Annotated in this window: 45 protein-coding genes (2 of these 45 only partly in view); 31 read left to right on the forward strand and 14 right to left on the reverse strand. The window is 46.9% G+C overall.

Going from position 1 to position 57,671, the window contains the following annotated elements; all coding sequences use genetic code 11:
- From L6H98_RS01190 to L6H98_RS01210, 5 genes are all read left to right on the forward strand, one after another.
- Positions 1 to 68: the 3' portion of an alpha-galactosidase gene (locus L6H98_RS01190; protein ID WP_236412292.1), read on the forward strand. It extends 2,107 nt beyond the left edge of the window; only the last 68 of its 2,175 coding nucleotides appear in the window; its start codon lies off the left edge, out of view; its stop codon occupies positions 66 to 68.
- 214 nt (positions 69 to 282) lie between these two features.
- Complete coding sequence (locus tag L6H98_RS01195; RefSeq protein WP_236412293.1) at positions 283 to 1,242, forward strand: sugar ABC transporter permease; 960 nt, start codon at positions 283 to 285, stop codon at positions 1,240 to 1,242.
- A 15-nt stretch (positions 1,243 to 1,257) separates the two neighbouring features.
- Entirely contained in the window at positions 1,258 to 2,196 is a 939-nt protein-coding gene (locus L6H98_RS01200; RefSeq protein ID WP_236412294.1) for a carbohydrate ABC transporter permease, read from the forward strand.
- A gap of 91 nt (positions 2,197 to 2,287) precedes the next feature.
- The gene (locus L6H98_RS01205; RefSeq protein ID WP_236412295.1) at positions 2,288 to 3,970 is read left to right on the forward strand and encodes an ABC transporter substrate-binding protein; all 1,683 of its coding nucleotides are present in this window, start codon (positions 2,288 to 2,290) and stop codon (positions 3,968 to 3,970) included.
- A gap of 36 nt (positions 3,971 to 4,006) precedes the next feature.
- Positions 4,007 to 4,969, forward strand: coding sequence for a glycosyl hydrolase (locus L6H98_RS01210; RefSeq protein ID WP_236412296.1), 963 nt, complete (start codon positions 4,007 to 4,009; stop codon positions 4,967 to 4,969).
- A 209-nt stretch (positions 4,970 to 5,178) separates the two neighbouring features.
- Here L6H98_RS01210 and L6H98_RS01215 read toward each other — a convergent pair whose 3' ends face one another.
- On the reverse strand, positions 5,179 to 5,697 hold the full coding sequence (locus L6H98_RS01215) for a DUF3231 family protein (protein ID WP_236412925.1): 519 nt from the start codon (positions 5,695 to 5,697) through the stop codon (positions 5,179 to 5,181).
- Between the two features lie 155 nt (positions 5,698 to 5,852).
- On the opposite strand from L6H98_RS01215, the gene L6H98_RS01220 reads away from it, so the two are divergent.
- Positions 5,853 to 6,707 (forward strand): manganese catalase family protein, encoded by an 855-nt coding sequence (locus L6H98_RS01220; protein ID WP_236412297.1) that lies wholly within the window; start codon positions 5,853 to 5,855, stop codon positions 6,705 to 6,707.
- A gap of 133 nt (positions 6,708 to 6,840) precedes the next feature.
- Positions 6,841 to 7,128: a WGxxGxxG family protein gene (locus L6H98_RS01225; protein WP_236412300.1), complete on the forward strand. Its 288-nt coding sequence runs from the start codon at positions 6,841 to 6,843 to the stop codon at positions 7,126 to 7,128.
- A 90-nt stretch (positions 7,129 to 7,218) separates the two neighbouring features.
- On the opposite strand, the gene L6H98_RS01230 is transcribed toward L6H98_RS01225, so the two are convergent.
- Positions 7,219 to 8,016 carry an AraC family transcriptional regulator gene (locus L6H98_RS01230; RefSeq protein ID WP_236412301.1) on the reverse strand — a complete coding sequence of 266 codons (798 nt, stop codon included), beginning with the start codon at positions 8,014 to 8,016 and terminating at the stop codon, positions 7,219 to 7,221.
- A gap of 282 nt (positions 8,017 to 8,298) precedes the next feature.
- Between L6H98_RS01230 and L6H98_RS01235 the strand changes: the two genes are divergently transcribed.
- From L6H98_RS01235 to L6H98_RS01245, 3 genes are all read left to right on the forward strand, one after another.
- The gene (locus L6H98_RS01235) at positions 8,299 to 9,837 is read left to right on the forward strand and encodes a glycoside hydrolase 43 family protein (protein WP_236412302.1); all 1,539 of its coding nucleotides are present in this window, start codon (positions 8,299 to 8,301) and stop codon (positions 9,835 to 9,837) included.
- A 29-nt stretch (positions 9,838 to 9,866) separates the two neighbouring features.
- Positions 9,867 to 11,147 carry an SGNH/GDSL hydrolase family protein gene (locus L6H98_RS01240; RefSeq protein WP_236412303.1) on the forward strand — a complete coding sequence of 427 codons (1,281 nt, stop codon included), beginning with the start codon at positions 9,867 to 9,869 and terminating at the stop codon, positions 11,145 to 11,147.
- 506 nt (positions 11,148 to 11,653) lie between these two features.
- Positions 11,654 to 13,699 carry a serine hydrolase gene (locus tag L6H98_RS01245; RefSeq protein WP_236412304.1) on the forward strand — a complete coding sequence of 682 codons (2,046 nt, stop codon included), beginning with the start codon at positions 11,654 to 11,656 and terminating at the stop codon, positions 13,697 to 13,699.
- Positions 13,700 to 13,817: 118 nt separating this feature from the next.
- Here the strand turns inward: L6H98_RS01245 and L6H98_RS01250 are convergent, their stop codons facing one another.
- Positions 13,818 to 17,009 carry an ATP-binding protein gene (locus L6H98_RS01250; RefSeq protein WP_236412305.1) on the reverse strand — a complete coding sequence of 1,064 codons (3,192 nt, stop codon included), beginning with the start codon at positions 17,007 to 17,009 and terminating at the stop codon, positions 13,818 to 13,820.
- Between the two features lie 373 nt (positions 17,010 to 17,382).
- On the opposite strand from L6H98_RS01250, the gene L6H98_RS01255 reads away from it, so the two are divergent.
- From L6H98_RS01255 to L6H98_RS01275, 5 genes are all read left to right on the forward strand, one after another.
- Positions 17,383 to 17,523 (forward strand): YjcZ family sporulation protein, encoded by a 141-nt coding sequence (locus tag L6H98_RS01255; protein ID WP_236412306.1) that lies wholly within the window; start codon positions 17,383 to 17,385, stop codon positions 17,521 to 17,523.
- A 214-nt stretch (positions 17,524 to 17,737) separates the two neighbouring features.
- Positions 17,738 to 18,622 carry a TetR/AcrR family transcriptional regulator gene (locus L6H98_RS01260; RefSeq protein WP_236412308.1) on the forward strand — a complete coding sequence of 295 codons (885 nt, stop codon included), beginning with the start codon at positions 17,738 to 17,740 and terminating at the stop codon, positions 18,620 to 18,622.
- Between the two features lie 224 nt (positions 18,623 to 18,846).
- Entirely contained in the window at positions 18,847 to 20,079 is a 1,233-nt protein-coding gene (locus tag L6H98_RS01265) for a cytochrome P450 (RefSeq protein WP_236412310.1), read from the forward strand.
- Positions 20,080 to 20,175: 96 nt separating this feature from the next.
- Positions 20,176 to 20,424, forward strand: a complete 249-nt coding sequence (locus L6H98_RS01270; protein ID WP_236412312.1) for a ferredoxin — start codon at positions 20,176 to 20,178, stop codon at positions 20,422 to 20,424.
- Positions 20,425 to 20,531: 107 nt separating this feature from the next.
- A complete protein-coding gene (locus tag L6H98_RS01275; RefSeq protein ID WP_236412313.1) occupies positions 20,532 to 21,107 on the forward strand; it encodes a YetF domain-containing protein in 576 nt (191 codons plus the stop codon).
- 53 nt (positions 21,108 to 21,160) lie between these two features.
- Here the strand turns inward: L6H98_RS01275 and L6H98_RS01280 are convergent, their stop codons facing one another.
- Complete coding sequence (locus L6H98_RS01280) at positions 21,161 to 22,228, reverse strand: LacI family DNA-binding transcriptional regulator (RefSeq protein ID WP_236412315.1); 1,068 nt, start codon at positions 22,226 to 22,228, stop codon at positions 21,161 to 21,163.
- Positions 22,229 to 22,690: 462 nt separating this feature from the next.
- Here L6H98_RS01280 and L6H98_RS01285 point away from each other — a divergent pair, with 462 nt between their 5' ends.
- From L6H98_RS01285 to hmpA, 7 genes are all read left to right on the forward strand, one after another.
- Entirely contained in the window at positions 22,691 to 23,626 is a 936-nt protein-coding gene (locus L6H98_RS01285; RefSeq protein ID WP_236412926.1) for an ABC transporter permease subunit, read from the forward strand.
- 15 nt (positions 23,627 to 23,641) lie between these two features.
- Complete coding sequence (locus L6H98_RS01290) at positions 23,642 to 24,523, forward strand: carbohydrate ABC transporter permease (protein WP_236412317.1); 882 nt, start codon at positions 23,642 to 23,644, stop codon at positions 24,521 to 24,523.
- A 56-nt stretch (positions 24,524 to 24,579) separates the two neighbouring features.
- A complete protein-coding gene (locus L6H98_RS01295) occupies positions 24,580 to 26,190 on the forward strand; it encodes an ABC transporter substrate-binding protein (protein ID WP_236412319.1) in 1,611 nt (536 codons plus the stop codon).
- 98 nt (positions 26,191 to 26,288) lie between these two features.
- Positions 26,289 to 27,770 (forward strand): glycoside hydrolase family 32 protein, encoded by a 1,482-nt coding sequence (locus L6H98_RS01300; protein WP_236412320.1) that lies wholly within the window; start codon positions 26,289 to 26,291, stop codon positions 27,768 to 27,770.
- 19 nt (positions 27,771 to 27,789) lie between these two features.
- Complete coding sequence (locus L6H98_RS01305; RefSeq protein ID WP_236412322.1) at positions 27,790 to 28,686, forward strand: ROK family protein; 897 nt, start codon at positions 27,790 to 27,792, stop codon at positions 28,684 to 28,686.
- A 275-nt stretch (positions 28,687 to 28,961) separates the two neighbouring features.
- Positions 28,962 to 32,630: a GH32 C-terminal domain-containing protein gene (locus L6H98_RS01310; RefSeq protein ID WP_236412324.1), complete on the forward strand. Its 3,669-nt coding sequence runs from the start codon at positions 28,962 to 28,964 to the stop codon at positions 32,628 to 32,630.
- 206 nt (positions 32,631 to 32,836) lie between these two features.
- Entirely contained in the window at positions 32,837 to 34,057 is a 1,221-nt protein-coding gene (hmpA, locus tag L6H98_RS01315) for an NO-inducible flavohemoprotein (RefSeq protein ID WP_236412327.1), read from the forward strand.
- Positions 34,058 to 34,215: 158 nt separating this feature from the next.
- Here the strand turns inward: hmpA and L6H98_RS01320 are convergent, their stop codons facing one another.
- Positions 34,216 to 35,034: an AraC family transcriptional regulator gene (locus tag L6H98_RS01320; RefSeq protein WP_236412328.1), complete on the reverse strand. Its 819-nt coding sequence runs from the start codon at positions 35,032 to 35,034 to the stop codon at positions 34,216 to 34,218.
- 316 nt (positions 35,035 to 35,350) lie between these two features.
- Here L6H98_RS01320 and L6H98_RS01325 point away from each other — a divergent pair, with 316 nt between their 5' ends.
- From L6H98_RS01325 to L6H98_RS01335, 3 genes are all read left to right on the forward strand, one after another.
- Positions 35,351 to 37,543, forward strand: coding sequence for an alpha-galactosidase (locus tag L6H98_RS01325; RefSeq protein ID WP_236412330.1), 2,193 nt, complete (start codon positions 35,351 to 35,353; stop codon positions 37,541 to 37,543).
- Between the two features lie 26 nt (positions 37,544 to 37,569).
- Positions 37,570 to 39,018 carry a PTS transporter subunit EIIC gene (locus tag L6H98_RS01330; protein ID WP_236412332.1) on the forward strand — a complete coding sequence of 483 codons (1,449 nt, stop codon included), beginning with the start codon at positions 37,570 to 37,572 and terminating at the stop codon, positions 39,016 to 39,018.
- A gap of 82 nt (positions 39,019 to 39,100) precedes the next feature.
- A complete protein-coding gene (locus L6H98_RS01335; RefSeq protein WP_236412334.1) occupies positions 39,101 to 39,604 on the forward strand; it encodes a PTS glucose transporter subunit IIA in 504 nt (167 codons plus the stop codon).
- A gap of 248 nt (positions 39,605 to 39,852) precedes the next feature.
- On the opposite strand, the gene L6H98_RS01340 is transcribed toward L6H98_RS01335, so the two are convergent.
- The 6 genes from L6H98_RS01340 to L6H98_RS01365 all read right to left on the reverse strand — a co-directional run bounded on the left by L6H98_RS01340 (position 39,853) and on the right by L6H98_RS01365 (position 46,249).
- On the reverse strand, positions 39,853 to 40,959 hold the full coding sequence (locus L6H98_RS01340; RefSeq protein ID WP_236412336.1) for an endospore germination permease: 1,107 nt from the start codon (positions 40,957 to 40,959) through the stop codon (positions 39,853 to 39,855).
- A 21-nt stretch (positions 40,960 to 40,980) separates the two neighbouring features.
- Positions 40,981 to 41,217, reverse strand: coding sequence for a hypothetical protein (locus L6H98_RS01345; RefSeq protein WP_236412338.1), 237 nt, complete (start codon positions 41,215 to 41,217; stop codon positions 40,981 to 40,983).
- 10 nt (positions 41,218 to 41,227) lie between these two features.
- Complete coding sequence (locus tag L6H98_RS01350; RefSeq protein ID WP_236412340.1) at positions 41,228 to 42,433, reverse strand: Ger(x)C family spore germination protein; 1,206 nt, start codon at positions 42,431 to 42,433, stop codon at positions 41,228 to 41,230.
- Positions 42,434 to 42,463: 30 nt separating this feature from the next.
- Positions 42,464 to 43,978 (reverse strand): spore germination protein, encoded by a 1,515-nt coding sequence (locus tag L6H98_RS01355; protein WP_236412927.1) that lies wholly within the window; start codon positions 43,976 to 43,978, stop codon positions 42,464 to 42,466.
- Between the two features lie 524 nt (positions 43,979 to 44,502).
- Entirely contained in the window at positions 44,503 to 45,339 is an 837-nt protein-coding gene (locus L6H98_RS01360) for a HAMP domain-containing sensor histidine kinase (RefSeq protein ID WP_236412342.1), read from the reverse strand.
- A gap of 232 nt (positions 45,340 to 45,571) precedes the next feature.
- On the reverse strand, positions 45,572 to 46,249 hold the full coding sequence (locus tag L6H98_RS01365) for a response regulator transcription factor (protein ID WP_236412343.1): 678 nt from the start codon (positions 46,247 to 46,249) through the stop codon (positions 45,572 to 45,574).
- 304 nt (positions 46,250 to 46,553) lie between these two features.
- On the opposite strand from L6H98_RS01365, the gene L6H98_RS01370 reads away from it, so the two are divergent.
- The 5 genes from L6H98_RS01370 (at position 46,554) to L6H98_RS01390 (ending at position 51,633) form a co-directional block, all read left to right on the forward strand.
- A complete protein-coding gene (locus L6H98_RS01370) occupies positions 46,554 to 47,519 on the forward strand; it encodes an alpha/beta hydrolase (RefSeq protein WP_236412344.1) in 966 nt (321 codons plus the stop codon).
- Between the two features lie 139 nt (positions 47,520 to 47,658).
- Entirely contained in the window at positions 47,659 to 48,615 is a 957-nt protein-coding gene (locus tag L6H98_RS01375; protein ID WP_236412929.1) for an alpha/beta hydrolase, read from the forward strand.
- 444 nt (positions 48,616 to 49,059) lie between these two features.
- Positions 49,060 to 49,986: a DUF2268 domain-containing protein gene (locus tag L6H98_RS01380; RefSeq protein ID WP_236412931.1), complete on the forward strand. Its 927-nt coding sequence runs from the start codon at positions 49,060 to 49,062 to the stop codon at positions 49,984 to 49,986.
- Positions 49,961 to 50,707: a MerR family transcriptional regulator gene (locus L6H98_RS01385; RefSeq protein ID WP_236412345.1), complete on the forward strand. Its 747-nt coding sequence runs from the start codon at positions 49,961 to 49,963 to the stop codon at positions 50,705 to 50,707. The genes L6H98_RS01380 and L6H98_RS01385 overlap by 26 nt, the downstream gene beginning before the upstream one ends.
- Before the next feature lie 245 nt (positions 50,708 to 50,952).
- On the forward strand, positions 50,953 to 51,633 hold the full coding sequence (locus L6H98_RS01390; RefSeq protein WP_236412346.1) for a DUF421 domain-containing protein: 681 nt from the start codon (positions 50,953 to 50,955) through the stop codon (positions 51,631 to 51,633).
- Positions 51,634 to 51,795: 162 nt separating this feature from the next.
- On the opposite strand, the gene L6H98_RS01395 is transcribed toward L6H98_RS01390, so the two are convergent.
- On the reverse strand, positions 51,796 to 54,432 hold the full coding sequence (locus L6H98_RS01395) for a PAS domain S-box protein (RefSeq protein ID WP_236412347.1): 2,637 nt from the start codon (positions 54,430 to 54,432) through the stop codon (positions 51,796 to 51,798).
- Positions 54,433 to 54,775: 343 nt separating this feature from the next.
- Between L6H98_RS01395 and L6H98_RS01400 the strand changes: the two genes are divergently transcribed.
- Positions 54,776 to 55,603, forward strand: a complete 828-nt coding sequence (locus L6H98_RS01400; RefSeq protein ID WP_236412348.1) for a manganese catalase family protein — start codon at positions 54,776 to 54,778, stop codon at positions 55,601 to 55,603.
- A gap of 173 nt (positions 55,604 to 55,776) precedes the next feature.
- On the opposite strand, the gene L6H98_RS01405 is transcribed toward L6H98_RS01400, so the two are convergent.
- Together L6H98_RS01405 and L6H98_RS01410 are read right to left on the reverse strand one after the other, a co-directional pair.
- Entirely contained in the window at positions 55,777 to 57,012 is a 1,236-nt protein-coding gene (locus tag L6H98_RS01405) for an MFS transporter (RefSeq protein WP_236412349.1), read from the reverse strand.
- Between the two features lie 219 nt (positions 57,013 to 57,231).
- Positions 57,232 to 57,671 carry the 3' portion of an XRE family transcriptional regulator gene (locus tag L6H98_RS01410; RefSeq protein WP_236412350.1) on the reverse strand. It continues 121 nt past the right edge of the window, so the window shows 440 of its 561 coding nt (coding positions 122-561); its start codon lies off the right edge, out of view; it ends in the stop codon at positions 57,232 to 57,234.

Genomic DNA, 57,671 nt, shown 5'->3' on the forward strand with positions numbered 1-57,671 from the left:
CGCCTCTTGCGGGTGATTTTAATAGCGTATGGTTCAAATTAAGCGCTACTCGGCAAGAAAGGGCATAGCTCAGCGTTAATCTGCAATGGTTGAATTTCAAATTTTAAGGATCGGGTCCCCTGCAATCTTCTTTAACCGCAGGGGATTTCATTTTACAACGATTGAAAACAAGATTGAATTTTCTGAAAGGATCGAAGATTTTTGAATGAATTCATAATAAATCTCCGATATGTCGCCATGAACATCATTGTTTTATGATGAGAGAGGAAAGGGGGGGATGAAATGAAAGCGATAACAGAAAAGAAAAGCATTCGCACACGGAAACACAAGCATTCGCAAAAGTGGAAAGTGTTTAAGAACCAGAAGTATCTCTATTTGATGTCATTTCCGTTTGTAATTTGGGTGTTCATATTTCAGTACTTGCCCCTGTGGGGCTGGACGATGGCATTTCAAAACTACAGACCCGGCAAAGGATTTTTCGATCAGAAATGGGTCGGATTTGAACATTTCCAAGCGCTGTTCCAAGACGAGCACTTCTACCTGGTGTTAAGGAATACGCTTGCCATGAGCTTGATGGGGCTTGTGGCCGGTTTCGTGTTTCCCGTATTGTTCGCAGTGCTTCTAAACGAGGTACGTGCTCAGGTGATGAAACGTTTTGTGCAGACCGTATCTTACCTGCCTCACTTCGTGTCTTGGGTCGTCGCCGCAGGCATCGTCATCAAAATGCTGTCGACCGACGGTGGCGCGGTCAACGATTTGCTCCTTGGACTGCATTTGATTGACCAGCCGATTCAGTTTATGGCGAAGGGAGAGCTGTTTTGGGGAATCGTGACCGGAGCCGACGTTTGGAAGGAGACAGGCTGGAATGCCATTATCTATTTGGCGGCCATTTCCGGAATCGGCCCTGAGCTGTATGAGGCGGCGAAAGTCGACGGTGCCAGCCGTCTGAGACAAATATGGCATATCACGCTCCCGGGCATCAGGCCAACGATCATCGTGCTTTTTATTATGTCGATCGGCCATCTTGTGAGTATCGGATTCGAAAAGCAGTTCCTGCTCGGCAACCATATGGTTGGCGACTATTCCGAAGTATTGGATTTGTATGCTTTGAATTACGGTTTATCCATGGGGAGATATTCTTTCGGTACCGCAATCAGTATTTTCAATTCGGTCATCAGCGTGATTTTGCTGTTCGTCGTGAATGGGATCTTCAAAAAATTCGCTAACGAAAGCATTATGTAAGGAGGAGGAACAGACATGGACGCATCCGGGCCGACAGCATCTTCCATCAAACCCAAACGACCGAAGATTGCCGCCAAATCCCCCCAAGACTGGATTTTTGATACCTTTGTCTACGTGTTTATTGGAATCGTTACAATCGCGACGCTATATCCGTTTCTCAACGTGCTCGCTATTTCCTTTAACGATTCCGTAGATACCGTTCGGGGTGGAATATCGATTTTCCCTAGACAATTCACTCTGGAAAATTATAAGCTCATCTTTAGTTACGACGGGTTGATCACCGGATTTAAAATCTCGGTGCTTCGAACGGTCATAGGTACGCTGGCAGGTCTTGTCAGCGGATCGATGGTTGCTTATACACTGGCGCGCAAGGAATTTCAGGGACGGCGTTTTGTATCCGTATTTCTGGCGATCACAATGTATGTATCCGGCGGCTTGATTCCGGGCTTTATTCTGATCAAAAACCTGGATCTGATCAATACGTTCGCTGTTTATATTTTGCCTGGACTCGTAAGCGCCTTCAACATCTTTATCATCCGTTCGTTCATCGATGGCATTCCTTATGCTCTGCAAGAATCAGCCAAGCTTGACGGGGCGAACGATTTCACCATTTACTGGCGTGTCATTCTCCCGCTTACCAAGCCTGCTCTCGCAACGGTGGCGTTGTTCCTCGCTGTGGGACAATGGAATTCATGGTTCGATACGTACCTTTATAATGGTTCCAATGACTCTCTGACGACGCTGCAGTATGAGCTGATGAAAGTGCTTCAGAGCACGACGACCAACGCTAACGACGTCCGCGGGGAGAACATGTCTCAACTGGTAACCCAAGTATCTCCGGACTCCGTCAAAATGGCGATTACCATCATAGCTACGGTTCCGATTCTCATCGTTTATCCTTTCTTGCAGAAGTACTTCGTGAAAGGCATGACGCTGGGTGCCGTCAAGAGCTGATCGGGCGAGCGGGAGCATGCCCTTGGATCATCGCGGTATCCTGTTGACCTGTATAACTTCGTTTAATTTAAAATGGGGAGTGTTTGTTTTTATGAAAAAGCGTACCCGAAAAACAGCGGTTTCACTGCTGGCGGCTGGTCTTTTGCTTAGTCAGCTCGCAGCCTGTTCAGGAAGTGGGGATGGGGAATCCGCCAAGGGCGGAAACGGCACGGGGCCAATTACCCTTACTTATTTTTCCGAGGACGGAAGTCCGAACTGGAATAATATGCAGGACCGTATAGGCAAGGTCATCACGGAGAAAACCGGCGTCGTGCTGGATGCCGAATTCGCGGTAGGTGACCCTGTGCAAAAGGTATCCATCATGGCTGCCACCGGTGAAGTTCCTGATCTCATTGCCGCCAAAGCGGACCTCGGCAAGCTGGTGGATGTCGGTGCAGTCCTTGACCTGACGGACCTCATTGAGGAGCATGCTCCTAATATTAAAAAAATGCTGGGCGACAAGCTTGTTCGCGCCAAATACAGTTTGGAAGATCAGGCCATTTATGCCATTCCGACCTGGTCTGCGGTCGATGAGCGAAAATTCAAAGCCGACGGCGGCTTCCAGCTTCAGCATCGCGTCGTCAAAGAAGCAGGCTATCCCGAAATTCGTACGGTGAAGGACTACGAAAAGGTGATTACGGACTATTTGGCCAAACATCCAACCGATGAAAACGGCAATAAAAATATCGGATTGACCATTAACGCGGACGATTGGCATATGTATCAAGTAACGAACATGGGATTCTTCACGACAGGCGCGCCAGATGACGGCGAGTACTATGTGGATCAGGAAACATTCGATGTCACCTACCATTTCCGGCGTCCGGAGGAACGGGAATATTTCCGTTGGCTGAACCACATGAACGATATAGGTTTGCTGGATAAAGAAAGCTTTGTTCAAAAGACGGACCAGTTCAAATCCAAAGTTTCGTCCGGGCGGGTGCTTGGACTGATCGACCCCGCATGGGACTATGGTGATGCGCAGCAGGCTCTGAAGGCTGCCGGTAAATTCGATCAAACCTACGGCCATTATCCGGTAACGTTGTCCAAGGAGTATAAGGATACCAACTTTTGGTCAGCCGGTTTTGACGGAGGATACGGCATAGCGATTTCCAGCGAATGCAAGGATCCCGTAGCCGCCATAAAATTTCTCGACTATCTTGCTTCGGAAGAGGGACAGATCCTTATGAACTGGGGGATCGAAGGACAAGATTACATCGTTCAGGATGGAAAAAGAGTCGTACCGCAGGACGTGCAAGAAAAGATGGATCAAGAAGGCAGTGCTTACATGAAGGAATCGGGCCTCGGCCTGTATTGGAACCTTTCGGTTCATTATGGCGACGGAATCAAGGATTCTACTGGAAATTACTTTACGAAAACCAACAGTGATCTCCTGACTGCTACGTACAGCGCACCCGAAAAAGAAGCCTTGGCTGCGTACAACGTCGAGCACTGGAGAGATCTTTTCCCGAAAGAAGAAGAGTTTCCTGAAAGAAAAGCCGGCGCAGTGTACAATATTGCTCTGCCAAGCGATAGCAAGGCGACCATTCTTATGGCCAAAATGAAGGATATCACATGGAAACGAATTCCGGAAGCCGTTATGGCCAAACCGGAAAACTTCGATAAAGTCTGGGACGAGTACATGGCGGAGCTGGACAAAGCAGGTGTAGAAGAAATGGAAGAGGCTTTTGGCCAATACGTCAAAGACCGCGTTAAGCTGTGGAGTGGTCAATAAGCACTCGATATATGATCGACAGAAAGGCAGGACAATATGAAATCGATACCTTGCAATCCTAAAGCTTCGGATGAAGTAAGGTCCGTACTGAACTATTTCAGCGAGATCCAGGGGAAAGGCATCATTACTGGACAGCACACACAAACGATGGCGCAAGAGGAATTGGACTATATCCATCAAGTAACGGGAAAGCTGCCAGCGCTATGCGGATTCGAACTTCTGGGTTATTCTCCGAACATCAATTATGAAGACAGTGGCGAAGACTGTTTGCTGGAAGTTTCCGAAAATCAGGATACGCTGCAAAAAGCTTGGGAATGGGTGCAGAATAACAAAGGCTTGCTTACGTTCACATGGCATTGGTTTTCTCCACTTCGCGGGCGGGATAAAAGCTTCTATACGGAACATACGGACTTTAACGTGAAGAAAGCGATCGTGGAAGGGACGCCGGAATACAAAGCCTTGCTGTCCGATATGGACCACATGGCCGAAATTCTGCGGGAATTTTGCGACAAACGCATTCCGATCTTGTGGAGACCCTTTCATGAATCGGAAGGAACCTGGTTCTGGTGGGGGAGCCAAGGTCCAACCATTGCGAAACAGTTATACCGGATCATGTATGAAAGGTATACGAATCATCATGCGCTGACGAATTTGATTTGGGTGTGGAACTCACCGTTGGCCGAAGGTTATGTTGGAGATGACGTGGTTGACATCATTTCGAGAGATATGTATCCCCCGGCTCACCAACATACCGATTTGCGCAAGGAATACGAGGAACTGGTTGGCATTACACCAACCCCAAAACTTGCCGCGATCGGAGAGATCGGTCCGATTCCGAGTATCAGAGACTTATCCGCCTCGCGTATTCCGTGGCTGTGGTTTATGACTTGGTCTCAGGATTTTGCCAGAACGGAAAAGTTCACGACCAATGAAGAGCTGCGCAGCGCGTATCACTGCGACTATGCGATCACGCTAGACAAGCTGCCGCAGCTTTATTGAAGAGTTGATTTCAATATGCAGGGAATCCGACCCGGATGTCGTGACCAAACTAAAAGGCTCTACTGGCTTCATGCCGGTAGAGCCTTCATCGCCCATGCTTGTGGGGGAGGGTCCATACAAGTATGGCCCCTATTCCTGACATTTAAACAATGCCTTTCGGAATATCATCGGTTCCACCGAAATCCTGCTGGAGAACCATGAATTGAAACCTATTTTTCATCAGAATCAGGTCGTTTAACTTGAAGAGGTGGTGGCACAAGCCACCCTTTTTCTTTATTCATTTGCAGAATCTTTACGCCCAATGCCGTTTTAGTGACATGATATTTGGCGAACAATGCCCCGATGTCCTCTCGGATGGATTGACCCATGCCTTGGCTGGCCGCAACCAACCCTAATGCGTTATCGGCTGCAATCTTTGCCGCTATTTCAGGATCCGTGAATCTCGCTCCAACCGGAATATCTTCCCATTTCACAGGGGGCCTTTCCGGCAAAACGGGAGCAGGAGCAATTCCGTTTTCGGTCAGCAAGGTGTCACATTCTTTGATCTCCAGTTTTGCTTGGTCCAATAAAGTATCCAAAATCTTTTTCAAATCCTGATCACCGGCATGATTCAGATAGGCCTGATAACAGGATACCGCTCCCTTGGCTGCCACGGAACATTGCCATATGCTGAAAATCTCCCCGTAATGCATCGGTTCATTTTTCGGATTGCCGCTCAAAATACCCATCTTATTATTCCTCCTCGGATTTTTTACGGATTTATGCTTTCCATCATCTTGAGATCTATGCACGTACAACCAAACATTGGTTAGGCTCCATTTCACATAAAATCACAAATGCAGCCGGAAGCTAAAGCGGTAATTCACTTGAATGGAGGAAAAGCATGTTTTTTTATCGTGAAGATCTCATTAACATGATTGTCCCGGACAAGCCTGATCCGGCAGCGGCGAAAGTGCTGCAAGAAACGCTTGGCGGGCAATTCGGGGAAATGCGTACCATGATGCAATTTTTCTTCCAAAGCAGCAATTTCCGGGGCAAAGCAACGCAGTTCCGGGATTTGATCCGCGGCATCTTTCTCGAGGAACTAAGCCATGTCGAACTGGTTCAACAAACGATCAATCAATTGTTGACCGGGGCAGGTGCCGAGGGTGCAGGCAATGCAGGCGTTGACGGCGCTCCGCTGGACGAAGCGATTAAACATGCCAATCCTCATCATTACATTATGGGGGCCCAAAGCTCGCTGCCTGTGGATGCTGCAGGCAATCCTTGGCTGGGGAACTATGTATATGATCACGGTAACCTCGTAAGCAACCTGCTGGATAACGTGGTGTTGGAATCCACGGGGGTTCTTCAGAAATCGCGAATTTATGAAATGAGCACCAATAAAGCGTTCCGGGAAACGTTGGCTTTTCTCATCGTTCGCGATAATGCGCACCAGAATGCATTCGCAAAAGCGCTGGAGACGTTAGGCGTTCAGTGGGGCAAGCTGTTCCCCGTACCCAATTACGATATTAACAAATATCCGGAATGCCGGAAGTATGTAGATCTCGGCTTTCACAATGCCCAGTTCAACTTCCGCTTGGATCAGACCCGCATTGCGGAAATATTCGATGGACAAACCCCAAGCCGAAATGGCGGACAGCTTCGTGTGACCGATCCTCCGCAGGGGTTTCCGCTTCCACAAATGCCGGAGCTTCCTAATGAGCACAGTCCCGGCTTGCATGATTTGAACGCGTAAACCGTTGAAAAATGTTGCTTTATCATGCACCTTATGCGTGCAACGTCGATGTATAAAACGATGGAAAAATGATGAAGAATATGAATCGGCATGTTGGAGATGCTAAAACCATAACCAATAAGGAGGGCTAACCTTGAAGAAAAAAGTAACGGCTGTTATTGCAACATTTCTTTTTGTTTTCGCTTTGGCACTTCCGGTATCTGCTCAAGAAGCAACACAAATTGCTACGGCTACAGTGAATGACCAAAATACCGTGTATACCCATGATGCAAGGTATAATACGAACAACGTCAGAGCGAACTCAGCTACAACCACCGACAACAACAGAGGTATCGATTGGGGCTGGCTCGGCTTGTTAGGATTGTTTGGATTAGCCGGCATGCGAAAAAGAGTATCGGATCCGGACCGTTCCAATCGATAAACCGCAAGTGGTATTTTAAATGCCAAAGATGATACACGATACTACCATATTCAAGTCATTTAAGTCGCTACTATAGCGACTTTTTTGCATTTATAATGATTTGCTTGTCGTCTCGGCCAAACCGGCATGAGCGGAACGGCGGTAGGCGCGAGGCGTGCAGCCCGCCAGTTTCCTGAATTGCCTGGAGAAATGCTCGACGTTCCGGTAACCGCAGAGCTCGCTGATGTCCGATATGCGGGAATGACCGTGAACGAGCCGTTCCTTCGCCAATCGAATTCGGGATTGAATGACGTCGTCCATGCAGGAAAGGCCGAATGTGGCCCTGTATAACGATTGCAGGTAGCCTGGGCTAAGATGGACTTGTCTGGCCATTTCGGCTACCGACCAATCTCGGCCGGGTTGGTTATGAATCGCCTTCCGCAAGTCCAGCAGGTTCTGGTAATGCGGCGTAGATTCGTTGGACTGCGAGGCTTCGAGCAGTTTGTTGAACAAGATCCGGAACAGGTAATCGATCGACAGCTCGTGATAATCGCTTTCGAGGAAATGCTCGGTCACCAGCAGCTGGAACAGCTGATGGCAGTATGCCGGATCTTTCAGCGGAATCGGCACGCCGAGCGGCAGCGTCGTTTCCAGTACATAAGGCTCGCGGGAATCAAAGCGAACCCAATCATTGACGTATCGTTCCGAACAGGCGCGGTACAAAATTTTCCGGTGGGGCGGATAGAGCACGGCGCAGTGGGCAGGATAGGCCTTGATTTCGCCGTTCACCCAAAACTCGGCCGGCGTGTGCGCATGGATCAGCAGCCAGAAATCATGCCCTTTCGGAATGTCGTAGACGAAATCGGACGGATGGGCGGCATCATAGCCGGCGTAGAAAATCGTTGTCATCGTTTCCTCCTATCGCAGGATAGATCAATTTTTTGTAAGCATAGATCATTCTTTGGAAGCGTATTCTGCTCTATACTATTTAATGGATATGCTTGGATTAAAGCAAGTGAGACAAAGGAGTCCTAAATTCGTTATTCATCCCGATCCTTGATTCGGTATGTGAATTGATCAATAAACTGGACATGCATCCATCATAACAGAAAACTATGCCGGAAGTGAAAGCGCCGTCATCTTTCGGCTGAAATCACATTGAAGCATCGAAGGAAGGGAGCAAAGTGTAATATGCATGTAAATCCGATTCTATGGGCCGACTATCCGGACTTGGACGTGATCCGGGTGGAGGACACCTATTATATGGTCAGCACGACGATGCACATGATGCCGGGCTGCGTCATTCTTCGTTCGTACGACTTGATCAACTGGGAAGTGGCCACCCATGTGTACGACAGGCTTGACGATACGCCTGCCCAGCGGCTGGAGGACGGCAGGCACATTTACGGGAAAGGGATGTGGGCTGCCTCGCTCCGTTACCACAAAGGCACGTTTTACGTCGTTTTCGTGGCGAACGACACGGGCAAAACGTATTTATACACGGCGGCGTCGGTGACGGGACCCTGGAGCAAACGCCATATCGACGGTTTTTATCATGACTGTTCATTGTTCTTTGATGAAGACGACAAGGCTTATCTGGTGTACGGCAATGCCAAGATCCGCCTGACCGAGCTGAACGCGGACTTGTCCGGACCGAAGCCTGGCGGATTGGACCGCATCATCGTCGAAGACCGTCAGCCTTATCATCTGGGCTATGAAGGAGCGCATTTTTACAAAATCGGCGGCCGGTATTACGTGTTTCTCATTCATTTGACCAAGGCGACAGGACGCAGGACGCAGGCGTGTTACATAGCCGATGACCTGAACGGGGAGTTTGCCGGCGGGGACGTATTCAACGACGACATGGGGTATTTCAATTCAGGCATCGCGCAGGGAGGCATCGTGGATACCCCGGACGGCGATTGGTATGCGATGCTGTTTCAGGACCATGGCGCGGTCGGCCGCATTCCCGTTCTGGTGCCGCTGCACTTTGAAGACGGCACCCCGGTCTTTGCCTCGGAAGCGCCGAAGGAAATCGACATACCGAGCACCCGTCCGGGGTATGTGTACAAACCCTTGGTGGATAGCGACGATTTTCGCTACGAAAAACAGGACGATGGCCGGGTGCGGCTGAAGGACGTGTGGCAATGGAACCATACTCCCGATGACGCACTTTGGTCCGTAACCGAGAAACCGGGCGCGTACCGGATTCGGACCGGGCAGATCCGCCCCAATCTGACGTTCGCGGTGAATACGCTGACGCAGCGTGCAATGGGGCCTGCCTGCGAAGCAACGGTTACGCTGGACGGAAGCGGCCTGAGCGACGGGGATTATGCGGGGTTATGCTTTCTGATCGGCACTTACGGATTCATCGGGCTCACGAAAGAGCAAGGCCGGTTTTATTTGGTCATGGCGGCACGGGAGGCGGAGGATGCCTCGATTTTCGGCAGCCTGATCGACGCTCAGCCGGCCGCGGAGCATGCGAGAGTTCCCGTGGCGAGCCCCCTGGTTACGCTCAGGGCCTATGGCCAGTTTGAAAACAATGTGGACGAATGCACCTTCTACTACGAAAACGAAAACGAAAACGAATGGGTGCAGCTGGGCACGCCACACAAGATGATCTATAAGCTCGACCATTTCATGGGCTGTCGGATCGGCTTGTTCATGTTCTCGACCCAGGCGGCCGGAGGCTGGGCCGATTTCTCGAATTTCGAATACAAAGTGAAATGACCCCGTGACGAGGAAAGGAAGGATGATCCATGTTTGACCCCCCATCAGGATCGGTACAACCATCGGAAGGTCCCAAAGCGCCGCGAGATCCGATCGGTATTCCGGATGCAACAGACCATGCGGCATTGAACCGCGATTCCCTCGCCTACCGGGAAATGATCGCTTCCTCGCTGCTGAACAAGGGCAACAATGCCCGATTAAAACGGGCGATCGCCAACGCTCGAGACGGCAAACCCGTAACGATCGCTTATATCGGCGGGTCCATTACGCATGGTGCGGGGGCGGCGCCTCTGCACCTGAACTGTTACGCATATCGGTCTTGCGAGCTCTTCCGAACCATGTTCGCACCTGCGGACGAAGGGAAGGTTCGCCTGATCAAGGCAGGCGTCGGCGGCACTCCGTCCGAGCTGGGCATCGTCCGCTACGAGCGGGACGTGCTCCGGGAAGGCACGGTCCAGCCGGATGTCGTCGTCGTGGAGTTTGCGGTCAACGATGCCGACGACGAGACCGGGGGCGTATGTTACGAGAGTCTGGTGCTGCAGGCGCTGCAGGCGGACAACAAACCGGCGGTCATCCTGCTGTTCAGCGTGTTCGAGAATGACTGGAATCTTCAGGACCGCCTCGCCCCCTTAGGATGGCATTATGATCTGCCGATGGTGAGCATTAAAGATGCCGTCGTGGGGCAGTTCGGACGGAGCGAGGAGGAAGGCCGGGTCATCGGCAAAGCGCAGTTTTTCCATGATATCTATCATCCGACCAATGCCGGGCACCAAATCATGGCCGACTGTCTGGGCTGGCTGTTCGAGACGACGCATCATTCCTTCCTTGATGCAGAGAACGATCTGCAAGCCCTGCCGCCGCTCATCGGCGACCGGTTCGTCGGCATGAAGCTGATCGACCGAAAACATGCCGGCACAGTCGCCCGGGTCGATGCGGGTGGTTTCTGTGAGACGGATAAGGACCTGCAGCGGACCGAATTGGACGATCATTCGCACGGCACGCCACTATTTCCCGATAACTGGATGCATACGGCTTCCGCAGGCAAAGCGCCGTTTCGAATGACTTTGCGAGCCAAACGGCTTATCATGGTTTTCAAAGATTCCGGAAGCGACGAGTTTGGAACGGCCAACGTTCGGGTGAACGGCGCATTCGTGAGGACCGCCGATCCTCATCAGGTTCATTGGACGCGCTGCCACGCGATGTTGATCTGCGATGAAGAGGAAACGGAGGAACGCATCGTGGAAATTTCCATGGCGGATCACCATGGGGATCGGTTGTTTACGATACTGGGTTTCGGGTACGTGCCGTAAATCGGCGAAACAAAAAGAGAGAAACACTTCACAAACCTTCGGGGTACATGCCCGGAGGTTTTTCGGCGATGTACGGAAGGGGCAACCGGGAAAATCTCCCGTGAGGGCGCTTCCGAACGGCTAGGACGAATGCAGCATGAATAGAGCGGGGCGCAGCCGCGAGAAACGGCTCCGTCTTTAATCGTAGGTATAATCCTTCTCGAGACGGATGGAAAATAAAGGTTTAATAAATAAAATATTTATATACACCGCAAAAAACAAACACACGTTAACGGAGAGGCAGAACCGATCTGGAGAAGCGAAGCGTTCTAAAAAGCTTTCTGAAAGAAAGCTGTATCGGAAGCATAGGCTGTTCACCGGATTTTCCCCTTAGAAAAGGGGAACCAAAAAAATCTGGGGATAACCGCGATCGGAAGATGGTGCTGCGTTCGCAGAGCCCTAGTGTGATTGATTAGTGCGGTTTATATAAGTGAAAATAACAATTCCTTTAGAAACGAGGTTATCCGATGGAAAAGAGAAGAGGCCTACGGGCTTCAAAGAAAATTAATCTGATTACGGTAAGCTTATTGATGGCTGCACTAATATCAGGTCAGACGGCATTTGGGTACTCCGTCGCCGGGAGCGAAAACAGGTCCGGATTAGAACAAACCCTCCATGATCAAGGGCCGTCGACTGCGGCCGAAGTGGAGCAATTTGCGGATGAATTTTTTAACCGGCCTGATATCCAAAAAAAACTTGTCGGTGCAGTTTTTGTAGTTGTTGCAGATAACAAGGTGTTGTTAAACAAAGGGTACGGTTTTTCCGACTTAGAAACGAAATCTTTGGTCGATCCTGATCAGACGATTTTTCGAATGGCCTCCATCTCGAAAGTAATGACTGCGACTGCGGTAATGCAGCTCGTTGAGCAAGGGAAGATCGATCTCGACGAAAATATAGAACAATATCTTGAAGGAATCCCCATCAAGAACCAGACTGGAAGCCCCCTGACCATGAGACATTTAATGACGCATACCACTGGCTTCGATTATACGGATTACATTTCATCGAATAACGAAGAACAGTCTTTAGAACAATTTATTCAAGAAAACATGCCGACCGTTGTAAGAACACCAGGTGAGAGTTACCGGTATGATAACTTTGCTTTTAATCTCCAGGGATACATTCTTCAGCAAGTAGCAGGTGATCCTTTTGAGGAATATGTGCAGAAGCACGTTTTTGAACCTCTAGGAATGAATAACAGTGATTTCCGCATGACGGAACAAATCAAAAAAAATCTGGCTACAGGTTACGGAACCGATGGCCAACCCAAGGAGCAGTATCCGAACGTTCCTTTTATTGTCCCGGACGGGGGAATGTTTGGCACGAGCAGCGACATGGCTCGATTTATGTTGGCCCATTTGAATGGAGGCAGGCTCGGCAATGCCGAGATCCTCTCTACATCGACGACAGAGGAAATGCAGCGTACGCAGGTGTCCATTCAAGAGCAGGTGCCCACGATGGCTTTAGGATTCGAAAAATTTTATCGCCACGCCTACAATGGCCAATTGGTTATTGGAAAAGGGGGGGATCTGCCCGGATATCATTCCTGGATGTGGTTAATGCCGGATCAAAAAGTGGGTGGTTTTGTCATTACGAACAGTGACGCGAGTCAAGACATAAGGGAAGAATTGTTCACTGCATTTATGGACCATTATTTCCCCCAAGAAAAGCAGGAAGAACAAGAGTGGCCGCTCCATGCCAATGAGCTGGATGCGTTTGTCGGAACATATCGCCATCTTCGGCAGCCTTTCCTGTTTTTTGATATCAAGAAACAAGCGGGAAAGCTTTCGATTTCCGGTCCGAATGGAACACATACGTTAAAACCCGTCGGGGATCTGTTATTCGTCGATGAAGAGGGCAATCAAGCTGCATTCAAGAAGGATGACGAGGGAGAAATCATCGATCTGGATTACATTGCACCCGACTCATGGTTTGCTAAAATCCCGGATCTTCCTAAATACGTTGACGTTGGTAATGACGCATACTCGGAGGCTATATATACCTCTGCCAAACTGTTCATCCAAGACGACAACGAAAAGCAAGACTCCCGTTTCTTTCCGGAAGAGGCTGTTACGAGAGGTGAATTTGCATACCAATTGTTGAAGTTTGCCAATGTAAAACCTTCTGAAAAGCCGCCATTTTTTAAAGATATCGAAGGACACAAATACGGAGCTTCGATTCAGAAACTCGCAGAAATCGGAGTATTGACAGGCACTTCCGATGAAATGTTCCATCCGGATCGTATCATTACCCGTCAAGAAGCGGCTACGATTCTCTGGAGGCTTTCTTCAAGCTTTAACATGCCGAAGGTTTCGGCGAAGATCGCCGATCATCCTGCTCCCTGGGCTGAAGAAGCCGTCAAATTTGTGGTGGGAGCGGGGATCTATGGTCCTGATGTAACCACTAGCAATACGGGGGTCGTAAACTACCGGTCGCAAGATTCACTGCTGCGCAAGGAAGCTGCCGTCATTTGGGATCGCTTTATTAAAGTCCTGATATCCGGATTACAATAAACACATCCGCTACGGAGCAAGTAACAATAAAGCAGCGCTTTCCGCTCAATGGAAATCCGCTGCTTTACTTGTAAATAAGTCATCCAGGTCGTTTCTTTCTATTCATTCACAGACTGCATCAATGTCGATTTGAATTTCTGTTTATGTCATAAACGTTTAATGGGTTGAAAGAATCCTTAATCACCTGCGAATCGGCCGGGATTTTAAAAGAAACGGTGGTACCTTGATGTTTAACGCTTTGGATGACCAACCCGCTGCCAAAGGTTTGCATCAGTCGACGGTTCGTGTTGTAAATTCCGATTCCTCTGTCCCCCGGATGAGGAGCATTCAGCAATTGGGCGACGATTTCAGGTTCCATCCCAGGCCCGTCATCTTTCAATTCAATCGATATCGAGTCTGTATCCCGAGCAATTCGAATCCATACTGTGCCTCCGTTGACTTTTGTCATCATACCATGCCGAACGGCATTCTCCACGATCGGCTGAATGGCCAGCGGAGGGATGAGGGCGTTCACTTCCGAGTCAACCTCCCATACGACGTTAAGACGATCTCCATGCCTCTCTTTTTCTACGTATAAGTAAGCTTGCACAAGCTCCAGCTCCTGCTGCAGCGGTACCAGCCGATCCCGATTTCCGTAACTGAAACTGATTTGCAAGTAGGAACTGAATGACTGCACCAGGTTCTGCATGCGTTTAATATCGATGTCGCTAAGCGCCACGATCGTATTTAACGTGTTGAACAAAAAGTGAGGGTGGATCTGTGCTTGCATATAAGCAGCTTCCATTTGCATGCGGTCGTCGACCGTATGCTTCAATGTGATCAAGGAATGGATTCGGTATCTTAATTCCACCGGATCAACCGGCTTCGTTACATAATCGTTAGCACCGGACTGAAAACCGGCATACACATCGGCCGGTTCGCTTCGAGCCGTTAACAGCAGTACAGGAAGTTCTGAAGCATTATAACGGGTTCTTACAGCGCGAGTAAGGTCATAGCCTGACATTTCCGGCATCATGACGTCCGTAATAAGCAGATCCCAGGATTGCGAACCGAGAAGCTCGAGCGCTTCGGCAACCGAAACTGTACATCTCAAATGGTACGGTTCTACAGAGAGCAAGCCGGCCAAAATTCTCAAGTTTACAGGGTCGTCATCCACAGCCAAGATCTGAACGGGATGTTTTTTCGACAGAAAGGCTGGCGGCATTCCCATCGAATCATCATTTTTATTGAATTCTTGGCTAGCTGTTAGCTCGTAGTAAGCATCTTCCCCGACTACCGGCAACACTGTTTGCGATACAAAGCGATCTGCAGCAGTATCCGCCAGCGGCAGGGTAAAGGAAAACGTCGTTCCTTTTCCCGGTTCGGATGAAACGGTAAGTTCGCCGCCGTGCAGCTCTACGAGCTCCCTGCTGATGTTCAGGCCAAGCCCGATTCCCTGCGCCTCGTTTAACCCCTGATCGCCTTGTTCATATCGAAGAAATACCCGCTGCATCGTTTCTTGGTCCATCCCGACTCCTGTATCGGATACCACGACGGTCATTGTACTGCCGTTTGCAACGGCTGATACGGTGATGGAGCCCTTCTCCGTGTACTTTATCGCATTGTGCACCAAATTAATGAAAACTTGACTCAACCGTTTCTCATCTGCCTGAACGACGGGGAGCGAATCCGGAATATCCATGATCAGCCGGACAGGTTTGCCTTCGGTCATATATTTTAATAAACCGAACACCCCTTTGACGACGGAAACGAGGGAAACGCTGCTGGTCTGCAGCTGGATTCGTTTCTCCTGAAGAAGGATGGCATCCAGTAAGTCATTGATCAAATACGACATCCGGCGGCTGATCGTAATCAAAAGGTTCAGGTCTTCGTTGCTCTGCTTGCTAAGCTTTTCTTTCTCGCGTTCTGCCAGACCGATGGAAATATTCAATATTCCGTGCAGCGGTGTCCGTAATTCATGAGACGTATTGGCTAGAAAACGATCCTTCATTTGGTCCGCCATCTTCAGCTTGCCGTTCAATTTGCTGATTTGGCGGACATTACGAAAATACTGCTTGAACCAGTAGGCGGAAAAACCGATAATGGCTGCAAGTACATCGACCGGATAATACACAGCAGGCAGCTCAAATTTTCTCCCTATAGACCCCCCCCAGAGTGAACTTGCTAATACGCCGCTGGCCGAAAGAAGCAAAAATATGGAGCCTTCCTTGCGTTTTATGACCATCTTGGCGAATAACAGAAGCGAGTGCAGTATGGGGAGTAGGTAAAATATGCTAAACACCCGGTACTTTGAGAGAAAATGAACCCAAGGCACGGGGGCGATGAAGATCACAGCCGTGTACAAGACAAAAAACGAACTGAATATCGTAAACCATATTCTAGGCTTCGATGAGGTAATGCTACGGCTCAGTTTCCAGATAAAATAGGACAGCAAGGAGTACGAAAGCATGGCTAATTTGACTTCCCATTCATAGTTGATCGGAAACCATCTAACCAATAGGGTGTCGTTGGATAGTACAACGGTTAAAGCGGCTGCGATCAGCAGCAAGAAGAAATCAAGAATGGACCGCTGCTTCGGATTGAATGTGTACAAGATGAAAGCATATACGCCGTGGAGCATCAAGACAACAAACATGACAAGCTGAAGGTCCACGGAGGTTCCGTTTTCCTTCTGGATCGCGATGTGTGTTCCGAACTTGATCGGTTTTACTATACCTCCCAAAAATGGATGTTCATTGTTCGCGACACGGATGATGATATCCAGCTCACGAGCATCAGGGTCAGGCATGTAATCGACGATGAAAGAGCTGCGGTTCGGGAGGTAGGAGGCTTGACCGTCTTCCCCCGTCATTCCCATTCTGGCTACGGTTTCACCGTTGATGTCTACCGTAGCGGCAGATTGGATGGCCTGTACCCATAATGATATGGGAACCGAAATCGGGCGATCCAGCAATATACGGAGCCGATATGTACCGTTACCTAATGAAGATGTGGCTCCATTGGCGCTTTTCCAGTCCCCGGGTACTTCTACATAGGTCTGCTTCGCTAGCTCTTTCCATTCTGTTTCATTGATTAGCGCATTCGAATAAAAGGCCCAGTCCCCATTTAAGTTGATAGGCTTTGAATTTATCAGATCCCAGCCTCTTAGATCCAAAACTCCGCCGGCGGCTTTCGGTTGATCTGAAGGAGGAGCATATGTATCGAGCCAAAGCCAGCGGATTCCCAAGAGGATGCTTAGGAAAATAACAAATACAACAATGTGCAGGAATAATTTGGCAACTTTAACACGATGATGTTTTTTGGTGGGCATTATGTTTAACATTCCTTTTAACAACGTATTGTCTGAATTCTCCCACTTCGATAGTGGCGGGTGCCAAAGTAGTTACATTTCTCACATTCAAATATAAATGTAACGATTTCAAACGTAAAGCTGTTTTCGGCAGTTATGGTGATTTTTGATCTTTATAAAGATTTTAACATATGAAGTGACTCCCGAGGATTTGCCGCAGGATATTGCCGTAAAAAGGTGGTTCTAACCCGTAGTGGTGAAAGGGTACAAGACGGAGTGACATATCGAGTTATATAGGCGCTGCAGTTTCTTTAAAGCCCTTTTTCCAAGTAGCCTTGTCAATTCGGATGTACATGAATAATCTATTCTATACCACAAAAGAGGAGGAAGAAGAATGAGTGATGTTGGGTACGGCAATGGAGTAGGAAGTGGAAATGTAGGAGGAGCAGGTGCATACGGTGGCTTTACCTCCATCGGCGCAATTCTTGTGCTCTTTATTTTGTTGGTTATTATCTCCAAGGCCTTTTTGGTCTAATATGTAACTCCGTTTCTTGCTATAGCTGCGAAGCTAGAATATGATCAAGATTGAAAGTCGCTGAAATAGCGGCTTTCTTTTATGTTTTTTACAAGAGTTTTAAGGGATTGTTGAGAGCAGCGGATGCCCGGTGTTTGGATTGTCTCCTCTTTCAGGTTCATTTATGATGGAATCAAACATCGTATCTCCAATAAAAAAGGGGCGTAGACAAAATATGAGCAGTCGCAAACAAAGTTTGTTGGAAAGCGCTCTTTCCCTATTTATAGAGCATGGCTTCGCAAACACAACGATTCAAATGATTTTGGACCACTCCGGCGTGTCCAAAGGAACATTTTATAAATTTTTCCATTCGAAAGAAGACTGTTTGTATGCTATTTTGGACCAGCGCATACAAGAAGATATTTTGATAAGGCGAGAGCTGGAACAACATCACTATCACTCGGACTTTGATTTACTTGTGGATCAGATTGCGGTTCCAATGTCTGCACCTGAGAAAGATCGAATTTGGAGCCTCTACTGGAGCGGATTTTACTCTGGGGAAATTGATTCTGCCAATCTAGCAACGATGCAGCTCAAGTGGCTCTCATCCCGACTTGTACAGGTGTTCGGGAAAGAATATGGTTTATATGCTAACGAAGGAGCCATTTTATGTTTTGGCATACTACATCAAATTACCAACACATCGAGAAGCTTCAAGATTGCAAAACCGGATTGGAGCGAAGTGGTCCCAAAGGTACTAAAGTATATCGAAGTCATTTTAAAAACGATGCTGCAGCGAAACGAACATCTCTTTGATTTTCAATCATTGCATTTTTTGGAGGGTGAAAGCCATCATCATATAAGCATAGAAACATTGTTAGATGAGCTTGAAGAGTTCAACGAGCTTGTGCAGAAGTCGGATGAATCCATAAGATTAAAACAACTTGCTGAAGGGGTCTTGAAGATGTTTCGGGACAAGGAAAACTTTAATGCCTCCGTCATTGAGGTTGTGCTCCGAGCATTTTATAAAGAATGCACATCAAGTGAATTCCATATGAAAGCGAACAGACTAGCTGAATCATGTTGGCTATATTTAGATCAAATCGATAAACAAACTTAAATTCCAACAGATTGGCGCATGCCAATCTTTTTTTTGTTGGTAATATACGGTCAGTACATATATATAAACCTTTTATTTATTGAGAAATTCAAGGTGTGATTCTGTAAATTTGAAATAAATTATACGGGTAGTATATAATTATCTTACACAAGAATTTTCCATTTTTACTATCAACTTCTCTGTGAGGGGACTCTCTTGTGAAACCAGGATTGGAGGTTCAAGGCATGAATAAAGAAGTCGTCTCAGTTCCAGCGATCACGCAATTTAAAACAAGATCCGAAGAATTCTTTCCTCTCCATTGGTACAAAAAAATGCTTGAAGAGAATCCCGTTTTTTATCATGAAGAAACAGATACTTGGAATGTTTTTCGCTACGATGATGTCAAACAGGTATTAAGTGACCACGAATATTTTTCGGCTGAAGGCACGAGGACCATTCTTGAGGTAGGAGCTAACAATAAGGAAGGAGCTGTCCCTGAAAAGATTGGCATTTCAAGCATGGATCCGCCCCGACATCAAAAATCCCGTTCGCTGATCTCGGCTGCATTTACACCTCGCAGCCTCAAAGTTTGGGAGCCGCGTATTCAACAAACGATTAATCACCTGGCGCAGAACATGGAGGGGAATACGTTAATCGATATTGTCGAGTCCTACGCCACCCCAATTCCTTCGATGGTCATGGCTGATCTGTTGGGGGTCCCCATGGAGGATAGCCATCTCTTCAAAAATTGGGTCGATATTCTATTCCAGCCTTATGACCAAAAAGACGAACAAGCGATTCAAAAAAAGAAGCAGCATGCAGCTAAAGCGTATTTCGAACACATCTATCCCATCGTGGTCCATAAGAGATCCCATCCGGAAGAGGACATCATATCCGATCTGCTGCAAGTCGAGGTGGATGGCGAAAAATTCACGGATGACGAAGTGGTCCGAACAACCATGCTGCTTCTGGGAGCGGGAATTGAAACAACAAGCCATATGATCTCAAGTATGTTTTATTCGTTGTTATATGATGATCCGACAATCTATCAAGCATTGAGGCAGCAGCCCGAACTGGTAACCAACACCGTTGAAGAAATGCTTCGCTATCGTTTTCATATATCCAAAAGGCACCGCACCGTTAAACAGGACAATGACGTATTAGGCGTAAACCTGAAAAAAGGAGACCTTATTATTGCTTGGATGAGCGCAGCTAATGTGGACCAGCAGATGTTCGAGCACCCCTTTACATTGGATATCCACCGGAAAAACAACAAAAAAAATCTTACTTTTGGCATCGGACCTCATTTTTGTCTTGGTGCTCCACTAGCCAGACTAGAACTCAATATCGCTCTCACAACGTTTCTTGAAAGGTTCTCGGAGATTAGACCGGAAGAATCCTTTATATTGGAAAACCATTTAGCAACATCTGCTCCTGGACAAAGTTTGACCCATCTTCCGATGCATGTAATCCGATAACGGATACGGCAGTCAGGCTGATTGTAAAACGGGAGAGGTCTATAGAAGATGAAAGATACGCCATAACTTGTGCGTTTAATCGGGGAGGTTTACACGGTGACCAGATACGCCTGTGTTGAAAAAGATACTTGCATTGCGTGTGGAGCATGCGGAGCTACCGCTCCCGATCTATTCGATTATGACGATGAAGGTATAGCCGAAGTGTTTTATCTAGAAGACCGAAATAGAGGTATCACGCCGATTGAAGATGAGGACCTAGTGAATGACTTAATCGATGCTATAGATGGTTGCCCTACGGATTCGATCAAAATGCAAGAGCGTCCATTTGCCGTTATCGAAAGTTGAATTTGGCTCTCGCCGGCTTCCTCCAGACTTTGCGATGGAGCTTTTCTCATGATTTCCTTTATTTTGGGGAACGCTTGTAGAACAGTGAAACATCGGGAGGAATGCAAATGTGGATGATATTCTGGAGCACGATTTTTTTAGCTTGCATCGGCACGCTCTTTTTAAGGATTGCGGGGCGGAAGTCCATCTCACAAATGACGATTCCTCAAATCATCATTTTATTGAGCATTGGCACGGTGCTTGGCACTCAAGTAAGCGGGAAGGGGATGAAGGAAACGATTCTGGCACTTGCCGTTTTTATCGGTTTCCTCATCCTTGTTGAATGGATTACTTTACGCTCAAACGTTATGGAGTCGATCTTAAAGGGAAAAAGCGTGTCGGTGATCCGTGAAGGTAAGCTTGACACGAACAATTTGCGCAAGCTGCGAATTTCTGTTGACGATCTGGAAAAGCGCCTGCGCATGGCAGGCATTTCTCGAGTTGAAGATGTAAGGTCAGGTACCATTGAAAATAACGGAGAGCTTGGCTATGAGCTGTACCCCGAAGCCGCGCCGGTAACGAGAAAGGACTTGCAGCGAATGTTCGAGGCCTATTTTCCTCACCCTGAAACGGAACCCCTATCCGGAGAGAGCGGCCTTCAAGCAAAACTTCATGTTGAGGAGAAACCCCGCCAATTTCAATAATGCTCTGAATCATAAACCGACTCGCTGAGAGTCGGTTTTTCTTTTAGATCGGATTAACCCGTTACAAGAGTAGAATTGGCCGGCATAATTGCGGGCGTCGACTCCCGTATAATCGGTTTGGTCGCAATATGCGAGACCTGATAAGGTTGTTCCGGGTTATCGATCCGGGATAACAGCATCTCGGCCGCTTTGATCCCCATTTCGTTGCTGTAAATGTGCACCGTCGTTAACGGAGGTTCAATAATTCTTGATTCGGGTGCGTTATCGAACCCGCATACCACAATATTTTGCGGAACCGTCACCTCTCTTGCTTTCAAAGCCTTGATCAGTTCGACCGCAATGAAGTCATTCGCGCATACATAAGCGGAAGGCAAAGACTCCAGCGCGGCTACGCGCTCGTTCATCCAACCAGGCTTCGAGAAGAACAGCCGATCATTATCCGTAATGCAGTGGGATGGATCGACCTGCAGCCCCGATTCGAGCATCGCGCGTTGATAGCCCACCCATCGTTCATTGAAGCTTTTGCAGTGATTATAGTCTCCGGCGAACCCGATGCTTTTGTAGCCGCTATCAATTAATTTTTTGGTTAACTGATAGGTGCTATGTTCATTCTCCATCAGCAGCAGGTCGGCATGAAAATCCGGATAACAGATGTCGGAAGCACAATCGATAAAGATCGTGGGGATGCCGAGCTCCGTGATGAGACGGGTATATTCCAAGTTGAACAATTCGATGCAAATGATGCCGTCCACCTTTGAAATATCAAAGTTGTTCGGAAGCGTCAGCGCGTCTTGGTCGACTTCACGCACGATATGGATCGAGAGATTATACCCCTCGGCACTGATCCTTTTTTCCAGACCGCTGATTAACAACGATCCAAAATGAGACGTATTGGGCAGGTTTTCGGTTAACAGGGCGATATTGCCCGGCGTTTTGCCCAGGACATGCTCGCTTTCCATATAAGCGAAGTGTTTATATTTTAACTCAATGGCTTTTTTAACGACCCGGTTCCGCGTCTCTTCCGGAATGTTTCCGCTGTCATTCAGCGCTTTGGAAGCCGTATTTCTGGAGATGCCCAGAGCATCCGCAATGTCCTGTATTGTGACTTTCTCTTTTGCCATGTCGTGCTTCACCTCTAATGATCAATTAGTCATCCCCAATGATTATCTAAGTCAAATGTATAATATATCGGAGCAAATAGCAATCTCGACTTTACATATGAACAATTAAATTTACATTTTGAATATTGACGGTTCCATTTTTTGTGGTTTTGTAGTTAGGGGTTATACGATATAAAACAGGTTGGTCCTCGTTAAGACGAGAAGAAACAGGTTTGGAAAGACGATTTCAGGGCTGTGAGTTCACAATCCCATCTAATTATGAGCGAAAAAACGCAAAAGAAATTAGCAAATGCACAATTATTTTTTTACATTATGTATTGACTAAACGAGAGGTTTCCTGATAAATTGTAAAATATCAAATGAGCAATTGTAAATATTGAAAGCCCTTTCTATGAGCAATTGTCAACTTCATCAATGAACGGAGGTAGCGTGGTGGATAACACAGTGGACACCAAAAAGGGGATGGAAAGGGGCCTGAGGGAAAGGCCGTCCATCGGTCATGCATGGCAGCGGCTCAAAAAGAACTATTTTTTGTATGCATTGCTTGCACCAGCCCTGATCCTGACGTTGGTTTTCAAATACATTCCGATGTATGGAGCCATTATCGCATTCAAAGATTTTAGTCCGATCAAAGGGATTATGGGCAGCGATTGGGTGGGATTGAAGCATTTCGAGAAGTTTCTGGCATCGCCCAATTTTGACGTCATTTTCATGAATACGCTTAAGCTCAGCTTTTTGGGATTGATATTCAGTTTTCCGGTGCCCATTCTGCTGGCGCTCATGCTGAATCAAGTGCGCAAAGCCGGAGTGAAGAAGAACATCCAATTGTTTCTGTATGCGCCCAATTTCATTTCGGTCGTGGTTGTTGTGGGCATGCTGTTCATCTTTTTATCACCGACCGGGCCAGTGAACCAATTCGCCATATGGATTACCGGTCAGCCCATCATGTTTATGTCCGAACCCGAATATTTCCGCTGGATATACATTTTGTCCGATATCTGGACCGGAGCGGGCTGGTCTTCGATCATTTATGTGGCGGCTTTGGCCAACGTCGATCCGGAGCTTCATAATGCAGCCAATCTGGATGGAGCCAATCTCCTTCAGCGTATCCGCCATATCGATCTTCCGACCATTCGTCCGATTATGGCCATCGTGTTTATTCTTGCTGCCGGCGGGATCATGTCCATCGGGTTCGAGAAGGCGTATCTGATGCAGACATCCATGAACCTGCCATCCTCCGAAATTATTGCAACGTATGTTTACAAGGTCGGATTGCAGTCCGGGGATTACGCCTATTCTGCGGCGGTAGGATTGTTCAACTCCGTCATCAATGTGATATTGCTCGTTACCGTAAATCTCATCGTGAAAAAATTGAACGAAGGCGAAGGCCTTTACTAGAAAGGAGTGTTACCTATGGCAATCAAACCTACGGGACTGGACCGTCTGATTCTTGCGTTAAACGCCATCTTTCTCACCTGCGCCGTACTGGTTGTGGTCGTTCCTCTGATTTACATCGTCATCGCTTCATTCATGGACCCGACCGTGCTTCTTAACCGCGGATTGTCCTTCAATGTATCCGACTGGAGTCTGGACGGATACCAGATGATTCTGTCCAATCCGGCCATGATTCGAGGTTTCGCGAATGCGGTGCTGTACTCCGTTTCGTTTGCCTTCGTGACCGTCACGGTCTCGATCTTTGCAGGTTATGCATTATCCGAGGAAAGGCTGGCCGGACGGGGATTCTTCATGGTTCTGTTTATCATTACGATGTTCTTTGGCGGCGGCTTGATTCCCACCTATCTGCTCGTGCGCAACCTCGGCATGCTGGATACCGTCTGGGCCATCATCATCCCGGGAGCGGTTAACGTCTGGAACATCATTCTCTCCAGAACTTTTTTCAAAGGGGTACCCAGGGAACTCAAAGAAGCCGCGAACGTAGACGGCGCGTCCGACATGAAAATTTTCTTTCAGATTGTCATTCCGTTGTCCAAACCGATCATTTTTGTCCTCGCTTTGTACGCGTTCGTAGGGCAGTGGAATTCTTATTTTGATGCGATGATTTACCTGGATAATCCCAACCTTCACCCGCTGCAGCTCGTCCTGCGCTCCATTCTGATTCAGAACCAGGCTGCACCGGGCATGATCAGTGATCAGCTTGCGATGGCGGAGCTCAAACGGCTCTCCGAGATGATCAAATATTCGGCCATTGTCATTTCAAGTCTGCCGCTGATCATCATGTATCCGTTTTTCCAGAAATATTTCGAAAAAGGTGTCATGGTCGGTTCACTGAAATAGTGAACTGCCTGAGATACAGCAAGTTGGGTCCAACAATATACCATGGAGGTCACATCATGAAAAAAGTGAAAACATCCAAAAAAGCCATTACAGCGGCATCCCTTTCCATGTTGTCCGCCGTCTTTCTGCTCTCGGCCTGCGGCGGCGGGGACGGAGGAGGAGCAGCGAGCAAAGCCCAATCCCCCGACGGAAAAGTGACATTGAATTTCATCACGCAGAGCTCTCCGCTGGCTCCGGCCGATCCGAACGAGAAGCTGATTAACAAAAGACTTGAGGAAAAGACCAACGTGCATATCAACTGGAAGAACTATACGAGCGACGTGTTTGCGGAAAAAAGAAATTTGGCGGTCGCCAGCGGAGATTTGCCGGATGCCATTTTTGACGCAGGTTACGGGGACTATGACCTCCTGAAGCTGGCCAAGGACGGAGCGATCATTCCGCTCGAAGACTTGATCGAACAATACATGCCTAATCTGCAAAAGGTGCTGGCAGAGGCTCCCGAGTACAAGAGCATGATCACGGCTCCGGACGGGCATATTTATTCGTTCCCTTGGATCGAGGAGCTCGGAAGCGGCAAACATCGGATACAGGCTGTGGATAACTTGCCCTGGATCAATGTCGAATGGTTGAATAATCTGGGGCTGAAGATGCCGACGACCACCGAAGAATTGAAAGACGTATTAATTGCGTTCAAAACGCAGGACCCGAACGGCAATGGGAAGGCCGACGAGATTCCGTTGTCTTTCATTAACAAGCCGGGCGGAGAAGATCTGACATTCCTCTTTGCCGCATTCGGACTCGGGGAGAACTGGGACCACACCGTGGTGACCAACGATGGAAAGGTGGTCTTTACGGCAGCCGATGAGGGATACAAGGAAGCGGTGAAATATATCCATGAACTGGTCAAGGAAGGTCTCGTGGACGTGGAAGCCTATCAGCAGGATTGGAATACGTATCTGGCCAAGGGGAAAGACCACAGGTACGGCTTGTACTTCACTTGGGATAAAGCCAACATTACGGGCATGAACGATACCTATGACGTTTTGCCTCCGCTTGCCGGCCCTGATGGAGAGGTCAATGTCACAAGAACGAACGGGATCGGGCTCGACCGGGGACGAATGGTCATCACGAGCAGCAATCAAAATCTGGAAGCGACGGCGAAGTGGGTGGACCAATTGTACGATCCGCTCCAATCCGTGCAAAACAACTGGGGAACGTATGGCGATGAGACGCAGCAAAATATTTTTGAATTCGATGAAGCCAAGGGCATGCTGAAGCATCTGCCGCTGGAAGGGGCTGCACCCGTCGAACTTCGGCAAAAAACGAGCATTGCCGGACCGCTGGCGATTCTCGACAGTTATTACGGCAAATACACGACCAAACCGGAAGATGCCGCCTGGCGCATGGAACTTCTGGATCGGGTGATGGTTCCGCATATGAAAGCGGATAACGTATATCCAAGCGTATTTTTCTCGATCGATGAGCTCGACCGCCTGTCCACCATCGAGACCGATCTGTTTGCTTATGTGCTGCGCATGCGCACGGAGTGGTACCAAAACGGAAAAATCGAGCAGGAGTGGGATGCTTATTTGAAGGAACTCGATCGTCTCGGGCTGCAGGAATGGCTGCAAATCAAACAAGCGGGATATGACCGCAATACCCAATAGAACAAACTGGACGCGGAGGCTTTGCCATACATGGCTCTTGGGTGAGTCAAGGTATCGGAGCCTCCGGCAACCTGTTTGATACAAAGGAGAGAACCAACATGTCTACAATATCAACTTCCGATTACCGGGGCATCTATCATTTCTCACCGAAGGAGAAGTGGATGAACGATCCCAATGGCATGGTATTTTTTAAAGGCGAGTATCACTTGTTCTATCAGCATCATCCGTTTGGCACAACGTGGGGTCCGATGCACTGGGGACACGCCGTGACCAAAGATCTGGTCGCCTGGGAAGAGCTTCCTGTCGCCTTGTCGCCGGATGAACACGGGATGATCTTTTCCGGCAGTGCTGTGGTGGATTGGAACAATACATCCGGATTCTTCGACGATGAGCCGGGACTGGTGGCTATTTTTACTCATCACCTCGAGGTGCCGAACGGTGATCCGATTCAGCGGCAGAGCCTTGCGTACAGCAAGGACAACGGCCGAACGTGGATCAAATACGAGGGCAATCCGGTATTGGAGCACGAATCGATCGTGGATTTCCGTGATCCGAAGGTGTTCTGGCATGAGCAGACCAAGGGATGGGTGATGATTGTTGCTTGCGGCCAAACGGTATGCCTGTATCGTTCTCCCAATCTGAAAGATTGGACGCTGGGCAGCGAATTCGGCGCAGGCATCGGTTCGCATGACGGCGTGTGGGAGTGTCCGGATCTGTTTCCATTGGCAGTGAACGGGGACGCAAAACAGGAAAAATGGGTCATGCTTGTCAGCATCGGTGCAGATCCTGCTTTCAAAGAAGGCTCCCGAACCCAGTACTTTACCGGAGATTTCGATGGGTCGACATTTGTTTCGGATGACGCTTCCCATACCGTTCGCTGGATAGATCATGGCCGGGATAACTACGCAGGAGTCAGTTGGTCCGACATTCCGGCAGAAGACGGCAGACGCCTGTTCATGGGCTGGATGAGCAACTGGATGTATGCCAACCAAACGCCAACAGAAGGTTACCGCGGCGCCATGACGATTGCCCGGGAGCTGACTTTGGAGATGAGGAACGGAGAAGTTACCTTGATTCAGCGCCCTGCCCGCGAGCTGGAGCAAGCGAGAACGCCGATTTTGACCTTGCAGGACGTATCGATCCGGGAGGCGAATGCGCAGCTGAACGCTTTGCAGCTAGTAAACTATGAAATTGAGGCGAAATGGGCTTCCGAGTTCTCTGTTCAATTTGCATTGAGAAGTAACGCGAGTAACCAAACGGTCGTTGGCATTGATGCAAGTCAGGGTGAAGTGTACGTCGATCGCAGTCGATCAGGCATCGTCGGTTTCCATGAACATTTCGTGGGACGTCATGCAGCGAGTGTTCAAGCAGTGGATGGGGTTCAACATTTGCGTATCTATGTGGATTCTTCATCGGTTGAGGTATTTGCCCACGATGGTCAGGCCGTGATTACCGATCTGATCTATCCGGATGCAGAGGCCAAGGGAATCTCTGTTCATGCCGATCATGAAGACCTGGTCTTCTCATCCCTGCATATCTACGAATTGTCTCCCATAAAGGGGAACGGCAAACGGAACTAAAGGAAAGGCGGACAGGTAAATGCGTATTGGGGCCATAGAAGCGGGCGGAACGAAATTTGTATGCGGCGTAGGCAACGAGCGAGGGAGCGTGGAAGACTGGTGCAGCTTTCCGACGGAGCATCCCGAGACCACGCTTGCCAAGGTGTGCGATTATTTCAGGGATAAAGGAGTGGACGCGATCGGGATCGGTTCCTTTGGTCCGATCGATTTGCAACCGGATAGCCCTACGTATGGTTACATTACGACAACCCCCAAGCCGGATTGGAGCAACTGCAATGTTGTCGGAGCCTTGAAACGTGAATTCCCGGTTCCCTTCGGATGGGATACGGATGTGAATGCAGCGGCACTCGGCGAGATGACATGGGGAGCTGCACAGGGGCTGGACAACTGTGCGTATTATACAATCGGCACAGGCGTTGGCATCGGGTTGATCGCCGGAGGAAAAAGAGTCCACGGGTTGCTGCATCCGGAGGGTGGACACATGCGAACAAGGCGGCATCCGAAGGATCGCTTTGCCGGCATTTGCAAGTACCATGGCGATTGCCTGGAGGGACTGGCCGCGGGACCTGCCATTGAAGCTCGCTGGCAGAGCCCCGGCAGCGAACTTCCGATCGACCACCTGGCGTGGGAGATCGAATCCTTTTACATTGCCGAATCCATCACGACGACCATCCTGCTGCATTCGCCGCAGAAGGTGATCCTGGGCGGCGGGGTCATGCAGCAGGATCATCTGTTTCCCATCATCCGGAAGCAGGTTGTGCAAAATCTGAATGGTTATGTAAACATGCCGGAAACGGTGCGTGATATCGACCGATATATTGTCCCTCCCGGATTGGGACAACGCGCAGGCTTGTGCGGTGCGCTAGCCTTGGGCCTCGAAGCGCTTGAACAAGCAGCGGCAGCTTCATCCTTTTAATTGTAAGCACGTCCCGGAAGGACGGATGCAGATTCGCTTATTTGCATAAGGGAGTGCACCGTCCTTTTTGGGCTATAGTCTTTACCATCAGGAGAAATGAGGGGATGCTCATGAGATTCATTTTCAGATCTATTGGCTGTGTTCTTTTATCATGTGTCCTTGGTTCCGCTTCCGTGGAAGCGTATTCAACACCTTCCGCTGGAGACAAGGTTGCTATGCTGCAGAGAGAACCAGCAGTCAAACGGTCAGATATACCACATACGGAGGCGGTTCAAATGATGACTGACGTGTCCAGGGCAGCAACGAATTTGTCCGGTTGGACCTTGCACGGCAAAGGCACTCTTGAGGATACGAATGAAGGACTTCATTTGGCTTCCGATGCGGAGGAGAATGCAATGGCCTTATCGGCCACGCGGGCCGATGATTTTGTGTATGAAGCTGACTTGATGATCAAGGATATGAAGGCAGATGCCAGCCTTGTTTTTCGGGCTGATGATACGGGTTGGTCTTCTTATATGCTGCAGGTGGTTCCGCAGGCCGGTGTGATCAGACTAAGGGATGCCGGCGGAAAGTCGGGATCATTGTTTGAAGAGCATTCGGTAAGCGTGGAACCCGGGAGGATTTATCATCTGAAAGTGAAGGCGGTCGGCGAGAGTCTCCAGGTTTTTTGGGATGGCCGATACGACCCGGTGATTGATGTAAAAGACAGCGCCTATGCATCAGGGAAACTGGGGCTCCACGTATGGGACGGATCAGCCTTGTTCCAGAATGTTCAGGTCAGTTCCATGAACGGTAACCTGGGCAAGCCGATCCACAGTACCGGTGACTGGCAGCCTGATGTGAAAGGATTAAGAGGTAAAGGAACCGTTCAAGGGAAAACGCGGATGATTTACGAGAAAACGGCAGGCGATGTCGTATATGAGGGAAGCATGTCTCTGGCAGCCCCGACGTCCTCCGCGGCATTGTTATTCAGGTCAAATGCGGAGGGGACAGAGGGATATGAAGCGGCCCTCATCAGGGAAGGGGAAGAAGTTCGGGTGCAGCTTCGAAAAGCCGATGGTACCGTACTCGCGAGCTCGGATCGCAAGTACCCAAGTCAATCGGGAGCAAGACATCATATCGAAGCGGTCGTCTTCGGCAGTCTGATCAAGGTGTATGTGGATGGATACGCGGCTCCGGCGATTGAAGTCACGGATTCAAGCTATGCTGATGGATATGCCGGACTGGTTGTTGAACAAGGCTCGGCTTATTTTCAGGACGTGTATATGACGGAAGAGTCGATGTATTACACGGAAAAATACCGTCCCCAATATCATTATTCTCCGATGCGGGGATCGGCAAGCGATCCGAACGGGCTGGTCTATTTTGAGGGGGAGTATCACTTGTTTCACCAGGATGGAGGGACCTGGGCGCATGCCGTCAGTACGGATCTTATAAAATGGAAGCGTTTACCCATTGCCCTGCCATGGAATGATCTGGGTCATGTATGGTCAGGGTCAGCGATTGCCGATCTGCACAATGCCTCCGGCCTGTTCTCGGATTCCGGCGGAAAAGGCCTGATTGCGTATTACACATCCTATCATCCGGATAAACCCGGCGGCAATCAGCGCATCGGTCTCGCATACAGCACGGATCAAGGACGGAATTGGCAATACGCTGAAGACCGTCCGATCGTCATCGAGAATCCCGGCAAACATGGCGAAGACCCGGGCAGTTGGGATTTCCGTGACCCGAAGGTAGTTCGGGACGAAGATCACAACCGCTGGATCATGGTGGTTTCGGGCGGGGACCATATTCGTTTTTTTACCTCAACCAATCTGCTCGATTGGACGTTGACGGATAACTTCGGATACGGGGAGTACGTTCGTGGAGGTGTATGGGAGTGTCCTGATCTGATTCAACTGCCTGTAGACGGAACGGATCAGCGTAAGTGGGTGCTTATGATCAGCACGGGAGCTAATCCGAAGACTCAGGGATCGGATGCGGAATATTTTATAGGCGAGCTCACCGCTGAAGGGAAATTCCTGAACGATCATCCGGCGGGGAAAGTACTGCGAACGGATTTCGGCAAGGAGTTTTACGCGTCGATGTCATTCGCGAGCATGCCGGATCAGCGCAAAGTGATGCTTGCGTGGATGACGAATTGGGATTATCCGTTTGATTTCCCAACCGCCCCTTGGAAAGGTCAATTGACGATTCCGAGAGAAGTCTCTCTCCGGACAACGGATGAAGGAGTGCGGCTGGCGCAAACACCCATCGCTGAACTGCGGGCACTGCGGCAAAATCTGTACAGTGCACAACCATTCAGAGTTGGACCGAAATCGCAGAATCTGCTTCAAGGTCTGGCTGCGGGAGCGTACGAAATTGAAGCTGAAGTGGAAATTCCGCCAGGCAGTTCTGTAACCGAGTTTGGTTTTCACCTGCGCCAAAGGGAAGGGCAAAAAACGACAGTGGGCTACAAGGCCGAAAAGCAGATGATGTTCGTGGATCGCACCAATTCGGGGGATTCGGGTTTCTCCGGTTTATTCACCAAAGTTCATGAGGCACCGTTACAACCTGAACATAATAGAGTGAAGCTTCGCATATTTGTCGATGAATCTTCCGTCGAAGTGTTCGGCAATGACGGCAGAGTTGTTTTCTCGGATGTCATTTTTCCGGATCCGGCTGGAAGGTCGATGGCGTTCTACAGCCTTGGTGGAGATGTGAAGGTCGTTTCAATGAATGTGTACGCCATGAACAATATCTGGAGGGAGGGCATGTCCTCCAATCCGCAGGTTGTTGCGGATACGCAGAGAAGAACGATGAATGTTGGACAGGACATAAGCCTTTATGCTTCCGTTGAGGGCGGGTCAGGCAAAGGGGCTCAACCGTTGAAATGGACCGTAAGCGATCCGGAAGTCGTGAACGTCGTTTATGCCGACAAGACGCATGCTACGATTCGTGCCGTAGGTAAGGGAGAAGCTTGGGTGACGGCTTCGACGGCCAACGGCAAAGCTTCTGCAAAGATACCCATCGCGGTAACTGACGGCGAATTCCATACCAATTTATCCGGCTGGCAGGCGGATCGGCCCTCTGCCCAGTGGTTTGTATCGGACCATGGCATACAGGGAAGCGACCGCAGCGACTCACAGTATATTGCACAAGAGACGGCGGGAGACTTCCGATATGAGGCTGACATGCAGCTGGACCCGGAAGGAGGAGCCGGTTCCCTTCTGTTTCGGGCAAGCGAGGATGGACGAAGCGGTTATTACCTGAACATCGATCCCAACTTGCAGGCGATTCGTCTCTTTTATAAAGTGAACGGAGCCTTCGAGAATCGGCAGGTACTTGCCCGCGTTCCAAGATTCATTCGCGGTGGTCAAACCTATCGCATCCAAATTCAGGCGGAAGGTACTCGTATTCGGGTTGATGTGGACGGCAAGCAAATCATGGACGTTCAAGATGGCACGTTTGCAGAGGGTCACTTCGGTGTTCATGCCTTTGGCGGAAGTGCGTCTTTCCAGAACGTGAACGCCTTTGATATGAAAAAAGCGGACTTGAAGACCGTGACGATTCGCAATGCAGGATATCCTGTTGCCATGCAATCCATTCCAACCCCGGAAGGCGAGGTCGTGAACGTGGGAGCCGAGACGGATCATGAAGCCGAGCGCTCGATGTGGATCCTTATGCCGACCGGCGACGATTCCGGCTCTTATTCGATCCGAACGATAAACGGGCTGTCGCTGGATTGGGATGTTGGGCAGAATCGTATCCAGCTTTACCCGTATCTGGGGTACCCTAATCAACGCTGGAACATTTCAAAAAACGATGATGGAACGATGCGCATTACAAGCGTGCACAACGGGAGTGCGCTCGGCGTGTCAGAAGATGGTACAACGCTGGTGATGAATGAACCCCGTTTTGAGGATGAGCATCAAAAATGGAATGTAATACCCGGCCGTTGACCGACGCAAGTCAGTGGGTTCATTTCTGAACGAACTCTTTTGGCAATCCGATCAGATGGTAGGCGGCAATATCGCGTTGGCTCCATTCATCCAATGGTTTGAAGGAAAGAAAAGAATGACGCTGTCCGTAGACGTATACCATTTCATGGGTTTGGAGAAGCTTTTAGCGTTTAACCCCAAATCCAGCTGAAGGAATGGTACGAGATATGCTTGATTCAAAAACAATAGACATCGTCAAATCAACAGCTCCTGTGCTGAAGCAGCACAGTGCTCAAATAGGAAAACGATTTTATGAACGGTTATTCACCAAAGCGCCGGAACTGAACAACATCTTTAATCAGACGAATCAAAAAAGAGGGATACAGCAGGAAGCGTTGGGTTATGTCGTTTATGCAGCCGGAGAACATATTACCAACCTGGATGCGTTGACTCCTGTTATCCGGCGAATTACGGAGAAACATCGAGCGATCGGAATCAAACCCGAGCAGTATGCCATCGTAGGCGAAACGTTGCTCGAAGCTGTCCAGGATGTTTTGGGTGACGCTGCCACGGATGAAATTATTACCGCTTGGGGGAAAGCTTACAACTACATTGCGGATGCATTTATTCGGATCGAACAAAGCTTGTATGAGGAGACCGAGCATCAGTCGGGAGGTTGGGCCGATGACCGGACCTTTATCGTAGATCGAAAGGTTAAGGAGACGGAAGACGTTACCTCGTTTTATTTAAAGCCGCAAGATGGCCAAGCGATTGCCAAGTACAAGGCCGGCCAGTATTTGACGATAAAAGCAAACATACCGGGCGAAAAGTATACTCATATTCGCCACTACAGTCTGTCTGATGCTTCGGGAAACGATGTCTACCGAATTACCGTGAAGCGTGAAGATGCAAGTCATAACGACCCGGATGGAATCGTATCCAATTACCTGCATGACCATGTTCAAGTCGGCGATGCTTTACCATTTTCCGCTCCTGCCGGCGATTTCATTTTAACGACTGCAGACGCACCCCTTGTTTTGATCAGCGGCGGAATCGGAATTTCGCCTTTGTTGAGTATGTTAAACACGGTTGTCAGGGAGCAGCGTGATCGTCAGGTAACCTTTATCCACGCAACGGCCAACAGCAACACACATGCCTTTAGGGAACACCTGCTTGAAATGGAGAAGAATCACCCGAATGTGAAGTCATTGGTATGCTACTCGTCTCCGACTCCGCATGATCGAGAATCACATAACTACGATGTAGAGGGACGAATAGATCTGAACGGGCTGCAATCCGTCGTTCCGTCCAAAAAAGCGGATTTCTATATCTGTGGTTCTATTCCGTTTATGGAATCCATGTATCGAATGTTGACAGAGTGGGGTGTGCATCAGGCTAACATCCATTACGAAGCATTTAGCCCCCTGGCTATGTTAGGCGAGGAATAGCATCGTGAAACGTTAATGGTTATATTTGGTTAAGACTCTGTTTCGTAACATTGAAAAAAACAAATATCGAACTGACGCCGGTCCTTGATCGGCGTTAGTTGGGAAAGTTTTCATGAAAAGTCGCTAAATTAGCGACTTTTTCGTTTTGAGGCAGCTTTCTAAAGCAGCATATTTCTAAATTCTGATGGTGTGCAATTTTTTGCCTTTTTAAAATTTTTGGAAAACAAAAGGACATCGTTATATCCGACCGACCTGGCGATATCTCCAATTTTGAGTGAAGTATTGGTCATTAAATAACATGCTTTTTCAATTCTAAGATGGAGTAAAAATTGCTGGGGAGACTGATGAATGTATTGCTTAAACAGACGATGCAAATAGGAACGATCAATAGAAATGTGTCTAGCGACATCATTTACCGTAATATGATGTGCATAATTCTGATCAATGAAATGCAATGCATCTTCAATATACTTCTGTTGTTTTACTTCACTAGGGACTTTGATATTCGGGTAAAGTTCACACAATTCATACAAAAATTCATAAAGTTTTGCCGTCAATAAAAAGTCTCTGTTCGAAGTCAGGGACGTCAGACTTAGAATACGATGCATACAATCAGCCAGATTGTGCGTTTGATCAAAACTAAAGATCGGATGATCTATAGATAAACTCGTTCGAAGCAAATATTCTTTTGCTTTTATTCCACTAAAACCAATCCAAATATATTCCCAAGGATCATCAGCATCTGCTTCATAATAAATTAAAACATTCGGCTCTATCAAAAAAGCTTCTTGTTGTTCGAGGTGATAAATTTTGTCATTAACTTTAAAAACACCTTTTCCTTTTAATACATAGTGAATCATATATCCGCTTCGAATCGCAGGACCATAAGAGTGTCCTCCCATACAAGCTTCTCTACCGCATGTGTACAAATTAAGATCCAGATTATTGCGGGAATGATTGGAGAAACTGGCGGCCATTCTTGTCACCTCTCTTTAAAACGCTGAAAAGTTATCACATTCTTTAATAGTCAGTCTACATTATTCCATATTCATTGTCCATTTAAACCATTAGAATAAGAGCATACTAATTATTGTATAGCAACTAATTCATTGTTTAATCCTAGGTAAAGCAATAACTAAAGCGCTATCTTTCATTACGTTGTTATATCGTTGTATTCGTTGTGAGATGATTCAAGCTGATTTGTAATTCCACATTTTTCTTTCTTGCAGCTTGGTTCCATCTATTCCCAAAACCTTATCAATTATAGTTTTAATAATATGCAAGGAGGATTCTATGGCAATCCACATTAATGGCGATCAACGGTTATTTCATTTACAAGGGAAAAATTCCAGCTATGTAATGCAGATCGTTCGTGATGGATATTTAGCTCATTTATATTGGGGAAAAAAAGTGAATACCTATCGTGGAAGCAACAAAATTATTTATATGGATCGAGGATTTTCGCCTAACCCGGATGCCTCTGATCGAACATTTTCACTCGATACGCTGCCCCAAGAATATCCAGCCTATGGAAATGGAGATTTTAGAACACCGGCTTATCAAATACAGTTAAATAATGGATCAACGCTGACGGATCTTCGTTACAAAGAGTACAGGACATATAAAGGAAAACCCAAGTTAAACGGACTGCCGTCTACTTATGTAGAGGACGAAGAAGAAGCAGAGACACTGGAGCTTATCATGGAGGATAAGTTGTTAGGATTGACTGTGACACTATGCTATAGTTTGTACCCTGAATTAGATGTGATCACAAGGTCGGCTCATTTTAACAATGAAGGAACACAACGCTTGAAGATCCTTCGGGCACTTAGTGCAAGTGTTGATTTTCGGGATGATGAGTACGAATTGATTACATTATATGGTGCTCATAACAATGAAAAAAATATCGTGAGGCGCAGCATTGTTCCAGGGATTCAACTGGTTGATAGCTGCCGGGGCGCGAGCAGTCCTCAACAAGCACCGTTTCTATCGTTAGTACGAAAAGGAACTGATGAGGATCAAGGGGAAGTATATGCGTTTAACCTCGTTTACAGTGGCAATTTTACGGCTCAAGTTCAAGTGGATCCCTATCGCAATACGAGAGTGTCCATAGGTATTAATCCTTTTGATTTCTCATGGCTGTTAGAACCTGGGGAATTATTTCAAACTCCTGAAGTTGTAATGGCTTACACAGCAAATGGGTTGGGTGATATGTCCAGAATCTATCATAAGCTCTACAGTAAAAGATTATGTCGTGGAACATTCCGAGATAAGTTGCGGCCAATACTAATTAATAATTGGGAAGCTACTTATTTTGATTTTAATGCGGAGAAAATTGAAGAAATAGCTGTGGAAGCAAAAAAAGCAGGTATAGAGCTGCTTGTATTGGACGATGGATGGTTCGGAAAAAGAGACGACGATAACAGCTCACTTGGGGATTGGGTTGTCGATCAGCGTAAACTTCCAAATGGATTGCTGGACCTCGCAACTCGGATTTGTGATCTCGGACTGGAGTTTGGATTGTGGTTTGAGCCTGAAATGGTTTCAATAGACAGCGATTTATATAGAAAACATCCAGATTGGTGTTTACATGTTGAAAATCGCCCTTCCACACTAGGCCGAAACCAACTTGTTTTGGATTTAACCCGTGAGGAAGTGTGCGATTACATCATCGAATCCGTGTCCTCTGTTTTATCAAGTGCACCGATTACCTATGTGAAATGGGATATGAATCGACATATGACGGATTTGGGTTCAGCTGCTTTACCACCGGAACGACAACGTGAAACCGCTCACCGATATATGTTAGGTCTTTATAAAGTAATGGAAGCAATCACATCAAGGTTTCCTGATGTATTGTTTGAGAGTTGTTCTAGTGGGGGCGGGCGTTTTGATGCCGGTATGCTTTACTATATGCCTCAAACATGGACGAGTGATAATACCGATGCGATGTGTCGGTTGAAAATTCAATATGGTACAAGTCTGGTTTACCCGCCAATTACAATGGGAGCCCACGTTTCAACCGTCCCTAATCATCAAGTGGGAAGAATAACCCCGTTGGAAACAAGAGGACATGTCGCAATGGCTGGTAACTTTGGTTATGAGCTGGACCTTACAACCATTACAGAACAAGAAAAAGAAGAAATTAAAAAACAAGTTGCTTTATATAAAGAGATTCGGCCAATTATCCAATTTGGAAGTTTTCATAGAATACTCAGCCCTTTTGATGGAAATGAAGCCGCATGGAACTTTGTTTCCGATGATCAATCGGAAGTCGTCGCGAGTTATTTCAAAGTGCTTTCGCAACCGGCTGCATCTCTTCGAACGATCAAATTTAAAGGGTTGAATCCAGATTTTATGTATAAAAATGTCGAGACTGGTGAACTGTTTGGTGGAGATGAGCTTATGCATGCAGGGCTCACATTGCCAAGGATTAAGCAAGACTTTCTAAGTATGTTCTGGAGATTTACAAAACATCCTAATTGAACAGTCAAGAGAGAGGGAAAAGAGACATGGAAGATAAGCATAAACAATACAGAGAAATTTCTGAAAACATCTTGAAGAACATAGGGGGAAAGGAAAACATCGCTGGAGTCACACATTGCGCCACTCGATTAAGAATCGTATTAGATGACAACGATAAAGCTGATTTAACAAAAGTGGAAAATATAAATTTAGTCAAAGGGGTTTTTATAGCAGGCGATCAACTTCAAATTATTTTTGGAGCCGGATTAGTAAACGATATTTATGCCGCATTCTCTAAGCTTACAGAAACAGAAAATATGTCTCTAAGCGACGTAAAGACAAAGGCTTCACAAAAGCAGAATTTTTTACAGAAAGCCATAAAATCTTTATCTGATGTTTTTATTGAGATTATGCCTGGAATTCTTGCAGCCGCATTATTAATGGGAATTACAGGTTTGTTGGGCCAACAAGGTTTATTTGGTGAGAAATCGGTTGTAGAAATGTACCCAGCTTTGCAAGGGATTAACCGTTTATTATCAATCGTATCATCTGGAATATTTACGATACTACCATTATTGGTAGTATATTCTGCAACCAAAAGATATGGCGGCAGACCTATTCTTGGTTTAGTGCTTGGTGCCATTATGCTTCACCCGAACTTAGCAGATGCTTATGAAGTCGCTAAAGGCAACGTTCAGCCTGAAACCATAAATATTTTAGGGTTGAACATCGAACTCGTTGGATTCCAAGGCGGCATTATCATTGCTTTGATGATGGGTTTTGTCGTTGCCAAATTAGACCAATTCTTTATTAAAAAAGTACCTAATATGATCAAACTGTTTTTAGCACCTTTGTTGACCGTATTTGTTTCTAGCGTATTGTTATTCACAATGATTGGACCGCTGGGCCGCGAATTAGCTCAATTCGTAACCACCTCATTATTATGGAGTACACAAAACTTGGGCATTTTTGGATATATGTTCTTTGCTGGTATTCAACAAATTATCGTCATTACGGGGTTACACCATGTTTTAGGTGCAGTGGAAGCACAGCTTCTTATAGATACAGGGCGAAACTTCATAAATCCATTAATGTCTGTTGCCTTATTTGGACAAGGAGGGGCCGTATTAGGATATGTCCTTTTACATCGGAAGAATACGAAAGTAAAGGAACTTGGAATTTCAGCATTTGGTTCTGTGATCTTTGGCGTATCAGAACCAGCCATTTTTGGGATCACTTTAAAATATAAATTCCCGCTGATCGCTGGATGTATTGGGGGAGCGATTGCTGGTGGTTATGTGTATTTAAGCAAGCTCACTGCAATAGGATTTGGAACCACGGCTCTTCCGGGATTAGCCATTGCTTCCGCCGACAACCATGGGCATCTTAATTATATAATCGCACATTTAATCGCATTATCCTGTGGAGCAGTCTTCACAGTAATATATGGAAACATTAATCGAAAAAAGACTAAACTTAACTCCCAACAAGAATAGTACAAATGAAGAATGTTCCTTAATAGCCGCGTCGATTGCCAATAAACGAAGGAGATGTACGTAGATTTGGAGGGAGATTTACATGTTTCATTGGAGAAAAAACAAAAAGACAATTGATTTGCTCAAGATTACAGCTCCAATTTCAGGCGCAGTATTAGCATTGAAACAGGTGCCTGATCCAGCCTTTGCAGGAGGCCACATGGGTATGGGAGTGGCCATAGAACCAATGGAGGGAAAGGTCTACGCTCCATTTGACGGGAAAATTGTCCATGTCATGGATAAAAGCAAACATGCAGTCATCATTGAACATAAAAGCGGTATCCAAATTCTTGTCCATGTCGGCATTGAAACGGTATCGCTAAAAGGAAATGGATTCACACTGTATGTGGAAAACGGTACTAAAGTAAACCAAGGACAATTGTTATTAGAATTTGATATTTCCGCTATTCAGGCAGCGGGCTTGTCAGTGATTAGTCCGGTCATTGTTCCGGATGGGCTGGAATGTGTAGACCATGTAGAGATACATGACATCCAGAAGCCTAAAGGCTCTGATGAGCCGATCATGACGGTGCATTTGAATTCATAATTAGACGAACTTTGTACTCGACGTTTTCACGGAAAGTACATGCCCCCTAGAGAAGGCAGTCATCCGTTTATGGATGGAATCTGCCTTCTTTTTCGTTCATACATTTGATCATTGTTGCTTGTTTGCGTGCTTTACTATTACGTGAGCTCCTGTGATTTGGCTGTGCAAAATCGCTGAAATTTCACGTGCGGGCGACTACAAATGGAAGAAGAATGCTGGTTACGACATTCATAGAAGGCTAGACGCAGCTACGCCGACTTCCTTGACCGAAGTTTCCGGATTCCGTGCAGGCCCAGCAGCAGCAAGGGAAGGAGAACCCCTATGACAAGGGTAAAAGGGATCCACACTTTGGCGTCCCAAGACTGCCTATAAGCCACATTAGGATAGATAAAGACCGCCATGGTAACCATGATCCACCCGGTGGGCAGCATGAGAGCTTGACTATTTTTAATCCCGAAGATTTGGGAAAGGCCTGCGACGATCATATACAGGTAGAGGGAAATCCGGAAAAACAGCGAGATAAACCACATAATGGCCATGACCGCCTCGATCCGCTGCAAAAAATTGCCGATATTGATTTTTTGGGCGAGCAAATAGCTAGGGTATATGCTTTCTGCCGTAATATTGGGGCCGAGTACCAGAATGGTTAGCGCAACAATAATGACCAGCATGATACTGCCGATCAGGGTTCCAATATACACGGCTTTATGGGCCTGCTCCGGATGGTTTGCGGAAGCCGGGTAAATCATCAGGAGTATAATATGTGGAAAAAACACCACGCTGGCAAAAGAAAGGCCGGCCGGAAACAGCGGAGCGGCCCCAAACTCCAATATGGGAAGCGCCTGTTCCAACTTTACCTCGGATAGCAGCAGCAGGGTCATGGCCGTAAACAGAAACAAAACCCAGGGAAACATCAACTCGGTGGAGCGGGTCAGGACTTCGAGGCCCAGTCGGCTCCCCAGGGCAACGATCACGCCAAAAAGAATGATGATCGCCTCGATCGGGGTCTCGGGCATCATTTGGATCGTCACAAAGGTTCCGATTTCCTGAAGAACCGTGGTGGGACCGCACAGAAAAAAAGTGACCAGAAAAACAAAGCCTACGGCTTTTCCGACCCATTTGCCCAGCAGGGCCTCACAGATTTGCGTCAGGTTCTTTTCGGGATACATTCTGGCCAGCAACATCTGTACCGAAAGCGTGATGAAGCCGAAGAGAACGCCAATCAACGCGGCGATCCAGGCATCTTGTTTGGCGATGGAGGCCATGCCCGAGGGGACGAGCAGAATGCCGCTGCCAATCGTAAACATCGCCGTCACAATCATCAGCTGGGGCAAAGATATTTTATACTCCGGCATAGGTATGTTCCTTTCATTGAATTAGATCAGATCCAAGGCCGTAAGAAAGCGGCTGAGTGGTCTGAGTGCCATCGTAATGTAAGCCAAAGGTGTCGGAAGGTCGGTGAACAGGGTCTGAGCTACCGAAATTCCGACGCCGATGAGGAGCAGAACGGAAAAACCCCAAGCGGTCCTCCTTTCCTTCTCCCGGATCAGCCGGGGAAGCTCAATCCAGGAGATCAAGGCAGCAACGACCAGAATCATTAATATTTTGATCAATCGTCTCGCCTCATTCCTCGATGTTATTGATGAACGTATTGTTGGTTATTCCCGTTCTGCGGATATGGTAATCCACCTTGACCCTGACGGGCAGGTTCGGAAAGTAACGTTCATTCCAATCCTGTTTGACCCGTTTCCAGAAACCGGGATTCGAACGGCGGATGGCTTCGCCGAAACCGAAGACATCGACTTTATACTCTTCCTGTACTTTTGCAACGACCGATTTCATCAACTGCTCCGCCTTATTTTCCATTTTGGTTTCCAATTCTTCGATGGATTTTGTCTGCGTCAGATCCAGTCCTTTGCACTCTACGGCGCCCACATTCCCCTCGACGTACGCCTTGATCTCAATTTCCGGGTTGGAGTCGATGACCTTTCCTGTAACTTTCGTATCGCTTCGGACGGTTTCCAGGGTTACTTTTCCTTTATCGCCGCAGGAGACAAAAGCGACGGAGCTTTTTACTCCGCCTGTGACATAGCGGTACCCTCTGCTCTCTCTCTCGTTTAGCCAACCAACCAGCTTGTCTGTTTTAAAAACGGCGAGTCCGACAAATCGGAGATTTCCGGGGGTCTTGATCGTATTCACGTTCTCCGGGGTTTCCCCGATTTCACGGTCTCCGATGATTTCCAAACCGGTTAATATGGGATTCTTTCCTTCACTGCTCAGATCGTTAATCAACTCATCCAGCGTCACTGTGATGCTGGGTGACCATACCCGCTCTGAAGCTTGCAGCGAACTGAACAATTTGTTGGCCGGTATGGACTCCAGGGGCGTCATGATTTTCAGGGCCTCCTCGGCGGTGGCGCCTTTGGTGGCCACGAGATAGAAATCGGTTCGAAACTCATGATCCCTCAGCAAAAAATCGAGAATCTTGGCGATACCATCTTTGGCCATCGACTCGCCGATCAGGAACATGCGCAGGTGCGAAAAATAAATTTTTCGCGGACTCACTTGACTCATCCTCCGGGCCGCTTCAAAAATCGTGTCGCCTTCGGCCGTATATAAGGTGGCCGGTGCCTGGGAGCCGCCCGCTTTTTTGGAAGCGACCTGACCGGGCACGACGACCTGGACGGACAAGCGGTAACGGTCCTCCACACGGTCAATCCCGGCGGCCACCGCGATCCCGAGTTCATTCAGTTCTCTGCGGTTCCAACAGCCGCTCAACAACAGGGCGATCAGCATGTAGAGCAGAAGCAACCCCCCGATTCGTTTCATGTCGCATTCACCCGCTTTCCCGTGATGGCTTCAATTTTCATTTCGCGATTTCTTCGGAGGATTGCCCGGCCTGCGCGTCTGGTTGCGCCCGGTAGTCATCCTTGGACGTTTATTGAGCATCCAATGCGGGAAACGCAGGATGGCATCCTTTTGGGATTCCGGTATTAACGGAGCAAGAGACGTTATATAGGGAACTCCAAAGGAACGAAGGCTGCATAAATGGAGGATCAAGGCCATGATACCGACAAAAATGCCGAACAGGCCGAAGGACCCGGCGAGCGCCATCAACGGGAAGCGCAGCATGCGGAAGGCGATCGACATATTGAAAGACGGAAGTACAAAGCTGGATATGGCCGTAATCGCCACGACGATGACCATGGTCGCGGATATAATCCCCGCCTCTACGGCTGCTTGGCCGATGACCAGGGTGCCGACGATCGAAATCGCGGAGCCGATATTTTTAGGCAGGCGAACCCCGGCTTCCCGCAGAATCTCAAAGGTCAGCTCCATCAATAAGGCTTCAACGAAAGCCGGAAACGGGATTTGCTCCCGCTGCGCGGCCAACCCGAACAAAAGCTGGGTCGGAAGCATTTCCTGGTGGAAAGTCGTGATCGCGATATAAAGGGAGGGCCCCAGCAGCGATATAAAGATACTCAGATAGCGCAGAATGCGTAAAAAGCTGCTGATGTCCCACCGCTGGTAGTAGTCCTCGGAAGCTTGCAGGAAAGACACCAGCAGGGCCGGAACGATCAGAACGAACGGGGTTCCGTCCACCAGAATGGCAACCTTTCCCTCCAGCAGTTCAGCCGCAATAACATCGGGGCGTTCGGAGTTGTAGATGGTAGGGAACGGCGTAAACGTGGTGTCCTGGATAAATTCTTCGATATATCCGCTTTCCAGAATGCTGTCCACATCGATCCGTCTCAGGCGATCGCGAACTTCCTGGACGATCTCCGGATTGGCAATTCCATTGATGTACATCATGCCGACATCGGTTTGCGTCACCCTTCCGATCTGCATCGATTCCAGCCATAGATTAGGGTCCTTGATTTTTCTGCGAATCATCGATGTATTGGTACGCAGGGACTCGGAAAAAGCTTCCCGGGGACCGCGGACGACATTCTCCGCCGAGGTTTCTGTCACACCACGGTCCTTCCATCCCTTTGTACCAGCAATAAGGCCTTCCGCGGAGCCATTCATCAAAACGACGGTATCCCCGGACAACAAGGCGTGGAACAGAGTTCTATAGTCGTTTACCATCTTGATTTCCTGATTGTACAGTGAGATTTCTTTCAAAAGGCGGTTACCGTCGTTAACGATAGAGCATTCCGGATCCTGTTGCCCGTCGGCTTTGGCCACGTGAGCGACGGTTTTCATGACCGACTCGTAGATGATGTTCTGATCGGCCAGTCCGTCGGTATAAAGAAGCGCTATGCTGGCTTCACCCGACTCACCAAACGGAATTTCCCGGATACCGATATCGGTGCTGTTTCCGAGCGTCTGCCGGATCTTTTGCAAACTGGCCTGCAGATCGGAAAGCAGCATGTCCTCCGATGGAGGGGGCGAATGACTCGAACTTTTCCCGTTACTGTCGAAGTTCCCGGTCTTGCTGTTTTTTCTGCGAATCCGCATGGGGGTCTTCTTCCTCTCGATATTGCTAGCCCCATTATTTCCGAAGCATCCGGCGCTTAAACTCGGCAGAGAATCATAATAACAAGCCATCGGGGGAGGACGCTGCAATAAGTATTTTTGTGACGAGCAGTCCGGTGTTACATTGAAATCGACACCGAAGTCCATAAAAAATCAAGCGGGAGGGATTGGTTATGCAATATCGCAGAATGGAAAAACGGGGTTTGACGTATTGGTGATCGGCATCGGGACCTGGTAGTTTGGAGGCGAGTGGGGTCGGCAGTTTACGCATTTACTTCAGCAATTGTTTTAAAAAAATCAGAATAAAGGCAACAAAACAGTCGATCACGTTGATCGGCTGTTTTTTGCTAAACTTTATGTTGAAAACAAATCAGGTTGGTGGCCAGGACAAAACAAGCCCAAAGGGCAGATCGTAGCCTTCACGGAAGAATCACCTCAAATGTTGTGCCGGTGTCAAAGGATTTTGCAACTCTAATTGTTCCGTTGTGCAAGGCAACGATTTTGTGAGCAATGCTCAAACCTAACCCATATCCAGGAGAGGCGTGTGAGGCATCTCCCTGATAAAATTTGTCGAAAATGTATTTTTGCTTACTCAAGTCGATCCCCGGGCCATTGTCATGAATAGAGATGCGGGTCTGTTGATCTCTTGATTCGATATCGATTTTGATCTCTGAATCCGAGGGAGAGAACTTGATTGCATTGTCCAGAAGATTGATCCAAACCTGGCTGAGCATATCTTCATTTGCTACAACCATGACTTCGGCCGAATCGAAGTGGAAACGAATGTTTTTTGCGGACCATTTCGAAACCAACAATACGACAGCATTTCTTATTTGTTCGGTTACGTTAAACAACGTCTTTTCCGTGATAATGGTTTGGCTTTCAATTTTGGTCAACTGAAGGACATTCGTGGCCAGTTCGGCAAGACGCTCCGATTCATGAATAATGATATCCAAATATTCATTGCGTTCTGCTTCCGACAAATTGTCTTTTTTCAATACCTTCGCATATCCCCTTAAAGAAACAATCGGCGTTTTGAATTCATGTGAAAAGTTATTAATGAAATCGGAACGCAGCATTTCAAGGCTCCCCAGTTCTTCTGCCATGTGGTTGAAACTTTGGTTCAATTTTTTCAGCTCTTTCGCCCCCTTGAGATGGATCCTGACGGCAAAATTTCCTTTGGCAAGCTCTTGGGAAGCATCAATGACTTCGCGGATGGGGGAGAGGGGGATCCGGCTAAAAATAAGCGACGCCAAAACACTGACCAGAACACTTACGGTTCCGAAATAAGCAATAAGCCATACCCCGCCTCCGGAATTCGGCTCGTCTGCTGGAGGCAGCGTGTAAAGCCCGATGTATGCTAGAAACACGATAATGATAAACGAAAGAAAAATGGATATGAGCAAAATAAACAACACAATGAACGTAAACATGAAAGTCAAACCAAAGCCGCGCAAGTAACCCTTTTCGGTAAAGTTGATTTTCTTTTTAATCACTGTGTTTAACCGCCTTATAACCAATGCCTCGAATCGCAATGATTTCGAATTCCGGATAATCGCTGAATCGCTTTCTTAGCCGGTTGATGTGAACATTGAGCGTAACATCGTTCGTCTCGGATTCCATGCCCCAAATTTCGTCCATCAACTGAATCCGGGTAAAAATTTTGTCGGGGTAAGATAGCAGCTTATATAACAAATAGAACTCTTTCTGCGGCAGCGTCTGCACGTCGTTCTCCCTCGTCACCGTTAATGAATCATATTGAAGCGTAATCTTCCCGATATGAAGCTTTCGCTCGTTAAGGATTTTGGCCCTTCGCAGCAAAGCCTTGATTCGAAGAAGCATCTCGTCTTCGTCCACAGGTTTGACCATATAATCGTCTGTTCCTGCCATAAAGCCTTTACGTTTGTCTGCAGGCAGATGTTTTGCACTGACCATAAGTATAGGGATATCATTCCTGCTCTCCCGGATCATTTGAGTCAGTTCGAATCCGTCCAGGTGTGGCATCATGATATCGAGCACAATCAGGTCAATATGCTGCTTGTCCAATATTTCTAGTGCCACCATGCCGTTCTCCGCCAAATATACCTCATATCCGGCAGAGCCAATAATGGTTTTCATTAATTTGGCCGTATTTTTATCGTCTTCTGCAACGAGGATTTGGAACATCACTCTCATTCCTTTCCGTTGGATGTGTATGCGTAACTTAGAACTGCATTCTATCATAAAGCACTGTTTCAAGTGAACAAAGTTCAATTCGTTTATAGTGGTTTATTTTCAGTTTATTTTTTCATGGTAATGTTTGCTCCAGCGCAAACAATTCATTAATATCTCGAGAATGAAGAAAAGGAGAAACGATGATAACCAAAAAACGTCTTGTCATTCTTGCCATAATTGCGGTTGCCGCATTTGTGTTAGGCAGATTAGCAGTCCGTCTGATGTTGGATCTGTTATTGGGAGGAAAATTATTCTGATGAAAAAAATGATGTGGATATTAACCTGCATTCTTACTTTTGTATTGGTTTTTTCCGGTTCGGCCTTCTTGAAACTAAAGTTTCCTACGTTTAGTAACCCATTACATGTAGACTGGAGTGATTCAGTCGGAACCATTTATACAGATTTAGAATATGGCAAAGAAGAATTGAACAAATATGACCTCTATGTTCCAGCAGATCATTCTAAAAAATCATATGGTCTTGTCGTTTATCTTCACGCGGGCGGATTTACAAGCGGAGATAAAAGTGACGATGCCGATATGCTTAAATATTTTACTTCTAAAGGCTATGTAGCTGCGGGCATCAATTATAGCTTACGCACCGATGAAAATACGGTTAACCTTTATCAAATGTCTCAAGAAATTAAGCAAAGTATACCTGTCATCAAAGAAAAGGCTGCTGAACTGGGGTATAACCTTGATGAAATGGCTATATCTGGGGGATCTGCTGGTGGAGCTCTTGCTTTACTTTATGCGTACCGTGATGCGGATTCCTCTCCAATTCCGGTAAAATTGGTCTTCGAAGGAGTTGGCCCTCCTAGCTTCGAACCATCTATATGGCTTGGTATCGATAATACCGATAGCCCATATGAATCTGACGAAGCTGCTGAAGCAAGTGCAGCTTTTGCCTCGATCATGACAGGGGAAAGCATCACTGCAGAAATGATGAGAAATGGTGAGTACAAAAAGTACGTAGATGAAATTTCACCTTATACACATATTACCAAGAATTCCGTTCCAACATTAGCTGCCTATGGCACTTATGATAAAGTCGTACCGTTCGGTCTAACGAAAAATCTGCTTGAAGCTCTAAAGGAAAATAACGTTCCCCATGATTTCATTGAATTTAAGCGTTCGGGTCACGGCTTACAAAATGATCCAAAAGAAGCAAAACTTTATTTTGAAAAAATCAATGAATATTTGGATAAATATATGCCGAATTAAGGGATGTAATTGTCGAAACATGATAATATCGAGTTTCCCACTCCGGATACGAACTGCAAAACGACAAAAAGCAATATCGCCTGTATCTCGAAAAGAAAATGAGCATGTGGGAAGATTAGGTGGCAATGAGGTGAAGTTTATGAAAATCTTTAAAAGAATATTGCTGATTGTGGTTCTCGTTGTTATTGCGGTAATTGTGGCGGTGCTTGCATTTCTTTCATATCGCAATGGACATTATTATAAATTTGTAAAGACCGACAAGCCCATCGAAGCACAATATACAGCACTTGGTACAAATAAAGTTTCTTATGTGGAATTTGACGCAGGTAATGATACCTTCAAGAAATATGAGATTTGGTTTCCATCTGAATTGAAAGAAAGCTCGTCTGCGTATCCCCTCGTTATAATGGCAAACGGCACGGGGATCCCTGCTTCAAAATATAAAGCTGTGTTTAAACATCTTGCTTCATGGGGATTCATTGTTGTTGGCAATGAGGACGAAAATTCAAGAACAGGAGCATCATCGTCTGCAAGCCTTGATTTTATGCTAAGTCTGAATGAAGATCGCGAAAGTGATTTTTATAGTAAAATTGATGTGGACAACATTGGAATCGGCGGACATTCGCAGGGAGGCGTGGGGACAATAAACGCCGTAACCAATCAGGATAACGGCGGATACTACAAAGTCATGTATACAGCAAGCGCCACTTCAAGCTACTGGGGACAGGACAGCGTATTCGGAAAGGAATGGAGCTACGACGTATCTAAGGTCAAAATCCCCTATTTCATGGTTGCTGGTACGGGATATTTTGATGCGGGAACTGCTGAAGATATAACGGCAACAGAAGGGCAAGGTATTACCCCGCTTTGGTCACTTAACCAAAATTATGCCAATATTCCCGATACGGTAACCAAAGTTATGGCAAGGCGCGTAAACACGGACCACGGCGATATGCTGAACCATGCTGACGGATATATGACTGCATGGTTTATGTATTGGCTGAAAGGCGATCAACAAGCGGGAAACGTATTTTTCGGTGACGATGCAGAGATCCTTACAAATGCGAACTGGCGGGATGTAGTGAGAAATCGCTGAATGCCACTAAATCCATCCCACCCATCCCTTTCAGTATAAAAAAATGTTTAATAACACATCTCACTCATGACACAGGATCCATATGAACGTTCCGTTCTAAATATTTTTCGAATGCTCCTGGCGCATATTAAGGCTCTTATCGTGAATTTCTTTACAATACCACTTGTAATGGGTTTGGAGGCGGCAAAACGGGTTGGATTTCAACGTTTGCTCTTTTCGATGCAAGGAAGACGATGAGCATGAGCAAACCTGTTTGCAGGCTTGCCCGACGTTTTCCTTTTCTTATCTAGTGACTGGACGGCGCTTTCATCATCGGTGACTTGAAATCACCGGATTTGGTCGACGAGAATATCCCAGGCAAAGCATTACGAATTTCTCTCTTGACTATGACGTTAGGTCATAGTCCATACTCTCTCTATGAATACATCACTGGGAGTGAGAGATATGAACATAAAAACATTGCGTTCAGACCACATTTATCAAAATATAATCCAGGCTTCGCCCGACGAAAAGCTTGAATTATTCAGAAACGAAATGATGGCCCCTTTTATGAAGCAATGGGAAATTCAACAGATCCCTTTTAGAGCTGAAGAGGCGAACGGTTTTGACGTGGTTACGTTTAATAGTATGATGCATCGATCTCCTGATCAGATTACCCGGCAGATTTCAAATGAGGTAGAGTTGATTTCGTCAGATTCTTTTTGGTTAGAGTGTGAGCACGCTGTAAGGAAAAGCCTCGGTCTATTTGTGGAACATGGTATAAGCCTCCCCGTATCCGAGTATTTGTTTACCATTCAACTAGGGAATCCGGAAAACCGTGCTTTAACCATAAATGAAGGATATAGCGGTTTTGGCGGCATTCCCGGATTTATCTGGGGGACGCTCCTGCCAAATGAGTACACGATTCCGCGGATGAAAGCTTCGCTGGCGCATGAATGCAACCATAATGTGCGCTATCAATTTATTCAGTGGGATCACAACGTTCATTTGGGCGAGCTCATCGTAAGTGAAGGATTAGCCGAAAATTATGCGACGTTCATGTTTGGAGAAGAATTGCTCGGCCCTTGGGTCACGAAAACGAACGCAGAAACACTTAACCAACGCATAAAGCCTGTGCTTAGAGAGCGATTGCAATTAACCGGGTTTGATCAATTGGCTCCGTATCTTTACGGGGACGAGATCGCCACCCTTCAAAACTTCAAACCGGTCAACATGCCTTATAGTGCCGGATACGCTTGCGGATATTATTTAATCCGATATTATTTAAGAAAAACGGGAAAAACGATTTTTGAGGCGACAATAACGCCTGCTGCTCAAATACTGGACGAAGTCAAAGGATTTTGGGATGAAGAAACGATTATTAACGGTTAAAGATATTGTTCGGATTACAGGCATTACAGGCCGGACTCTGCATTATTACGATCGAATCGATTTATTTAAACCGACGCATCTGACGGAAAAAGGGTATCGCTTATATGATCGAAGCAGTTTGGAAAAACTTCAAACGATTCTGTTCCTAAAGGAGTTGGAGTTTTCCTTGAAAGAAATTGCAGAAATTTTAAAGCTGACCAGACAAGAACGTAAACAAATTTTGAAGAAGCAGAAACAAACGTTATTATCGAGAAAACAAAGACTGGAAACCATGATGGTAGCGATCGATGAATACGATTCGGGAATGGATATTAGCGATTTGCAAATCTTCAAGGATTCTTCCGTTTTACCATTGAAAGAACAGTATGCAAATGAGGCAAGATTCATTTATGGCGAAACAGAAGCGTATAAAGAGTATAATGAAACGTTGGAAAAATTATCGCTTGACGATAAAGAGGAACGGTTTCAATCCATGGAGGAAATATTCAAACAAATGGCGTCTTGTGTGGATCAGGATCCTTCCTCCGATGAAGCTCAGCGATTAATCGAAGAGTGGAAAGAAAATCTGATGCAATTCATGACATGTGATGCAGAATTACTGGCTTGCATTGCCAATACTTACAAATTCGATGCACGATTCAGAAATTATTTCAATCAATATGGCCATGAAGGTTTAGCCGATTTTCTCTACAGTGCAATAATGCATAATATCCATCCGTAAACCTCTCCATGAATGGTGAATGCTCGACTCCCGATCTTAAAACAACAACCTGATGGAATCGGCGTCATTTTGAAGTGATCTCGCTTAAAGGTAGACAAGTATTTTTATGCAACCTGTTAGGCATGAGCTCGGTATTAGACCGGGTTCATGCCTTTTCATTTTGGCTTGATGGGCGCCGTTGTTTTTAATTGAAAGAAGTGGGTAATGGTTCTTCAATGATTGGTTCTTTGGGGAGGTTGGTCGATATGCTGTTGGAATTAAGCATCAAGCTGGTCATCAGTTTTTTCGGACTTTGGGTCATTACGTTCGTTACGGGAAGAAAAACGCTCAGTCAACTTACGCCATTGGATTTCCTATCTTCGTTGGTATTAAGCGAAATTGTGGGAAATACGCTGTATGACGATCAGGTCAACGTATCCCATCTTTTATTTGCTTTGGCAGTTTGGACGATCCTCTCCTACCTTTTTGAGAAAGCAACAACCCGTTTCGTTAAATTCGGGTATGCAGCAGAGGGGCGGGCTGTTCTTTTGATTGATAACGGTGAGGTGAACCAGAGTTTATTAAAAAAATATGACATTGAATATAAACAATTGCTCTCCATGCTTCGAAAACAGAACGTTTTTTCGCTTCAGGAGGTCAAACATGCCGTCCTGGAAATCGACGGATCTCTGTCCGTCCTTCGCAAGCCGGAGTACGAGCCTCCGACTGCCCAAGATTTGGGTCTTCAGGATATTTCCAATAGCTTGGCTATTACGGTCATTGATAAAGGGGAACTCCTGACGATGTCCCTGAGGGGAAAGAAAATGGACCCGGAAAAGGTCAAGCTTGATATGCAAAGGCAGGGGTATGACAATATTAAGGATATTGCATATGCGGAGTATGGCGAGGATGGAACGCTTTATATCATCCCCAGAGAGACAAAGTAGAAGGGAAGAAATCCACTGGAGGATGGATCAAGGGGACCAATACGGACAGATTGAGAAGATAATGCAGACAGAATGGAATAATACTTGTTACGCTAATGGGAAATGTTGTTAATAAAGGCAATGAGCAGGCTGCAGGATCGCAGGCTGCTCATTGTTTGCAAATTATGAATGATTGATCTGGTTCTTGATATAATACATCTCCAGCACTTGCGTAATCGACTCGCCTTTAATAGGTTTGCTTACATATGCATCCATGCCTGCCTTCAAGCATTTGTCCATGTCTCCTCTTACGGCATTTGCCGTTACCGCAACAATAAATGGACATGATTCGGGGTCAAGCATTTCCTTAATCGCTTTAGTCGCTTCAAAGCCATCCAGCCGCGGCATATGCACGTCCATAAAAACAATATCATACGCATGCTGTTTGACAGCCTCGACAGCTTCGGCACCGTCGACCACCAGGTCTACAAAGTGTCCTTTTTTCTCGATCATCCTGCCAAGGACAAGCTGATTCACCTCATTGTCTTCCGCGATCAGAATCCGAAGAGGTGCCGATTTGTTCTTTTTCTGTTGTTGATCGAATGTGCTGCTCTCTTCATTGTTGTTCAACTTGAACCATGCGGTAAATGCAAAGGTTGTACCCGGTTCATCCGATTCTTCGATCCAGATATCACCCTGCATCAGCTCCACCAGCTTTTTGCTGATGGCAAGCCCGAGACCGGTGCCTTGAGGTTTGCGAGTCATGAAATTTTCCAGTTGGTAGAACGGCTCAAACAATTGTTGTCTTTTCTCCACCGGAATCCCTATTCCCGAATCCTTCACCGTGAATTGCAGCTGCACGTTGCTGCTGCACTGCTCTTTAACGCCGACATTGATTTCCACGCCGCCTTCTGAAGTAAATTTAACCGCGTTGCCGATGATATTGGTCAGTACTTGTTTAAGACGGTAAGCATCGCCATGCACCGGAGTCGGAATGGCATCATCCAGACATACACGGATATCCAGATTCTTTTCGCGAACCAGTGGTTTTACGATCTGCACCGTTTCTGTCACGATTTCTCGAAGATCAAACGGATCATCGACCAGCTCGGTTTTGCCTGACTCGATTTTGGAAAAATCAAGAATATCATTAATGATGGCCAGCAAGGAATCTCCGCTCTTCTGGATAATGCTGATATATTCCTTTTGTTCTCCGCTGAGTCCCGGCGTATCCAGCAGCAGGTCCGTCATCCCGATTACGCCGTTCATGGGGGTGCGAATTTCATGGCTCATCATGGCGAGAAATTCACTTTTGGCCTGATTCATTCTCTCGGCCGTCTCTTTGGCAACGAGCAGTTTTTTCTGTTCGGTAATGTCCTTTGCGATCAGATAAAACCCCACATTGGCCTTGTTGATAATGATCGGAGCAAGCGTAGCCAAGACTTCGGTCTCGTGGCCGTCCTTATGGCGAATGGTGTTGATTTCCTTCTCGGCCAACTCGTAATTGCTGCGGAGAATCAGTCCTAGATTAACGGCCCCGATAAACCTTTGTATGCTTGTGCCGCTCATTTCAGCCACGGGACAGCCTGTCATTTTCACCGCTACAGGATTGGCATTCATAATGTTCCCATCCATGTTAAACGAGATAATGGCGTCATGATTATATTTTTTCAGCGATGTGTACCGTTCCACGGTCTCCTGCAGCTTGAATTCAATGAGTTTCCGCTCGGTAATATCCTGCAATGTCCCATTTAACTGTACTGGCTTGCAGTATTCATCAAACGTAATTAATCCGCGCAAGTGAAGATATTTCTCGCTGCCATTCTTGCTGATGTATTTGTACTCGAAATCAAGCGGCTCGCCTTGTTTTACCCAGCCGATTTTTTGTTGCAGAGATGCTGCATCCGCGGGATTCATGGCTTTAAAAACATCACTTGCCCGATATCGTTGGGGAGTGCGTTCGAGTTCAAGAATCTCAAAGATTTGATCTGAAATGGCGATTTGGTCATTGACCATATCCCATTCCCAACTGCCGATCATCGCGATACGCTCTGCCTCTGCAACGATCTCTTCATGTTTTTTTCGTTCGGAGACATCTCGTCCAATGAATAGGATCTGCTGTTCATGCTCAGCATTTCCGATGATTTTATACGTGGTTTCGAACCAAAGATAATGACCTTCTTTATGGCGAATCCTAACATTCAGCATATTGCCAGAGGACAGGTCCATCTGTGAGATACGTTCCAGATCTTGGGGATGGAAATATGCAATGTTATCCTTGCCAATTATATCTTGGGGCGAGTAGCCCAGCAAATGCTGAACGGAAGGGGAGCAGAATCGACAGACGCCTTCACAATTCGTGATATAAATGATCTCCTGAGCATTATCCGAAATCAGTTTGAACATCTCTTCACTGTGCAATAGCTTCTGTTCGGACGCTTTACGATCCGTAATATCCACAATATGGCAAATGAAGTAAAGCGGCTCATCCGTCGTTTCGTCTCGAGCCAAGGAAACATGTAATGAAGTCCAAAGGACATTGCCATCTTTTTTGATGTATCGTTTTTCGTATTTATGTTCTTTCGATATACCTTCAAACAGCTCACAGGCATAGATCACATCTTGCGGCGAGTCCTCGGGATGCGTAATCTCCTGGTAGCTGAGATTCAATAATTCCTCACTGGTAAAGCCCATCATATTGCAAAAAGCAGGGTTCACTTTCAGCCATTGCCCTGTCGGAGCAACGAGTGCAATTCCAATAGGCGCTAGGTTATATATCTGCTCGAATAATTCATGATGATCAACCTTTTGAACCTGCATTTTGAGCTCTCCTTTTGGTGTATAATACATCGTCGAAATTTAGTGTTTTGCGGATATCTTATGTTCAATAAGAAATCGTCGGTTAAAAACAACAATAAGTGCTTAATACCCAGTATTCTAGCCAGTGAAACACCTCTTTTCAAGAGATTTGTGTCAAAGAAGCGGAAGCAGCTGAGCGTTATTGGAGCAGTGAGGCATATCGAATCCCGTCGAAACGATGGGTGAAACAAGCAGGAAAGCGGGAAGGTTGGTTGATCGGAAAGAGTTTACCCTCTGTTTAGAGCGATGTGAAAGGGTTATATACTTTTAGAAATCAATCCAACTTACAAACGGAGGAAATCATATGTTTCGACATCAGAAAGAGTTACAGTTCGAGGTTAAAGTAGATCGCCCTGATCCGGCATTTGCACGCCAGGTCCAGGAAGTACTGGGAGGGCAGTTCGGTGAAATGACAGTGATGATGCAGTACCTTTTTCAAGGGTTTAATTGTCGGGGCGAGGAAAAATACAAAGATATGCTGATGGATATCGGCACGGAGGAAATTGGCCATGTCGAAATGTTATGCGCATTGATTAGCCAGCTATTGGATGGCGCCACACCTGCCGAGCAGCAGAAAGCCGCTGAGGATCCCGTTACAGCTGCCATTATGGGAGGCATTAATCCCCAACATCTGCTTGTAAGCGGATTGGGCGGCTTACCTACCAACTCTACCGGCGTACCATGGAACGGTTCATATATCGTGGCCAGCGGCAACCTTCTTGCAGACATGCGGTCTAATCTGCATGCCGAAAGTCAGGGCCGATTGCAAGTGGCGAGACTATATCAGATGACGAACGATGAAGGCGTCCGCGCGACTTTACGAAAAATGCTGGCACGGGATCGTTATCATCAATATCAATGGATGGCCGCCATTCAGGAGCTGGAAGAAAAGAATGGAGTGGTAGTACCCGCTTCATTCCCGCCTGAGGCAGAACAGGAGTCTCAACCTGAAGCCTATGAGTTCTGGAATCTCTCTGAAGGAACCGAATCCAGCGAAGGGTTATGGGCTAAAGGAAGCGCACCCGACGGAACCGGGGACTTCGTTTATTTATCAGAACCTGTTGCAAAAGGGGAAGTATACAAGCCCGTTGTTCCCGCCAAAGAACTTCATCATGATTTGGATCATAATTGAATTGGAAGAGAGTAAGGTTGATCGAATGCGAGAGCCGCCGAGAGCGATCGATGTGGCGTGCTTTGATGGAAAAAATACAGAGTATTCTGATTCCAACAACAAAAGCCGCATGAACTGCGGCTTTTGTTCGTTATTTCACCTTCATCAATGGCTGCAACATTTTTTCAAGCCTATTATCGTTCTTTCCGTGCCGGCACGGAACTAGTTTGGCCGCCGACAACGCGGTTTTTTGCTGCTCCCATACCGACTACAAAGAGTAAGACCGAAGCGCCAAGCAGAATAAAGAGCGGCAGGTTCCAACTATTCGTCGCATCATGCAGATATCCTATAAGGGCTGGGCCGATTGCGGCAAGAAGATATCCGACCGATTGCGCCATGGCAGACAGTTCCGCTGCTTGATGCGCATTTTCAGTACGTAATCCGAAAAACATCATGGACAAACTAAAAGCGAAGCCTCCACCAATTCCTAGGATGATGATCCACAGCAGAATGATATCGGAGCTTCCGTAAAGAAGTCCGAGCGTCCCCGTCAAAAGCAAAATGGTTGTGACGATCACTAACAAACGTTGGTTAGACATGCGCCCGGCAATAACGGGAACTATAAAAGTAAATGGAAGCAGTGCCAACTGCATGATCGAAAGGTACCATCCCGATTGGTTGGAGTCAATTCCTTGCTGCTTTAAAATTTCAGGTAACCAAGCGATCAACACATAGAAAACCATGGACTGTATCCCCATAAACAAGGTTACTTGCCAGGCAAGAGGAGATCGCCAAACATTCACATCGTTACGGGCCGTTTGTTGACTCGTCGTGGCTGTTTGCTTCATTTGATTTCTTAATTGAGGTAACCAACAGAGGATCGATACAAAGCTGAGAATCCCCCATATTCCCAATGCTCCCTGCCATTGCAAACCTGCGTTCACGGCTAACGGTACACTGATTCCCGATGCGATCGCCCCGCATAAACTCATTGAGATGGAGTAAACACCTGTCATGGAGCCAATGTTATTCGGGAAATCCCTTTTGATTATACTTGGCAATAATACATTGCATACGGCAATGGCGAAACCAAGGATAGCTGTCCCAATATATAGATTAACTGCGCCAGATAAAGAACGAATTACAATACCAACCGTCAGAAAGACGAGGGATATCAAAATGAGACGCTCAACCCCATACCTACGTCCTAAGTTCGGTACCAGAGGTGATAATAAGGCAAAGGCGAGCAAAGGTACCGTTGTGATCAGGCCTGCTAATGTATTTGAAATATGAACGTCATCCCTTATGAGACTGACTAGCGGACCGACCGAGGTTAAGGGAGTACGTAAATTAGCTGCGATAAAAATAATGCCGAGAATGATGAATCCTATAGAGGATGGTACGGCTTTTTTAATTTGGTTGTTCGGCATTCTTCATTTCTCCTCCTGTATTTTAAACGGATAAATTGTTTTCTGCTGATTGAAAAAACAATGCAATAACGTCCGCGCGGACAACAAAAGTATATTATAATATATTATTTTTTACAATAAACAAATTTAAATATATTTAAAATAATCAAAACAAAAAAAAGAACTCCACATTCCGTTACGGAAGTGTGAGTTCTATTTAGTAAGTCATATTTTCGAATTTTATGGACCATACTTTAGGGAGATATGGAGCACGGTTTCGTTATCCGTAGGGTTTGTATAAGCGTGAGGACGATCCGCTCGAAAACTGATCGTATCATATTGATTCAATGTGTAAGTCTCTCCATTGACTTGAATTTCAATGCAGCCCGTCATGACTGTTGCAATTTCAGTTGTATTTACATGATGGCCTTCAGGGTGATACGAGCTGTGTGGCTGTAAGTAAGCCCGACACATTTCAGTATCGTTACTTTTAAAAACGGGTTCAATCATCCAATTTTTCTGGTCATTCGAAAACCGCAAACCCTCGCCTGCTCGATACAAACTAACGGGGTCTTCTGATTTAAACAAAGCCATTAGCGGTAAAGATATACCCTTTGAAATTTTCCATAAAATCGCCAAGGTTGGATTTGTTTCGCCACGTTCGATATTCCCGAGAGTAA

The sequence above is a fragment of the Paenibacillus sp. JJ-223 genome, assembly GCF_927798175.1.
GTDB lineage: Bacteria > Bacillota > Bacilli > Paenibacillales > Paenibacillaceae > Paenibacillus > Paenibacillus hubeiensis.

Excerpts from the sequence above, each read along its gene's own strand:
- L6H98_RS01325 (WP_236412330.1), top strand. The coding sequence starts at position 35,351 with ATGGCAATCCACATTAATGGCGATCAACGGTTATTTCATTTACAAGGG.
- L6H98_RS01255 (WP_236412306.1), top strand. The coding sequence starts at position 17,383 with ATGAGTGATGTTGGGTACGGCAATGGAGTAGGAAGTGGAAATGTAGGA.
- L6H98_RS01250 (WP_236412305.1), bottom strand. The coding sequence starts at position 17,009 with ATGCCCACCAAAAAACATCATCGTGTTAAAGTTGCCAAATTATTCCTG.
- L6H98_RS01195 (WP_236412293.1), top strand. The coding sequence starts at position 283 with ATGAAAGCGATAACAGAAAAGAAAAGCATTCGCACACGGAAACACAAG.
- L6H98_RS01200 (WP_236412294.1), top strand. The coding sequence starts at position 1,258 with ATGGACGCATCCGGGCCGACAGCATCTTCCATCAAACCCAAACGACCG.
- L6H98_RS01275 (WP_236412313.1), top strand. The coding sequence starts at position 20,532 with ATGTGGATGATATTCTGGAGCACGATTTTTTTAGCTTGCATCGGCACG.
- L6H98_RS01240 (WP_236412303.1), top strand. The coding sequence starts at position 9,867 with ATGTTTGACCCCCCATCAGGATCGGTACAACCATCGGAAGGTCCCAAA.
- L6H98_RS01310 (WP_236412324.1), top strand. The coding sequence starts at position 28,962 with ATGATGACTGACGTGTCCAGGGCAGCAACGAATTTGTCCGGTTGGACC.
- L6H98_RS01395 (WP_236412347.1), bottom strand. The coding sequence starts at position 54,432 with ATGCAGGTTCAAAAGGTTGATCATCATGAATTATTCGAGCAGATATAT.
- L6H98_RS01245 (WP_236412304.1), top strand. The coding sequence starts at position 11,654 with ATGGAAAAGAGAAGAGGCCTACGGGCTTCAAAGAAAATTAATCTGATT.
- L6H98_RS01350 (WP_236412340.1), bottom strand. The coding sequence starts at position 42,433 with ATGAAACGAATCGGGGGGTTGCTTCTGCTCTACATGCTGATCGCCCTG.
- L6H98_RS01210 (WP_236412296.1), top strand. The coding sequence starts at position 4,007 with ATGAAATCGATACCTTGCAATCCTAAAGCTTCGGATGAAGTAAGGTCC.
- L6H98_RS01370 (WP_236412344.1), top strand. The coding sequence starts at position 46,554 with ATGAAAAAAATGATGTGGATATTAACCTGCATTCTTACTTTTGTATTG.
- L6H98_RS01390 (WP_236412346.1), top strand. The coding sequence starts at position 50,953 with ATGCTGTTGGAATTAAGCATCAAGCTGGTCATCAGTTTTTTCGGACTT.
- L6H98_RS01260 (WP_236412308.1), top strand. The coding sequence starts at position 17,738 with ATGAGCAGTCGCAAACAAAGTTTGTTGGAAAGCGCTCTTTCCCTATTT.
- L6H98_RS01280 (WP_236412315.1), bottom strand. The coding sequence starts at position 22,228 with ATGGCAAAAGAGAAAGTCACAATACAGGACATTGCGGATGCTCTGGGC.
- L6H98_RS01290 (WP_236412317.1), top strand. The coding sequence starts at position 23,642 with ATGGCAATCAAACCTACGGGACTGGACCGTCTGATTCTTGCGTTAAAC.
- L6H98_RS01405 (WP_236412349.1), bottom strand. The coding sequence starts at position 57,012 with ATGCCGAACAACCAAATTAAAAAAGCCGTACCATCCTCTATAGGATTC.
- hmpA (WP_236412327.1), top strand. The coding sequence starts at position 32,837 with ATGCTTGATTCAAAAACAATAGACATCGTCAAATCAACAGCTCCTGTG.
- L6H98_RS01365 (WP_236412343.1), bottom strand. The coding sequence starts at position 46,249 with ATGTTCCAAATCCTCGTTGCAGAAGACGATAAAAATACGGCCAAATTA.
- L6H98_RS01380 (WP_236412931.1), top strand. The coding sequence starts at position 49,060 with ATGAACATAAAAACATTGCGTTCAGACCACATTTATCAAAATATAATC.
- L6H98_RS01375 (WP_236412929.1), top strand. The coding sequence starts at position 47,659 with ATGAAAATCTTTAAAAGAATATTGCTGATTGTGGTTCTCGTTGTTATT.
- L6H98_RS01230 (WP_236412301.1), bottom strand. The coding sequence starts at position 8,016 with ATGACAACGATTTTCTACGCCGGCTATGATGCCGCCCATCCGTCCGAT.
- L6H98_RS01265 (WP_236412310.1), top strand. The coding sequence starts at position 18,847 with ATGAATAAAGAAGTCGTCTCAGTTCCAGCGATCACGCAATTTAAAACA.
- L6H98_RS01335 (WP_236412334.1), top strand. The coding sequence starts at position 39,101 with ATGTTTCATTGGAGAAAAAACAAAAAGACAATTGATTTGCTCAAGATT.
- L6H98_RS01300 (WP_236412320.1), top strand. The coding sequence starts at position 26,289 with ATGTCTACAATATCAACTTCCGATTACCGGGGCATCTATCATTTCTCA.
- L6H98_RS01400 (WP_236412348.1), top strand. The coding sequence starts at position 54,776 with ATGTTTCGACATCAGAAAGAGTTACAGTTCGAGGTTAAAGTAGATCGC.
- L6H98_RS01205 (WP_236412295.1), top strand. The coding sequence starts at position 2,288 with ATGAAAAAGCGTACCCGAAAAACAGCGGTTTCACTGCTGGCGGCTGGT.
- L6H98_RS01235 (WP_236412302.1), top strand. The coding sequence starts at position 8,299 with ATGCATGTAAATCCGATTCTATGGGCCGACTATCCGGACTTGGACGTG.
- L6H98_RS01295 (WP_236412319.1), top strand. The coding sequence starts at position 24,580 with ATGAAAAAAGTGAAAACATCCAAAAAAGCCATTACAGCGGCATCCCTT.
- L6H98_RS01355 (WP_236412927.1), bottom strand. The coding sequence starts at position 43,978 with ATGCTGCTTTCCGATCTGCAGGCCAGTTTGCAAAAGATCCGGCAGACG.
- L6H98_RS01285 (WP_236412926.1), top strand. The coding sequence starts at position 22,691 with ATGGAAAGGGGCCTGAGGGAAAGGCCGTCCATCGGTCATGCATGGCAG.
- L6H98_RS01330 (WP_236412332.1), top strand. The coding sequence starts at position 37,570 with ATGGAAGATAAGCATAAACAATACAGAGAAATTTCTGAAAACATCTTG.
- L6H98_RS01340 (WP_236412336.1), bottom strand. The coding sequence starts at position 40,959 with ATGCCGGAGTATAAAATATCTTTGCCCCAGCTGATGATTGTGACGGCG.
- L6H98_RS01220 (WP_236412297.1), top strand. The coding sequence starts at position 5,853 with ATGTTTTTTTATCGTGAAGATCTCATTAACATGATTGTCCCGGACAAG.
- L6H98_RS01215 (WP_236412925.1), bottom strand. The coding sequence starts at position 5,697 with ATGGGTATTTTGAGCGGCAATCCGAAAAATGAACCGATGCATTACGGG.
- L6H98_RS01305 (WP_236412322.1), top strand. The coding sequence starts at position 27,790 with ATGCGTATTGGGGCCATAGAAGCGGGCGGAACGAAATTTGTATGCGGC.
- L6H98_RS01320 (WP_236412328.1), bottom strand. The coding sequence starts at position 35,034 with ATGGCCGCCAGTTTCTCCAATCATTCCCGCAATAATCTGGATCTTAAT.
- L6H98_RS01385 (WP_236412345.1), top strand. The coding sequence starts at position 49,961 with ATGAAGAAACGATTATTAACGGTTAAAGATATTGTTCGGATTACAGGC.